This window comes from Sanguibacter suaedae (assembly GCF_016342785.1).
GTDB lineage: Bacteria > Actinomycetota > Actinomycetes > Actinomycetales > Cellulomonadaceae > Sanguibacter > Sanguibacter suaedae.
The window spans coordinates 1-57671 of record NZ_JAEINH010000005.1; the positions used below are offsets into that span (position 1 = coordinate 1).

At 70.7% G+C, this 57671-nt stretch carries 51 protein-coding genes, 2 tRNA genes and 1 pseudogene (1 of these 54 running past the window's edge); 28 read left to right on the top strand and 26 right to left on the bottom strand.

Annotation, left to right across the window (positions count from 1 at the left end):
- Positions 1 to 34: 34 nt before the first annotated feature.
- Positions 35 to 1108: a COG1361 family protein gene (locus JAV76_RS07290; protein WP_198733388.1), complete on the top strand. Its 1074-nt coding sequence runs from the start codon at positions 35 to 37 to the stop codon at positions 1106 to 1108.
- A 120-nt stretch (positions 1109 to 1228) separates the two neighbouring features.
- Complete coding sequence (locus tag JAV76_RS07295) at positions 1229 to 2227, top strand: DUF4232 domain-containing protein (RefSeq protein ID WP_198733389.1); 999 nt, start codon at positions 1229 to 1231, stop codon at positions 2225 to 2227.
- A 187-nt stretch (positions 2228 to 2414) separates the two neighbouring features.
- Here the strand turns inward: JAV76_RS07295 and JAV76_RS07300 are convergent, their stop codons facing one another.
- On the bottom strand, positions 2415 to 3131 hold the full coding sequence (locus tag JAV76_RS07300; protein ID WP_198733390.1) for a class I SAM-dependent methyltransferase: 717 nt from the start codon (positions 3129 to 3131) through the stop codon (positions 2415 to 2417).
- A gap of 229 nt (positions 3132 to 3360) precedes the next feature.
- Complete coding sequence (gene dnaB, locus JAV76_RS07305) at positions 3361 to 5706, bottom strand: replicative DNA helicase (RefSeq protein ID WP_198733391.1); 2346 nt, start codon at positions 5704 to 5706, stop codon at positions 3361 to 3363.
- Between the two features lie 332 nt (positions 5707 to 6038).
- Here dnaB and JAV76_RS07310 point away from each other — a divergent pair, with 332 nt between their 5' ends.
- Positions 6039 to 7364, top strand: a complete 1326-nt coding sequence (locus JAV76_RS07310) for an MATE family efflux transporter (RefSeq protein WP_198733392.1) — start codon at positions 6039 to 6041, stop codon at positions 7362 to 7364.
- A 78-nt stretch (positions 7365 to 7442) separates the two neighbouring features.
- Here JAV76_RS07310 and rplI read toward each other — a convergent pair whose 3' ends face one another.
- From rplI to JAV76_RS07335, 5 genes are all read right to left on the bottom strand, one after another.
- The gene (gene rplI, locus JAV76_RS07315; protein WP_198733393.1) at positions 7443 to 7892 is read right to left on the bottom strand and encodes a 50S ribosomal protein L9; all 450 of its coding nucleotides are present in this window, start codon (positions 7890 to 7892) and stop codon (positions 7443 to 7445) included.
- 16 nt (positions 7893 to 7908) lie between these two features.
- Entirely contained in the window at positions 7909 to 8145 is a 237-nt protein-coding gene (gene rpsR, locus JAV76_RS07320) for a 30S ribosomal protein S18 (protein ID WP_198733394.1), read from the bottom strand.
- 83 nt (positions 8146 to 8228) lie between these two features.
- A complete protein-coding gene (locus tag JAV76_RS07325) occupies positions 8229 to 8726 on the bottom strand; it encodes a single-stranded DNA-binding protein (protein WP_198733395.1) in 498 nt (165 codons plus the stop codon).
- Between the two features lie 62 nt (positions 8727 to 8788).
- Complete coding sequence (rpsF, locus tag JAV76_RS07330; RefSeq protein WP_198733396.1) at positions 8789 to 9076, bottom strand: 30S ribosomal protein S6; 288 nt, start codon at positions 9074 to 9076, stop codon at positions 8789 to 8791.
- A 200-nt stretch (positions 9077 to 9276) separates the two neighbouring features.
- Entirely contained in the window at positions 9277 to 11784 is a 2508-nt protein-coding gene (locus JAV76_RS07335; protein WP_198733397.1) for a transglycosylase domain-containing protein, read from the bottom strand.
- A gap of 318 nt (positions 11785 to 12102) precedes the next feature.
- On the opposite strand from JAV76_RS07335, the gene JAV76_RS07340 reads away from it, so the two are divergent.
- The 3 genes from JAV76_RS07340 (at position 12103) to JAV76_RS07350 (ending at position 15461) form a co-directional block, all read left to right on the top strand.
- The gene (locus JAV76_RS07340; RefSeq protein WP_198733398.1) at positions 12103 to 12789 is read left to right on the top strand and encodes a PadR family transcriptional regulator; all 687 of its coding nucleotides are present in this window, start codon (positions 12103 to 12105) and stop codon (positions 12787 to 12789) included.
- The gene (locus tag JAV76_RS07345; protein WP_198733399.1) at positions 12786 to 13883 is read left to right on the top strand and encodes an inositol-3-phosphate synthase; all 1098 of its coding nucleotides are present in this window, start codon (positions 12786 to 12788) and stop codon (positions 13881 to 13883) included. The genes JAV76_RS07340 and JAV76_RS07345 overlap by 4 nt, the downstream gene beginning before the upstream one ends.
- Before the next feature lie 123 nt (positions 13884 to 14006).
- Complete coding sequence (locus JAV76_RS07350) at positions 14007 to 15461, top strand: MFS transporter (protein ID WP_230402016.1); 1455 nt, start codon at positions 14007 to 14009, stop codon at positions 15459 to 15461.
- On the opposite strand, the pseudogene JAV76_RS07355 reads toward JAV76_RS07350, so the two are convergent.
- Positions 15418 to 15636: pseudogene (locus JAV76_RS07355) on the bottom strand (rhodanese-like domain-containing protein); the annotation flags it as partial. The gene JAV76_RS07350 and the pseudogene JAV76_RS07355 sit on opposite strands and share 44 nt — an antisense overlap.
- Positions 15637 to 15773: 137 nt before the next feature.
- Positions 15774 to 17285: a CCA tRNA nucleotidyltransferase gene (locus tag JAV76_RS07360; protein WP_198733401.1), complete on the bottom strand. Its 1512-nt coding sequence runs from the start codon at positions 17283 to 17285 to the stop codon at positions 15774 to 15776.
- A 50-nt stretch (positions 17286 to 17335) separates the two neighbouring features.
- Here JAV76_RS07360 and JAV76_RS07365 point away from each other — a divergent pair, with 50 nt between their 5' ends.
- From JAV76_RS07365 to JAV76_RS07400, 8 genes are all read left to right on the top strand, one after another.
- Positions 17336 to 17923, top strand: a complete 588-nt coding sequence (locus JAV76_RS07365) for an NUDIX hydrolase (RefSeq protein WP_198733402.1) — start codon at positions 17336 to 17338, stop codon at positions 17921 to 17923.
- Positions 17920 to 20247 (top strand): DUF6049 family protein, encoded by a 2328-nt coding sequence (locus tag JAV76_RS07370; RefSeq protein WP_198733403.1) that lies wholly within the window; start codon positions 17920 to 17922, stop codon positions 20245 to 20247. Before JAV76_RS07365 ends, JAV76_RS07370 begins: the two co-directional genes overlap by 4 nt.
- The gene (gene murJ, locus JAV76_RS07375; RefSeq protein ID WP_307844068.1) at positions 20244 to 21908 is read left to right on the top strand and encodes a murein biosynthesis integral membrane protein MurJ; all 1665 of its coding nucleotides are present in this window, start codon (positions 20244 to 20246) and stop codon (positions 21906 to 21908) included. The genes JAV76_RS07370 and murJ overlap by 4 nt, the downstream gene beginning before the upstream one ends.
- Before the next feature lie 59 nt (positions 21909 to 21967).
- Entirely contained in the window at positions 21968 to 23821 is a 1854-nt protein-coding gene (locus tag JAV76_RS07380; protein WP_198733404.1) for a protein kinase family protein, read from the top strand.
- Positions 23822 to 23899: 78 nt separating this feature from the next.
- The gene (gene trxB, locus JAV76_RS07385) at positions 23900 to 24892 is read left to right on the top strand and encodes a thioredoxin-disulfide reductase (protein ID WP_198733405.1); all 993 of its coding nucleotides are present in this window, start codon (positions 23900 to 23902) and stop codon (positions 24890 to 24892) included.
- Entirely contained in the window at positions 24889 to 25221 is a 333-nt protein-coding gene (gene trxA, locus JAV76_RS07390) for a thioredoxin (RefSeq protein WP_198733406.1), read from the top strand. Before trxB ends, trxA begins: the two co-directional genes overlap by 4 nt.
- A 59-nt stretch (positions 25222 to 25280) precedes the next feature.
- Positions 25281 to 26591, top strand: a complete 1311-nt coding sequence (locus JAV76_RS07395; protein WP_372403302.1) for an aminotransferase-like domain-containing protein — start codon at positions 25281 to 25283, stop codon at positions 26589 to 26591.
- Positions 26588 to 27538, top strand: a complete 951-nt coding sequence (locus tag JAV76_RS07400; protein ID WP_198733407.1) for a D-alanine--D-alanine ligase family protein — start codon at positions 26588 to 26590, stop codon at positions 27536 to 27538. The genes JAV76_RS07395 and JAV76_RS07400 overlap by 4 nt, the downstream gene beginning before the upstream one ends.
- A gap of 30 nt (positions 27539 to 27568) precedes the next feature.
- Here JAV76_RS07400 and JAV76_RS07405 read toward each other — a convergent pair whose 3' ends face one another.
- From JAV76_RS07405 to rpmH, 8 genes are all read right to left on the bottom strand, one after another.
- A complete protein-coding gene (locus JAV76_RS07405) occupies positions 27569 to 28750 on the bottom strand; it encodes a ParB/RepB/Spo0J family partition protein (protein WP_198733408.1) in 1182 nt (393 codons plus the stop codon).
- A gap of 55 nt (positions 28751 to 28805) precedes the next feature.
- Positions 28806 to 29834, bottom strand: a complete 1029-nt coding sequence (locus JAV76_RS07410) for an AAA family ATPase (protein ID WP_230402028.1) — start codon at positions 29832 to 29834, stop codon at positions 28806 to 28808.
- 218 nt (positions 29835 to 30052) lie between these two features.
- Entirely contained in the window at positions 30053 to 30685 is a 633-nt protein-coding gene (gene rsmG / locus JAV76_RS07415) for a 16S rRNA (guanine(527)-N(7))-methyltransferase RsmG (RefSeq protein ID WP_198733409.1), read from the bottom strand.
- 83 nt (positions 30686 to 30768) lie between these two features.
- Positions 30769 to 31299 carry a Jag family protein gene (locus JAV76_RS07420; protein WP_198733410.1) on the bottom strand — a complete coding sequence of 177 codons (531 nt, stop codon included), beginning with the start codon at positions 31297 to 31299 and terminating at the stop codon, positions 30769 to 30771.
- 35 nt (positions 31300 to 31334) lie between these two features.
- Positions 31335 to 32531 carry a membrane protein insertase YidC gene (gene yidC, locus JAV76_RS07425; protein WP_198733411.1) on the bottom strand — a complete coding sequence of 399 codons (1197 nt, stop codon included), beginning with the start codon at positions 32529 to 32531 and terminating at the stop codon, positions 31335 to 31337.
- Positions 32532 to 32595: 64 nt separating this feature from the next.
- A complete protein-coding gene (gene yidD / locus JAV76_RS07430) occupies positions 32596 to 32877 on the bottom strand; it encodes a membrane protein insertion efficiency factor YidD (RefSeq protein WP_198733412.1) in 282 nt (93 codons plus the stop codon).
- Positions 32874 to 33221 carry a ribonuclease P protein component gene (gene rnpA, locus JAV76_RS07435; protein ID WP_230402017.1) on the bottom strand — a complete coding sequence of 116 codons (348 nt, stop codon included), beginning with the start codon at positions 33219 to 33221 and terminating at the stop codon, positions 32874 to 32876. Before rnpA ends, yidD begins: the two co-directional genes overlap by 4 nt.
- 27 nt (positions 33222 to 33248) lie before the next feature.
- The gene (rpmH, locus tag JAV76_RS07440; protein WP_013885212.1) at positions 33249 to 33386 is read right to left on the bottom strand and encodes a 50S ribosomal protein L34; all 138 of its coding nucleotides are present in this window, start codon (positions 33384 to 33386) and stop codon (positions 33249 to 33251) included.
- 434 nt (positions 33387 to 33820) lie between these two features.
- Between rpmH and dnaA the strand changes: the two genes are divergently transcribed.
- The 11 genes from dnaA to JAV76_RS07490 all read left to right on the top strand — a co-directional run bounded on the left by dnaA (position 33821) and on the right by JAV76_RS07490 (position 46131).
- Positions 33821 to 35296 (top strand): chromosomal replication initiator protein DnaA, encoded by a 1476-nt coding sequence (dnaA, locus tag JAV76_RS07445; protein ID WP_198733414.1) that lies wholly within the window; start codon positions 33821 to 33823, stop codon positions 35294 to 35296.
- Positions 35297 to 35889: 593 nt separating this feature from the next.
- Positions 35890 to 37020 carry a DNA polymerase III subunit beta gene (gene dnaN, locus JAV76_RS07450; protein WP_198733415.1) on the top strand — a complete coding sequence of 377 codons (1131 nt, stop codon included), beginning with the start codon at positions 35890 to 35892 and terminating at the stop codon, positions 37018 to 37020.
- A gap of 12 nt (positions 37021 to 37032) precedes the next feature.
- Positions 37033 to 37929, top strand: coding sequence for a phosphogluconate dehydrogenase (NAD(+)-dependent, decarboxylating) (gene gnd, locus JAV76_RS07455; RefSeq protein WP_198733416.1), 897 nt, complete (start codon positions 37033 to 37035; stop codon positions 37927 to 37929).
- Between the two features lie 87 nt (positions 37930 to 38016).
- Positions 38017 to 39246, top strand: coding sequence for a DNA replication/repair protein RecF (recF, locus tag JAV76_RS07460; RefSeq protein WP_198733417.1), 1230 nt, complete (start codon positions 38017 to 38019; stop codon positions 39244 to 39246).
- Positions 39236 to 39841 (top strand): DciA family protein, encoded by a 606-nt coding sequence (locus JAV76_RS07465; RefSeq protein WP_307844072.1) that lies wholly within the window; start codon positions 39236 to 39238, stop codon positions 39839 to 39841. Before recF ends, JAV76_RS07465 begins: the two co-directional genes overlap by 11 nt.
- A 287-nt stretch (positions 39842 to 40128) precedes the next feature.
- Complete coding sequence (gyrB, locus tag JAV76_RS07470; RefSeq protein ID WP_307844073.1) at positions 40129 to 42129, top strand: DNA topoisomerase (ATP-hydrolyzing) subunit B; 2001 nt, start codon at positions 40129 to 40131, stop codon at positions 42127 to 42129.
- A 78-nt stretch (positions 42130 to 42207) separates the two neighbouring features.
- On the top strand, positions 42208 to 44862 hold the full coding sequence (gyrA, locus tag JAV76_RS07475; protein ID WP_372403310.1) for a DNA gyrase subunit A: 2655 nt from the start codon (positions 42208 to 42210) through the stop codon (positions 44860 to 44862).
- Positions 44859 to 45647: a DUF3566 domain-containing protein gene (locus tag JAV76_RS07480; RefSeq protein WP_198733419.1), complete on the top strand. Its 789-nt coding sequence runs from the start codon at positions 44859 to 44861 to the stop codon at positions 45645 to 45647. The genes gyrA and JAV76_RS07480 overlap by 4 nt, the downstream gene beginning before the upstream one ends.
- A gap of 155 nt (positions 45648 to 45802) precedes the next feature.
- A tRNA-Ile gene (locus JAV76_RS07485) sits at positions 45803 to 45876 on the top strand.
- Between the two features lie 28 nt (positions 45877 to 45904).
- Positions 45905 to 46024: a DLW-39 family protein gene (locus JAV76_RS14910; protein ID WP_230402018.1), complete on the top strand. Its 120-nt coding sequence runs from the start codon at positions 45905 to 45907 to the stop codon at positions 46022 to 46024.
- 34 nt (positions 46025 to 46058) lie between these two features.
- Positions 46059 to 46131 (top strand) — tRNA-Ala (locus JAV76_RS07490).
- A 151-nt stretch (positions 46132 to 46282) separates the two neighbouring features.
- Here JAV76_RS07490 and JAV76_RS07495 read toward each other — a convergent pair.
- Both JAV76_RS07495 and JAV76_RS07500 read right to left on the bottom strand, forming a co-directional pair.
- The gene (locus JAV76_RS07495; protein WP_198733420.1) at positions 46283 to 47131 is read right to left on the bottom strand and encodes an NmrA family NAD(P)-binding protein; all 849 of its coding nucleotides are present in this window, start codon (positions 47129 to 47131) and stop codon (positions 46283 to 46285) included.
- A gap of 10 nt (positions 47132 to 47141) precedes the next feature.
- Complete coding sequence (locus JAV76_RS07500) at positions 47142 to 47693, bottom strand: TetR/AcrR family transcriptional regulator (protein ID WP_198733421.1); 552 nt, start codon at positions 47691 to 47693, stop codon at positions 47142 to 47144.
- A gap of 293 nt (positions 47694 to 47986) precedes the next feature.
- Between JAV76_RS07500 and JAV76_RS07505 the strand changes: the two genes are divergently transcribed.
- Positions 47987 to 48463, top strand: coding sequence for an aromatic ring-opening dioxygenase LigA (locus JAV76_RS07505; RefSeq protein WP_198733422.1), 477 nt, complete (start codon positions 47987 to 47989; stop codon positions 48461 to 48463).
- 136 nt (positions 48464 to 48599) lie between these two features.
- Positions 48600 to 49736 (top strand): AI-2E family transporter, encoded by a 1137-nt coding sequence (locus tag JAV76_RS07510; RefSeq protein ID WP_198733423.1) that lies wholly within the window; start codon positions 48600 to 48602, stop codon positions 49734 to 49736.
- 29 nt (positions 49737 to 49765) lie between these two features.
- Here JAV76_RS07510 and JAV76_RS07515 read toward each other — a convergent pair whose 3' ends face one another.
- The 7 genes from JAV76_RS07515 to JAV76_RS07545 form a co-directional block, all read right to left on the bottom strand.
- Positions 49766 to 50623 (bottom strand): UbiA family prenyltransferase, encoded by an 858-nt coding sequence (locus JAV76_RS07515; RefSeq protein ID WP_198733424.1) that lies wholly within the window; start codon positions 50621 to 50623, stop codon positions 49766 to 49768.
- On the bottom strand, positions 50620 to 52200 hold the full coding sequence (locus JAV76_RS07520) for a methyltransferase domain-containing protein (RefSeq protein ID WP_307844075.1): 1581 nt from the start codon (positions 52198 to 52200) through the stop codon (positions 50620 to 50622). The genes JAV76_RS07515 and JAV76_RS07520 overlap by 4 nt, the downstream gene beginning before the upstream one ends.
- 13 nt (positions 52201 to 52213) lie before the next feature.
- On the bottom strand, positions 52214 to 53104 hold the full coding sequence (locus JAV76_RS07525) for an SDR family oxidoreductase (protein ID WP_198733425.1): 891 nt from the start codon (positions 53102 to 53104) through the stop codon (positions 52214 to 52216).
- A 76-nt stretch (positions 53105 to 53180) separates the two neighbouring features.
- Complete coding sequence (locus tag JAV76_RS07530) at positions 53181 to 53789, bottom strand: hypothetical protein (protein WP_198733426.1); 609 nt, start codon at positions 53787 to 53789, stop codon at positions 53181 to 53183.
- Entirely contained in the window at positions 53786 to 54988 is a 1203-nt protein-coding gene (locus JAV76_RS07535; protein WP_198733427.1) for a serine/threonine-protein kinase, read from the bottom strand. Before JAV76_RS07535 ends, JAV76_RS07530 begins: the two co-directional genes overlap by 4 nt.
- Before the next feature lie 73 nt (positions 54989 to 55061).
- Positions 55062 to 55616, bottom strand: coding sequence for a DJ-1/PfpI/YhbO family deglycase/protease (locus tag JAV76_RS07540; RefSeq protein WP_198733428.1), 555 nt, complete (start codon positions 55614 to 55616; stop codon positions 55062 to 55064).
- A gap of 48 nt (positions 55617 to 55664) precedes the next feature.
- The gene (locus JAV76_RS07545) at positions 55665 to 57368 is read right to left on the bottom strand and encodes a BCCT family transporter (RefSeq protein WP_198733429.1); all 1704 of its coding nucleotides are present in this window, start codon (positions 57366 to 57368) and stop codon (positions 55665 to 55667) included.
- 140 nt (positions 57369 to 57508) lie between these two features.
- Here JAV76_RS07545 and JAV76_RS07550 point away from each other — a divergent pair, with 140 nt between their 5' ends.
- Positions 57509 to 57671, top strand: partial view of a PilZ domain-containing protein gene (locus tag JAV76_RS07550; RefSeq protein WP_307844077.1) — the 5' portion only. 473 nt of this gene lie beyond the right edge of the window; only the first 163 of its 636 coding nucleotides appear in the window; the start codon lies at positions 57509 to 57511; the stop codon falls past the right edge of the window.

The following is a 57671-nucleotide window of genomic DNA, read 5'->3' on the forward strand; positions in this document are numbered from 1 at the left end:
CCCCCGGTCCGCGCTCCCCCCTTGAAGGACGAAGATGCCTGATCGACGACCCAAGACCCCGCCTGCTCGTGCGTTTCTCTCCGCCGTGGTGGCGACGCTCATCACGGCCGCCTGCCTCGGTGTGCCCGGCCCCGCGGCCGCCAACGAGAACGACGTGACCTGGGGGGTGCGCACGGCGTCGAACGACAACGGTGCCGACAGGGACAACTTCGCGTACACCCTGGACCCGGGCGAGGTCGTCGACGATGCGCTCGTCGTGACGAACCACCACTCCGGGCCCCTGCAGCTGGCCGTCTACCCGGCCGACGGCTTCACCACGGCCAGCGGGGTGCTGGACCTCGTCACCCAGGACACCCCCTCGGTGGCGGTGGGCAGCTGGGCGGCGATCGCCGAGGACACCCTGGAGATCGCGCCGGGAGCATCCGTCGAGGTCCCGTTCACCCTGAGCATCCCGGCCGACGCCACACCGGGCGACTACGCCGGCGGCATACTCACCTCCCTGTCCCAGCCTGCCCTCGAGGACGGCATCACCGTGGACCGCCGCCTGGGGGTCCGGCTGCACGTCCGGGTGCAGGGGGACCTGGTGCCGACTCTGGCGGTCGAGGACCTGGCCGTGGACTACGACGGCACGCTGAATCCCTTCGGCAGCGGCACCGCGCTGGTGACCTTCACGGTGCGCAACGCGGGCAACACCCGCCTGGCCGCCGGGCAGGACGTGACCCTGTCGGGGCCGTGGGGGGTCCTGCCCGTCGAGGCTGCCGACGTCGGCGCCGTGCCGGAGCTGCTGCCGGGCGAGAGCTGGCCGGTGTCCGTGTCGGTGCCGAGCGTCCTGCCGACCTTCTGGCTCACCGCCACCAGCGAGGTGACCGCGACCGTGCCGGCGGTGGCCGGTGAGGCGCCGGGGATCGCGCCGGTGCGGACTAGCACGGGTACCTGGGCCGTCCCGTGGTCGGCGCTAGCCCTGCTCGTCGTGGTCGTCGGCGGCGTCGTGGCGCGGGTGCTCGTCGTGCGCCGCAACCGCAAGCAGCGCCGCCTGGCCGAGGACCAGCGTGTGCAGGAGGCCGTGGACCGGGCGCTGCGCGAGAAGGAGCAGACCACCGCGGTCTGACGCAGTCCTGGTCCGGAACCTGTATGAGGACTTGTTGCCGGACCCGATAGAGCAGTCAGACGTGTCGCGGCGTGCATGCGATCCGGGTGGCCGCAGCGCGCGGCGTGCGAGCATGCGGTCATGCCGAGAGCCATGACCCTCACCGCCGTCGCCGCCGCGCTCGTCGCCGGCGTCGCCCTGCTCGTCACGGCGCATGGTGACGACGGCGCACCCCAAGCTGCCCCCGAGGTGCGCCTTGCGGGCCCCGGACCCGCGCTGCCGGCGCCGCCCGTCTCGGATGGCGCCGCGCCGCCGTGCGGACCGGCGGACCTGGACATCGCCGTCGAGGTCGTCGACCGCGCCAGGGGCAACGGCTGGGCCCGCCTACGGGCGGTGAACCGCGCCGACCGGGCGTGCACGCTCGCGGGCGCGCCGCCGCTCACCCTCGACCAGGACGGTCCGCTCCTCCTCGTGATCGACCACGGCTCCGAACTCCTGCCTGCGGTCGACGCACCAGAGGAAGTCCGCCTCGAGCCGCGCGCGTCGGCGTCGGCCCAGCTCGCCTGGCGTGGCTACGGGACAGCCGCGGACACTACAACCCCGCAGACGATCGGCGTCGGCATGGCGGACGGCTCCCTCGTCGTCGCAGCTCCCGGACCGCGGGGCTTCGAGGCGCCGTTCGACGTGGTCGACGGCGCGTCCATGACCGTCGGGCCGTGGCAGCCGCTCGGGTATGGCCCGCCGCGTGTGGACGAGCCGCCGCTCGAGCCGGGCACATCGGGCGCATGCCTCGCGGAGGACCTGGTCGCGTCCGTGGACGGGCCGCAGGCGCCCGGGAGCGGCGCGCAGGAGTCGGAGGAGCTCACTGGCCGGGTGTGGCTGACGCACATCGGCCTGGGGCCGTGCGTCGTGCCGCACGAATTCAGCCTCGCGCACGAGAGCGGCGGCTCGGTGGCGGCGCACCTCGACGACGTCCTGCCAGGGCGGGACGTCGCGCTGCGGCCCGGCGACGCGGTGAGCGCACGGCTGCCGTGGCCGGACATCGAGCCTGTGCTCGACGCGCCCGCGCAGTGGTCGGCGCGGGTCGGTCACACGGATGGTCGAGTCCCGTTCGTCGTGGACGGCGGCCCCGGCGTGTGAGACGCGCCATGCCGGCCCTGTGTGTCGCGCCGTCGTGCAAAGTACGTCGCACCGTCTCCGCCCGCTGATAGACGACGTAGGTGGATGCCGCGCTCTCGACATGGCGTCCGAGAACGATTTTTCTGGGTCGACCGACTCGGGTTGTGGTCGGGCGCTTCGAAAGGTGGTAGCCCGGAAGAGGCCGACCTCAGGGACGTTGCGCGCGCAGCAGCAGCAGGGCCGGCCGGTGGCGGTGTACCTGCAGATCAGCACGCTTCTGCACTGCCGCAGGAGATGGCGACGGCTCATCCAGCGCGGTCAGCACCAATCCGGCTTGCAGGAGCTCACTCACCACGGTGCTAGTCGTCCGGTGGTACTTGATCACGTCTTCGGTGTACCAGTGGGTGTGCCGCACGCCCTCCTCCGCGTAGTTCGCCAGCACCCATCCGCCTTCGTTGCTGCGCGCGGGGGCGGCGGTGACGACTGGATGCTCCATCGAGGCCACCAAACGCCCTCCCGGGCGCAACCATGACGCGATGCGCACCAGCAGCCCTGCCAGGTCCTGGATGTAGTGAAGCGCGAGGCTGCTGACCACCAGGTCTACCGAGGCATGGGGCAGGCACAGGTCTTCGGCGAACAGCTGCTCGTAGCGGATTCGAGCGTCCTCGGTGCGTGCCCGCGCCAGCGCCAGCATGCGCATGGAGGGGTCAACTCCGAGCACGCTGGCTGCGCCTGCCTCGGCGAGATCGCGGGCTAGTGAACCATCACCACAGCCGAGGTCCACGACGTCCGCGCCCTCGACGTCAGGCAGCAGAGCGCGAAGCGCCGGCTGCTCCAAGGCTTCGTTCAAGCCGGACTGCGTAGCGCGCAACTGCTGGTAGCCGGAGAAGAAGACCTCGTCGTCGTACACGTTCTGCCTGGCCATGGCCATGATCGTAGGATCCGAGCCCTCATCGTGTCGATGACCGCTCCGCCTCCTGACGCCGCGAGTCCCCCCGCTGACGTTCGCGACGATCTGGTCGGCGCCCTAGGCCCAGTCCGAGCGGGGGGTAGCAGCACTTCGTCGGACCCGATGGCAACGTCTACGAGCTCGTATCGGCCAGGCGGAGGAATGCGCAACCTAGATTGCACGTCCACGCCCCAACAGGCGTGGACTACGCCTGCATGTCGACGAACCGCGAGTAGTGCCCCTGGAACGCGACGGTGATGGTATCGGTGGGGCCGTTTCGGTGCTTGGCGACGATGAGGTCGGCCTCCCCCGCGCGGGGGGACTCCTTCTCGTAGGCGTCCTCGCGGTGGAGGAGGATGACCATGTCCGCATCCTGCTCAATTGACCCAGACTCGCGCAAATCAGACATCGCGGGTCGCTTGTCGGTGCGCTGCTCGGGGCCACGGTTGAGCTGCGAGATCGCGATGACGGGGACCTCGAGCTCCTTGGCGAGGAGCTTGAGCGCACGGGAGAACTCGGAGACCTCCTGCTGGCGGGACTCCACGCGCTTCCCGGACGTCATGAGCTGCAGGTAGTCGATGACCACGAGCTTGAGGTCGTGCCGCTGCTTGAGGCGCCGGCACTTGGCGCGGATCTCCATGAGCGACATGTTCGGGGAGTCGTCGATGAACAGGGGCGCCTCGGAGATCTTGCCCATCGTCCCGGCGAGCTTCTGCCAGTCGTCCTCGCCCATGGACCCGTTGCGCATCTTCTGCAGGTGGATCCGCGCCTCCGCCGCCAGCAGACGCATGGTGATCTCGTTCCGGCTCATCTCGAGCGAGAACACCACCGACGTCATGTTGTGCTTGATCGACGCGGACCTCACGATGTCGATCCCGAGCGTCGAGTTGTGCGTCGGCACCATCGCATCGCCGGCGAGATACATGTGGTCCGGGTGGTCTACCTCGACACAACGAACAGGGACGGAAGCGATGGGCCGCACGTCCACGATGAACCGGTTGGTCAACCGAGCGGTCGACTTCCGACGACGCTCCTTGTGGACCAACCGCTTCCGCTCGAGGGCGAACACCTCGTCGTCCGTGGTGAACGTGATCGTGTGAGCCGTCGAGCTCGCGACAGACCGCCCGCGCACAGATCGCGTGGACCACCCGGTCCGGTACCCGAGGCTGTGCACGAGCTCACGGACGTCACCGGCGAGCGCCGCGTCCGTCAGGGTGATCTGCGGGCTGCCCGTGGGGTTCACGGTGCCGTCGGTGTCGAGGAGCCCTGCGAGGAGCTCCCTGCGCTGTGCCTCGCTGGCGCGCAGGTACGTCGCGGGGATGCGCTTCGCGTTCATGATCCCCAGGGTCCGGAGGATCTCGTCCCGCCCGGCCCTTTCCTGGGCGACCAGGCCGAAACCCTCGATGCGCATGGCGATCTCAGGGTCCGCGGAGGTGAATCGCGCGGACGCGGAGTGGCCGTCCCCGAGCCAGACGCCCAGCGCATAGGGGTGGAGCGGAAGGTCGGCCTCGGGGAGGTCCAGCGGAAGTGAGTTGCGCACCGAGTGGTTCGCACGTCGGTCGGCTGTTGCGCACCGCAGCGTGGCCGCGATCTCCTCGGTCGTCCTGATCGCCGACGGGCCGTCGGCCTTGCGGCGAGACGCACGGTCCCGCGTGACCCACTGGTGCTCGGCGTCCGCGACGATCACGGTGCCGTCGTCGAACTCCACCTCGTAGCAGGGGCGGTCGGTCATGACCTCCGTGGCCGCGACCACGCGCGTGGGGGTCCCGTCCGCGGAGACCAGCTCGTCGCCCACCTGGACGGCGCCCATGGTCGTCCACCCGGTCGGGGTCGCCAGCGGCGTGTCGAGGGCCAGCGCCTTCCCGATGGCCGGCCTGGCTGCTAAGACGATCATCTGCCCCGGGTGGAGGCCGTTGGTGAGCCGGTCGAGGTCCGCGAATCCCGTGGGGACACCCACCATGCCCTCGCCGCGGTGGCCGGCGGCCTCGATCTCGTCGACCGCTCCCCCGATGACGTCACCGAGGACGGCGTAGTCCTCGCTGGTGCGGGTCTCCGTGACGGCGTACACCTCGGCCTGGGCGTTGTTCACCAGGTCGTCGACGTCACCACCGTCCGTCGCGTACCCGAGCTGCACGATGCGCGTCCCCGCCTGCACCAGGCGGCGCAGCACCGCGCGCTCCCGGACGATGCGCGCGTAGTACCCGGCGTTCGCGGCCGTCGGCACCATGGAGATGAGGTCGTGGATGTACGGCGCCCCGCCGACGCGGCCCATCTCGCCGCGCTTGGTGAGCTCCGCGACCACCGTGATGGCGTCGGCGGGCTCGCCGCGGCCGTACAGGTCGAGGATCACGTCGTACACGAGCTCGTGCGCCGGGCGGTAGAAGTCCGTGCCTTTGAGCTGCTCGATGACGTCCGCGATGGCGTCCTTCGAGATGAGCATGCCGCCCAGGACGCTCTGCTCCGCCGCGATGTCCTGCGGGGGCGTCCGGTCGAACGCGGGGCTCGAGGGTGCCGACGACCCGTACCCCGACTCGAGCTCGTCGATCGACATGTGCCCCGCCCTGCCTCGTGGTCCGTGCGTCCAGAACTACACCGCGCCCCTGACAAGACCGTGTGCTCCGTGCGCACGCTACGGCAGCGACGGCGCCGATCCAAACGCCCCCACGGCGGTTATCCACAGGCTTTTCCCCACCCCTGGGGACAACTTGGCGCCCGGCTGGTCACACCTCATCCACAGTGTGGAAAGCGGTGTGGACAACTGTGCAGAACATGTTGACAGTGACGAGTTCCACGCCCGCAACCCCCGGATTGCAACGATCTCGCGACCACCCGGAATCTCGCCCCTCCACCCATCCACCCCTCGGGATCTGAGAGGATCACTGGGTGGACCAGCCCTCCCGGAGCCTCGACCGCACCATCCTCGCCCTCGCCGTCCCCGCACTCGGGGCGCTCGTCGCCGAACCCGTCTTCGTCCTCGTCGACTCCGCCGTCGTCGGCCACCTGGGCACCCCCGAGCTCGCCGGGCTGTCCCTCGCGTCCACGCTCCTGCTCACCCTCGTCGGGCTGTGCGTGTTCCTCGCGTACGCCACCACCGCGTCCGTCGCCCGCCGCCTCGGCGCCGGCAAGGAGGCCGAAGCGCTGCAGTCCGGCATCGACGGCATGTGGCTCGCCGGCCTCCTCGGCCTCGCCCTCGGCGCCACCCTGTGGCTCGTCGCACCCACCGCCGTCGGGCTCATGGGCGCCACCGGCGACGTCGCCACCCACGCCACCACCTATCTCCGGTGGTCGGCGCCCGGCCTCCCCGGCATGCTCCTCGTTCTCGCCTCCACCGGGGTGCTCCGCGGCCTCCAGGACACCCGCACACCGTTGTGGGTCGCGTCCGGCGGCGCCGTCGCCAACGCCGCCCTGAGCGTGGGGCTCGTCTACGGCGCGGGGATGGGGATCGCGGGGTCCGGGCTCGGCACCGCCATCGCGCAGGTCGCGATGGGTGTGGTCCTCACCGTCGTCGTCGTGCGGGGCGCCCGCCGGGCGGGGGCGCGGCTGCGGCCCGCGTCGGGCGGCATCTGGGCGAGCGCCCGCAGCGGCCTCCCCCTGCTCGTCCGCACCGTGTCCCTGCGCCTCGCCATCCTCCTCACCGTCTTCGTCGCCACCGGCCTCGGCGCTACCGCCCTCGCCGGGCACCAGGTGGTGAACAGCGTGTGGAACCTCGCGGCCTTCGCCCTCGACGCCCTCGCCATCGCCGCCCAGGCCCTCGTCGGGCACCGCCTCGGCTCCGGCGACGTCGTGACCACACGCGCCGTCCTGCGCAGGACGCTGCAGTGGGGCGTCGGGGCGGGTGCGCTCCTCGGCGTCGTCATCGCCGCGGGCGGCTGGTGGTTCGCGCTCCTGTTCACCAGCGACCCCGACGTCCGCGTCGCCGTCGCCGTCGGGATGGCCGTCGCTGGCCTGCTCATGCCCGTCGCCGGGTGGGTGTTCGTCCTCGACGGTGTCCTCATCGGCGCGAGCGACGGCCCCTATCTCGCGTGGGCTGGCCTCGCGACGCTCGCCGCGTACGTGCCCGTCGCCCTCGCCGTCCACGCGTGGGCGCCCGAGGGACCGGTCGGCCTCCTGTGGTTGTGGGTCGCGTTCGCCGGGGTGTTCATGCTCGCCCGCGCGGTGGTCACGGGGCTGCGCGCCCGCGGTGAGGCGTGGATGGTCGCGGGCGCCTGACGACCCCGGACGCACCGAGGGCCCGGCACCTCCCCGTGGGGTGGTGCCGGGCCCTCGGCCGTCGTGCAGACCGTGAGGTCAGGCGGTGACGACGTTCACCGTGATCTTCGCCGAGACCTCGGCGTGGAGACGCACGGAGACCGTGTACTCGCCGACAGCCTTGATGGGCTGGGCGATCTCGATCTTGCGCTTGTCGACCGTGACGCTGCCGACCTCGGCGACCGCAGCAGCGATCTCACCGGTGGTGACGGCACCGAAGAGACGACCGCCGTTGCCGGCCTTCGCCTTCACGGTGACGGCCTTCGACTGCAGCGAGTCACGCGTGGCCTTGGCCTCGTCGAGGGTCGCGATCTCGCGGGCCTTGCGGGCCTTGCGGATGGCGGACACCTGCGACTCGGCACCCTTGGACCACGGGGTGGCCAGGCTGCGCGGGATGAGGAAGTTCCGGGCGTACCCGTCCTTCACATCGACGACGTCCCCAGGTTCACCGAGACCGGTGACCTCGTGGGTCAGGATGAGCTTTGCCATGAGTTCAGCCTCCTTCTCAGCGTGCCGAGGACGAGTAGGGAAGCAGGGCCATCTCGCGGGCGTTCTTCACGGCCTTCGCGATCTGACGCTGCTCCTGGACGGTGACACCGGTGACGCGACGGGCGCGGATCTTCCCACGGTCCGAGATGAACTTCCGGAGCAGGGCGGTGTCCTTGTAGTCGACCGTCTCGATCTTGGCCGACTTCAGCGGGTTGGACTTCTTCTTGGGCTTACGCACAACGGGCTTGGCCATTGCGACTTCTCCTTACACAAGGGTGCTCCCCGGCGGCAGGCCCGAGGGCCGTGCCGGTGAGCGAAGCATCTACGTGGTGGGGGTCAGAACGGAGGCTCGTCCGCGAACGAGCTGCCGCCCGACGAGGACGCCGGACCTGCGGTCGCCCACGGGTCCTCCGACTGCTGGCCCCCTGAACTGGCGCCGAACCCGCCCCCGCCTCCGCCGCCGCCCGAGCGCTGGGCCCGGGTGACCTTCGCGGAGGCGTACTTCAGGGAAGGACCGATCTCCTCGACCTGGAGCTCGACGACGGTGCGCTTCTCGCCCTCACGGGTCTCGTACGAGCGCTGCACGAGGCGGCCGGAGGCGATGACACGAGTTCCCTTGGTGAGGGTCTCGGCCACGTTCTCGGCTGCCTCACGCCAGATCGAGCAGCGCATGAACAGCGTGTCGCCGTCCTTCCACTCGTTGCTCTGGCGGTCGAACGTCCGCGGCGTGGAGGCCACGGTGAAGTTCGCGACGGCTGCCCCTGACGGGGTGAAGCGGAGCTCCGGGTCCCCCGTGAGGTTCCCGATCACCGTGATGACGGTGTCACCTGCCATGCGATCTCTCCTTGAAGGTTCGTGTGCGGGTTCGTACGAGGCGTGCGGGTGAGAGCGTGTGCTCAGACGTCCGCGCGCAGGATCTTGGTGCGCAGGACGACCTCGTTGAGGCCGAGCTGACGGTCCAGCTCCTTGGCGGTCGCGGGCGTGGCCGTGAAGTCCACCACCGCGTAGATGCCCTCGGACTTCTTCTGGATCTCGAACGCGAGGCGACGGCGTCCCCAGATGTCGACCTTGTCGACGGTGCCACCCTCGGTCGTGACGACCGACAGGTACTTGTCGAGCGACGGGGCGACGGTGCGCTCCTCGATCTCGGGGTCGAGGATGATCATCAATTCGTACTGACGCATGTGTGTAACCCACCTCCTACGGACTCAGCGGTCACGGTCTCTCCGTGACAGGAGGGTTGTGCGTACGTGCCGGGTGCCGGTCCGCACCGATAGGCGGCGGGACGAGAGCACAGGCAATGACACAGCATACGGGCCCCGCACCACCGCGAGGAAATCGGTGGTGCGGGGCCCGTCCGTGCGCCCGACGAGAGGGACGGTGGTCAGCCGCCGCTGTTGCTGTTGTTGTTCTGGTTGTTGTTGTTGTTCTGTCCCTGGGTGGGTGGCGTCGTGGTCGGTGCCTGCGAGGGCTCCGGCTGCGGGGGCTGTTCGGGCTCCGGCTCCGGCTCCGGCTCCGGCTCCTCCACCGGGGGCGGTGGCTGCGCGGGCCCCTGGGAGACGGTGACGATCACGGTGGATCCGGGCGGCACCATGGTTCCCTCGCCGGGACTGACGCTGATGACCCGACCGGAGGGGACGTTGGGGTCGTTCACCCGCGAGATCGACGGGTTGAGGCCGGCCGCGGAGAGGGCCGCCGTGACGTTGCCCTCCTGCCGCCCGGAGAGGCCGCCGGGCACCGCGACCTGCTCGACCTCGACGGGCTCCTCCGTCTCGGGTTCCTCCGTCGGTTCCTCGGTCGGCTCGAACGTCGCCGTGGGCGTCGGGCGCGGCTTGGTGCGCTCGGGGAAGTCCACGACCGGGCGGTTGGTGAGCATCTTTCCCATGTACGACGTCCACAGGTCGAGGGGTACCGAGCTGCCGGTGATCTGCTTGTACCCGCCGAACGGCGCGATCGATTCCTTGGCGCCGCCCTCACCGGTCTGGTACAGCGAGACCGCCGTGGAGAACTGCGGCGTGTAGCCGACGAACCACGCGGACTTGTTCTCCTGCGACGTCCCGGTCTTCCCCGCGACCGGGACTCCGAGGGACAGCGCCTTGTCGCCGGACCCGTTCTTCACGACGCCCTCGAGGGCGTACGTGAGCTCGGCGATGTCCGCCGGGTCGAACACCGAGGTGCCCGACGTCGAGGCCTCGTACACAGGGCTGCCGTCGAGCTCGGTGATGAACTTGAGGATGTGCGGCTCGATGTAGGTGCCCTGCGCGGCGAAGGTCGCGTAGGCGCTCGCCATGTCCACGGGATTGACGAAGGCGGTACCGAGCACGTTGGACAGCACGTTCTCGCCGATCCCGTCGGTGTCCGACGGGACACCGGCGCGGACCGCGACCTCGTTGGTCTTCTCCGGTCCGATCTCCTGGTTGAGCTCGACGTACACCGTGTTCACGGAGTTCGCGGTCGCCGCCTCGAGAGTCATCTGACCGAACGACGAGCCGCCGAAGTTCCCGACCGTGTACCCGTTGAAGGTCCGTGGGCTGTTGCCGTCGTACGTGTCGTAGAGCGTCTTGCCCGACTCGATCGCGGCGAGGAGCGTGAAGGGCTTGAACGTCGAGCCCGCCTGCGCGGTCTCCATGGTGGCCGCGTTGAGCTGGTCAGCGGTGAAGTCCTTCCCGCCGTACAGGGCGAGGTAGGCGCCGGTCGACGACTCGATGGTGACGATCGCCGTCTTGAGGTTCGCCGGGGCGTCCGCGGGCATCTCGGCCGCGGTCGCCTCCGCGGCGTCCTGGATGGGCTTGTCGATGGTCGTGACGATCGACAGCCCGCGGGTCATGAGCTGGTCCTCGTCGATGCCCGCTTTCGCTGCCAGCTCGTCCTGGACCATGTCGAGGAGGTACCCGGTGGGCCCGCCGAGCGTGTTCTTCTGCTCGTACGCGAGGGCCTCGGGATACACCTGGGCGTCACGCTCGGCCTGGCTGAGCCATCCTCCGGAGACCATGCCGTCGAGCACGTAGTTCCAGCGCTGCTCGGACTTCTCGCGGTCGTTCCGGGGGTCCCAGTTGGTGGGCGAGGGGATCACGCCCGCGATGACGGCAGCCTCCGCGACGGTGAGCTCGACGGCCGGCTTGCCGAAGTACAGCTGCGCCGCCACCTCGATGCCGTGGGCCCCTCGGCCGAAGTAGATGGTGTTGAGGTAGTTGGTGAGGATCTCGTCCTTGTCCTGCGACTGCCCCAGCTTGACCGCGAGGAGCGCCTCCTTGAACTTCCCCACGTAGTCCTTGGTGGTGTCCATGTAGTAGCGCTCGGCGTACTGCTGGGTGATGGTCGACCCACCCGTGGTGCGCCCGCCCCTGAGGTTCCCGAGGAACGCCCGCGCCATGCCCTGCGGGTCGATCCCCGCGTTCTCGTAGAACGACCGGTCCTCCGCCGCGACCACGGCGTGCTTCACGTGGTCGGGGATCTGCTCCGACTTGAGGATCACTCGGTTCTCGAGGGCGAACTTCGCCATGGGTGTCGCGCCGTCCGCGTAGAACACCGTGCTCGCCTGCGACTGCGGGGTGTCGAGCGCCGACGGGATCGTCGTGGTCGCGTACGCCGCGAAGACCAGCCCGCAGACCAGCGCGATACCGGTGAGCATCGACCCGAGGACGAACCGCCATGACGGGATCCAGCGGTGGACCCTGCCCTTGCCGGCGCGCGGGTAGTTGAAGAAGCCCTTCTTGCTCCCGGCACGAGCCGACCGCGCGCTGCGGCCGCTGCCGGAGCGCGACGCGGTGGTGGTCCGCGCGGACGCGGTGGTTCCACGCGCGGACGATCCTTGCGCGGGAGTGCGTGCGGGGACTGCTCGGCCAGCGGTCCGCCCGGTGGGGCGGATCGGACGGTTGCTCGAGGTCGGCACGGTGACCCTTCCTACGGACGACAAGACGTCGGCGGCGCTGCGGGGGGCGGGCGCTCGGCCGGACGGATTCCTGGGACGGACCCAGATACCCAGGGTGAACTCTAGGGGTACGTCGCGCCGATCCCCCATCCCGGTGCCCCTCCGGGGACAACCCTCTCCACGAGATCCGCGCCTCCTTCACAACCCTCCGGCGGGTCCATCCTTGCGATCGACCGGGTGAAGGCCTAGCCTGTCGATGTATCGGCCCGATACATCGCACGGTCGATACGACGGTCGGTACGGACGGCCACCACCCCACCCAGCACACCGAGGAGAGCCATGCGCGGGAAGTCGACGGTCCTCGAGACCGCGATCCTCGGCCTCCTCAGCGACTCCGAGCTCCACGGCTACGAGCTGCGCAAACGGCTCAACCTCGTGCTCGGGTCGTTCCGGGCGCTCTCCTACGGATCGCTGTACCCGTGCCTGAAGACCCTCGTCGCACGAGGCTTCATCGTGGGGGCAGCATCGGTCGAGGCACCCCCGCACGCCCTGTCGGGCAAGCGGGCCCGGATCGTCTACACGCTCACGGCCGAGGGCAAGGAGCACCTCCAGGAAGTGCTCGCGTCGTCCGGCCCGGCGTCGTGGGAGGACGAGAGCTTCGACGTCCGGTTCGCCTTCTTCGGGCAGACCGACGCGGAGACGCGCATCCGGATCCTCGAGGGGCGGCGCAGCCGTCTCAACGAGCGGCTCGAGGCCGTCAAGGAGTCGTCCACGCGCACCCGCGAGCGGCTCGACGAGTACACCCTCGAGCTCCAGAGACATGGTCTCGAGCAGGTCGAACGTGAGGTTCGATGGCTCGACGGCCTCATCAACACCGAGCGCGACCGTCGTCGTGCCCGGACCACGGGGGCGACCCCGGGCGCCAGCCTGACGGCGGACGCACACCCAGCAGGACAGCACGACACCGGCAACACACACACTGTCGACGGCGATGGCCGCGGCACAGACAGCAAGGAGCGAGGATGACTGCCATCCGCGTCGCCATCGTTGGCGTGGGCAACTGCGCCACGTCGCTTATCCAGGGCGTCGAGTTCTACCGGAACGCCGACAAGAACGACACCGTGCCCGGACTCATGCACGTGCAGTTCGGCGACTACCACATCTCCGACCTGGAGTTCGTCGCGGCGTTCGACGTCGACGCGAAGAAGGTCGGCTTCGACCTCTCGGAGGCCATCCTCGCCTCGGAGAACAACACCATCAAGATCGCGGACGTGCCCCCGACCGGTGTGACCGTCCAGCGCGGCCACACCCACGACGGCCTCGGCAAGTACTACTCCGAGACCATCGAGGAGTCCGACGCGGACCCCGTGGACATCGTCCAGACCCTCAAGGACGTCCAGGCCGACGTCCTCGTGTGCTACCTCCCCGTGGGCTCCGAGGTGGCCGCGAAGTTCTACGCGCAGGCCGCGATCGACGCCGGCGTCGCGTTCGTCAACGCCCTGCCCGTGTTCATCGCCTCCGACCCCGAGTGGGCCGCGAAGTTCGAGGCGGCGGGCGTGCCCATCGTCGGCGACGACATCAAGTCGCAGGTCGGTGCCACCATCACGCACCGTGTCCTCGCGAAGCTCTTCGAGGACCGCGGCGTCGCGCTGGACCGCACGTACCAGCTGAACGTCGGCGGCAACATGGACTTCAAGAACATGCTCGAGCGCGAGCGTCTGGAGTCCAAGAAGGTCTCCAAGACGCAGGCCGTCACGTCGAACCTCACCGGCTCGCTCAGCGGCAAGAAGGACGACCGGAACGTGCACATCGGCCCGTCGGACTACGTGGCGTGGCTCGACGACCGCAAGTGGGCGTACGTGCGCCTCGAGGGCCGCGCGTTCGGCGAGGTGCCCCTGAACCTCGAGTACAAGCTCGAGGTGTGGGACTCCCCCAACTCCGCCGGGATCATCATCGACGCCGTGCGCGCCGCGAAGATCGCGAAGGACCGCGGCATCGGTGGACCCATCCTCTCCGCGTCGACGTACTTCATGAAGTCGCCGCCGGTGCAGATGGAGGACACCGCGGGCCGCGAGCAGCTCGAGGCCTTCATCCGCGGGGACGCCGACGCCCAGCGCTGACGCTGAGCAGAGCAGAGCGGCTGGGACGCTGCTTCCACGACGGGCCCGGTGCGTCATGCACCGGGCCCGTCGTGCGTCTGCGTGAGGGCCCGCGGCAGACGGACGGACCCGTAGGCTGACGGCATGCGCGTCGCGGAGGACCTGAGGACTCTGCTGGGTCTCAGGGAGCTGCGCAGGCTGTTCGCCGTGCGGATGGTGAGCCAGTCGGGCGACGGTATGTTCCAGGTGGGACTGGCCACCCTGTTCTTCTTCTCGCCGGAGTCCCAGGGGACGGCCGCGAGCATCGCGGTGGCGTTCGCGGTGCTCCTCGCACCCTTCACCCTGGTGGGTCCGTGGGCGGGCGTCCTGCTGGACCGGTGGCGACGCCGACGGGTGCTCGTCGTGTCGAACCTGCTGCGGGCCGTGCTCGCGGTGACGGTCGCGGTGATCGTGCTCGGCGACGGCGCTCCGGCGTCCGTGTACGTGCTGGCCCTGTGCACCCTGTCCGTCAACCGGTTCCTGCTGGCCACGCTGTCGGCGTCGCTGCCGCGCGTGGTGGACGGCCCGCTGCTCCTCACGGCGAACGCGATCGTCCCGACGCTCGGCGCCGGCGCGGCCGGGGTGGGTGGCGTCCTGGGCCTGCTGCTCGGCCTCGCCGTGCCTGCAGGTGCCGGGCGTGACGCGGCGTCGCTCGGTGCCGCAGCGCTCCTCTTCGCGGTAGCCGCCGTCCTGGCGCTCGGTTTTCCCACGGGCCTGCTGGGCCCGGACGTCCGCGGTCCGCGCGCACCGGTGCGCCGACAGCTGGGCGAGCTCGGGCGTGGACTCGTCGAGGGCGCACACGCCCTCGTGGCGCTCCGTACCCCCGCGCAGGCGCTGCTCGTCATGGCCGCGCACCGGTTCCTCTTCGGGGTGATGTTCGTGTCGAGCATCCTCGTCTCCCGCAACCTCCTCGGCGACGACGCGGCGGAGAGCACGGGGCTGGGGACCTTCGCCCTCGTGCTGGGCGCGACCGCGGTCGGCTTCGCTGCGGCCGTGGTGCTGAGCCCGGTCCTCGCGGCGCGGTACGGATCGCAGGCGTGGGTGACGGTGTGCCTGCTGCTGGGGTGCGTGTCGCAGGCCCTCCTGGCGGTCCACCTGGACCTCGTGACGATGCTCGTGGGTGCCGTCGGCCTCGGGCTGTCGGCGCAGGGCGCGAAGATCGCGGTGGACACGGTGGTCCAGCGCGACACCCCGGACCGGATCCGTGGGCGGGCCTTCGCCCTGTACGACGTCCTGTACAACGCGGCGTTCGTGGGTGCTGCGGCCGTCGCGGCGCTGGTGCTCCCGGACACCGGGTACTCGGTGAGCGCGTTCGCGTCCCTCGCCGTCGCCTATGCGGTGCTGGCCGTCGTGTACGGCCGGTGGGGTGCGCGAACCCCTCGCACCGCCAGCACCTGGCCCGCCGGGATCCTCGGGAACCTGCGGGTCAGCGCCCGGTCTCGACGGGGCGGCCGGAACGTGCCCACTCCTGCGTCCCGCCGGCCACGGAGACGGCGTCGTACCCCTGGGCCTCGAGAAACTGGGCGGCCTGGAGGGAACGCACGCCCGCCGCGCAGATGACGTAGACGGTGCCGTCGGCGGGGATCGTCGAGTGCTGCTCGACGAAGCTGCTCAGGGGCACGTGGTGCACGCCGGGCACATGGCCGGCCACGTACTCCTCGTCCTCCCGGACGTCGACGACGTACGCGCCGTCGGCGAGCGCGGTCTCGGTGGTGGGGATGTCGACCTCGCGCATGGGTGCTCCTCGGTGTGGGTGGTGCCGGTGGGTGGTGCCGGTCGGTGCCGGTCGGTGCTGGTCGGTGCTGGGCCGGGTCGTCGTGCCTGTTCCACGTGAAACGTCGAGCGTGCGGCGAGGCTCGGCAGCCCGCCGCCTCACCCTTCCTGCGTGGCCCACCACGCGAGGAGCTCCTCGCGCGCCGCCTCCGGACCCAGCGGACCACGGTCCAGCCGCAGCTCCATGAGGAAACGGTACGCCCGCCCCACGGCCGGACCCGGCGGCACACCCAGCGCCGCCATGATCTGCTCACCGTCCAGGTCGGGGCGCATCGCCGCCAGCTCCTCCTCGCCTCGGAGCTTCTCGATACGGGCCTCGAGCTCGTCGTACGCCGACGAGAGGCGCTGCGCCTTGCGCCGGTTGCGCGTCGTGCAGTCCGCGCGCGTCAGCCGGTGCAGCCGCTCCAGGAGCGGACCGGCGTCCGTGACGTACCGGCGCACCGCGGAGTCCGTCCACGCCCCGTCGCCGTACCCGTGGAACCGCAGGTGCAGCTCCACCAGCCGCGACACCTGCTTCACCGTCTCCTTGTCGTACCGCAGGGCGCGCAGGCGCTTGGCCGACATCTTCGCCCCCACCACCTCGTGGTGGTGGAAGCTCACCGTGCCGCCCGCCTCGAACCGGCGCGTCGCCGGCTTCCCGATGTCGTGGAGCAGCGCCGCGAGACGCAGCACCAGGTCCGGGCCCGGCACCGGACCCTCCGGTCCCGACTCGAGGTCGATCGCCTGGTCGAGGACCGTCAGGGAGTGCTCGTACACGTCCTTGTGGCGGTGGTGCTCGTCCACCGCGAGCTTCATCCCCGTGAGCTCCGGCAGCACGTGGTCCGCCAGGCCCGTCTCCACCAGGACCTCGAGGCCCGCCCGGGGCGAGCGCGACAGCAGCAGCTTGTCCAGCTCGTCCCGCACCCGCTCCGCCGACACGATCGTCACCCGGTCGGCCATCGCCACGATCGCCGACCAGGCCCCAGGGTCCACCGCGAACCCCAGCTGGGCGGCGAACCGTGCCGCCCGCATCATCCGCAACGGGTCGTCGTCGAACGACCGCTCCGGCTCGATCGGGGTGCGCAGCACCTGCGCCGCGAGGTCCACCAGACCGTCGTGCGGGTCGACGAACGTCAACGACGGCAGCCGCACCGCCATCGCGTTCACCGTGAAGTCACGCCGCGACAGGTCACCCTCGAGCGTGTCACCGAACGCCACCACCGGCTTGCGCGACGCCGGGTCGTACTCGTCGGAGCGGTAGGTCGTGACCTCCACCACCACGTCGGGCTCACCGTCCCGCCCGCGGCGCGACGCGCCGATGGTCCCGAACTCCCGTCCGATGTCCCAGTGCGAGTCGCCCCAGCGGGCCAGCAACGCCTGCGTCTCGTCCGGCGACGCCGACGTCGCGAAGTCGAGGTCGGCGCTCGACCTCCCCAGGAACGCGTCACGCACCGGACCGCCCACGAGCGCCAGCTCGTGGCCCGCCGCCTCGAAGACCGCACCCAGCTCCGTCGCCGCCGGCGCCATGTGCGCCAGGACCGCCGTCGCGCGCCGCCTCAGGAGCGCGACCTTCTCCGCGAGGCCCTCGTCGTCGGACCCGCTCACCGGATTCCCGGCGCTCTCACTGCTCATCGGCTGCTGCACAGCATCAAAGCCTGCCAGATAAAGATAAAGTGGCCGACATGTCCACCGCCGCGCACCCCGAGGGCCGCGCACCGGTCCCTGCGCCGCCGGGTGGCCACCCCCTGCGGCGAGACCCGCGCGCCACGCGCCCGGTCACCGGGTCCCCGCTGCCCGGCTCCTCCTCCGACCTCCCCGTCGTCGAGGAGACGTCCGCCGGCGGACTCGTCGTCGAGACCCTCGACGGCCACTTCCACGCAGCCGTCATCGCCCGCCGCAACCGGGCCGGTCGCCTCGAGTGGTGCCTGCCCAAGGGCCACCTCGAAGGCGTCGAGACCGCCGAGGAGGCCGCCGTCCGGGAGATCGCCGAGGAGACCGGCATCCTCGGCTCCGTCCAACGCCGCCTCGGCGTCATCGACTACTGGTTCACCGGGGACGACCGCCGCGTCCACAAGGTCGTCCACCACTTCCTCCTCCACGCCGTCGGCGGTCACCTCACCGTCGAGGGCGACCCCGACAGCGAGGCCGAGGACGTCGCCTGGGTGTCCTTCGACGACCTCCCGACCGTCCTCAGCTACCCCAACGAGCGACGCCTCGCCGCCGCCGCCCACGCCCTCCTCACCCACTCCGGGGACACCACCCGCCGATGACCACGACCGACGCCCGGCGCCCCTCCCGACGTCCCCGACGCGACGCACGCCCCGGCCGCCCGGCCACCGCGCTCCACGCCGCCGTCGCCGCGCTCCTGACCGTCCTCCTCGCCGTCACCGGCACCCTCGCCACCGCCGTCGTCCCCGGCCCCGGCACCGCCACGGCGACCGCCGAGACGTCCGACGGCCCCGTCGACGTGACCCTCACGTCGCTCACCCCCGAGACCCTGCGCCCGGGGGACACCCTCACCGTCGTCGCCACCCTCACCAACACCAGCGGTGCCGACATCACGTCGCCCGTCGCCCGCCTCAGCCTCGCGCGGAACACGCTCGACACCCGCAACTCCATCGCGTCCTGGTCCACCGCCGAACGCTCCTCCACCCTCGGCACCACGCTCCTCACCACACCCCTGCCCGACACGCTCGCCGCCGGGGCCACCACCACCGTCGAGCTCACGGTCGCCGCCGACGAGCTCAACCTCCGCACCGGCTACGCCGCATGGGGACCCCGCGGCCTCGCCGTGTCCGTCACCGGGGTCACCGACGGGTACTCCGCCGTGGAACGCCTCGGCGTCCTGCGCACCTACGTCGTCTGGTACCCCCTCGACGACACCGCCGTCCAACCCCTCTCGGTGAGCGTCGTCGTCCCCGTCGTCGGACCGCCCGCCGACCCCCTCGCACCCGAGCGGACCACCGAGGCGCTCCGTGAGGAGACCGCGCCCGGCGGGCGCCTCGAGAGCCTCCTCGCCGGCACCCAGGCCGTCCCGGGCGTCACCTGGGCCGTCGACCCGGCCCTCGTCGAGCAGCTCCTCGCCGACGACACGCCCACCGGCGACACCGCAGGCACCACCACCACCGGCGGGGCCTCCTGGGCGCAGCGCTTCCTCGAGGCCACCGCCGCCGGGGAGACCTACGCCCTCCCCCGGTACGACCAGGACATCAGCGCCTACGCCGCGGCCGGGCTACCCCTCCCCGTGCAAGGACCGCTCGGGGAACCCTTCTCAGGATGGCGCACCGACCTCAGCTGGCCCGCGGACGACGCGCCCGCCACCGACGTCCTCGACCTCGCCGTGCGGTCCGGGGCAGGGACCGTCGTCGTCGGCAGCGGCACCTTCGAGCCCGTCGTCGAGCTGCCCTACACCGCGACCGGGCTCACCTCCGTCACGACCCCCTCCGGGACCGCCGCAGCCGTCCTCCCCGACGCCACCCTCACCACCCTCCTGCTCGACGCCCCCGGGCCCGTCGGGACCACCGGCACGACCACGGCGTCCACCCCCGCCGCCGCCCGCCAGCGGATCACCGCCGAGCTCGCGGTGATCTCCCGCGAGCGCCCCGCCCAGGCGCGCCACGTCGTCATCACCGCGCCCCGCGACTGGTCGCCCGGCGCCGACGTGCTCCAGGCGCAGCTCAACGGGATCACGGCCGTCCCCTGGGCGACGATCGCGCCCCTGTCCGCGCTCCTCGCGGGCGGGGACCCGGGCATCCCCCGCACGCCGGTGCCCGCGGACACCACCGCGCTCGGCGCCGGAGCCGTCGACGGCGACACCCTCCGTCAGGTCGGACGCACCGCGCAGCAGGCCCAGACGTTCGCGAAGATCGTCACCGATCCCGGGGCCCTCACCCGACCCGTCACCGAGTCCGCGGTCGCCGTGGGGTCCGTCGCGTGGCGTGGCGACCCCGACGGCCGCGCCCTGGCCGTCGAGCACCAGGCCCAGCACCTCGCCGCGCTGCGTGGTGCCGTCTCCGTGGTCACCGGCAGCGACTTCAACCTCATCAGCACCGGGAGCGAGATCCCCGTCCAGGTGCGCAACGACCTCGGGCAGGCGGTCACGCTCCTCGTGGAGCTCGAGCCCGACAGCCCTCGCCTCGTCGCCGACACCCGCGTCCCCGTGACCGTCCCCGCGGGCGGCGACGCGAGCGTCACCGTGCCGGTGCGCGGCATCGGCAGCGGAGACGTCACCACCGAGGTGCACATCCTGTCCGCCGACGGCACCCTCGTGGCCGAGCCGGCGACCTTCAAGGTCCGTGTCCGTGCCGACTGGGAGAACCGTGGCACCCTCGTGGTCGCCGTCCTCCTCCTCGTCCTCCTCGGTGCCGGTATCTGGCGGACCGTGCACCGAGGTCGCTCCGAGCGCAGGGCGTCCGCCGCTGTCGTCGAGCAGCTCGAGCACAGCGAGCAGACCGGGGAGCTCGACGCGCTCATCGACGCCCAGGACTCCGGTACCCTTCCCGGGGTCGACCCCACCGGCGCGGCCGCCACCAGCCACGACGCCCTGCCCGAGACGCCGGACCGTCCCACCACACCGCCCCGGAGCACCCCGTGACCGCAGAACCCGAGACCGGGAAGTCCTCCGTCGGCCGCAGCTCGCTCGTCATGGCGTCCGGGACCGCTGTGTCCCGTGCGCTCGGCCTCGTCCGCAACCTGCTCCTCGTGGCCGTCATCGGCGCCACCGGGTCCATCGCCGACGCGTTCGACATCGCCAACAAGGTCCCCAACATCCTCTTCGCGATCATCGCGGGCGGGGTGCTCAACGCGGTCATCGTGCCCCAGGTCATGCGCGCGTACCGGTCGCCGAACTCCCAGGAGTACCTCGACAAGCTCCTCACGCTCTCGGGCACCGCGCTCCTGCTCCTCACGGCGGTGTGCACCCTGGGTGCGTCGGTCACCGTGGGCATCTACATCGACGAGAGCTGGTCCGCGGCGCAGGTCTCCCTCGCCGTCGCGTTCGGGTTCTGGTGCATCCCCCAGCTCTTCTTCTACGGCCTGTACACGCTCCTCGGGCAGGTCCTCAACGCCCGCAGCCAGTTCGGGCCGTTCATGTGGGCACCGGCCCTCAACAACGTCGTGTCGATCATCGGGTTCTCCGCGTTCCTCCTCGTCTACGGCGGATCGGCGGTCAACGGGGACCTCGGCGACTGGAGCACCGGCAAGGTGACCCTCCTCGGGGCGGTCGCCACCCTCGGTGTCGTGTCCCAGGCCCTCGTGCTGATCATCCCCCTGTGGCGCTCCGGGTTCCGCTGGCACCTGCGGTACGGGGTGCGGGGCGTCGGGCTGCGGTCCGTCGGACGCGTCGGGGCGTGGACGTTCGCGGCCGTGCTCCTCGACCAGCTCGCCGTGTGGGTGACCACGAAGATCGCCACCGCGGCACCCGTGACCGCCCGCGCCGACGGGTACGACGGCCTCGCCGTCGCGGGCAACGGTGCCTACACGCAGGCGCTCATGGTGTACCTCCTGCCCCACTCGCTCGTCACCGTCTCCATCGCGACCGCCCTCTTCACCGGGATGAGCGCCGCCGCCGCGCGCGGCGACGTCGAGACCATCCGTGCCACCGTGTCCCGCGGCCTGCGCGTCATCGCCGTGTTCACGGTGTTCGCGACGTCCGTCCTCGTCGTCCTCTCCCAGCCCGCCATGAAGCTCCTCGTGCCGACGCTCCCCGCCGAGGACGTCGTCGTCGTGGGCCGCGTCATGCTGGCCATGGCCCTCGGGCTCGTGCCCCTGGGAGCGATGGTCCTCATGAAGTGGGTGTACTTCGCGTTCGAGGACGGGCGCACCGTCTTCCTCATCCAGATCCCCGTGACCATCGTCCTCATGGCCGGTGCGTGGGTCGGGTCCCTCACCCTGCCCGCCCAGTGGTGGGTCGTGGGGATCGCCGCAGCGATGTCGCTGTCCAACCTCGTCGCCGTCCTCCTGCGCGTCGGCGGGATGGTCAAGCGCCTCGACGGGCTCGACCTCTCGCGCATCCTGCGCCTGCACGTCCAGCTGGTCATCGCCGCGGCCGTCGCCGGCGGCATCGGGTGGTTCGTCCTCAAGGTGTGGGAGTTCGAGCCGGGCGACTCCTGGTTCACGGCCCTCGGCGTGACAGCCCTGGTCGGGACGACCATGACGGCCGTGTACGTGCTCGCCCTGCGCCTCATGGGCGTCGAGGAGCTCACCGGCCTCGCGGAGCCCGTCATGAAGAAGCTGGGGCGCCGCCCCCGCAGGTGACCCGCGTACCATGTTGGCGGTGCTGACATACTCCGACGACTCGTGAATGGAGCCTCTTGGTGGACAGCGTGGAACGCGGCACCCTGGTCGTGGCCAGGTACAGGCTCGTCGAGCCGGTCGCGAGCGATCTCGACGGGGTGAGGGCCTGGGAGGCCACCGACCAGATCCTCGACCGGTCGGTCCGCGTGAGCCTCGTCGACGGTGACCACGCAGCGCTGACCCTCGACGCCGCACGACGCGCCGCGCTCGTCTCCGACAGCCACCTCACCCGCGTCCTCGACGTCCTCCACGACGCCACCAAGAACGTCGTCGTCACCGAGCCCTACCTCGGGCAGACCCTCGCGGAGCTCGTCGCCGACGGCCCGCTCCCCGCCGCCCAGGCCCGCGCGATCATCGGGCAGGCCGCCAAGGCGCTCGAGGTCGCCCGGCGACGCGGCGTCCACCACGGCGCCCTGCGCCCCGCCTCGATCCGTGTGCACCGCGGCCGGGTGAGGGTCACCGGCCTCGGGATCGACGGGGCGCTCCAGGAGCCCGACCACTCCGCCGACGCCGCCGACCGCGCGTCGCGGGCCGACACCGTCGGTCTCGTCGCCCTCCTGCACTTCGCCCTCACCGGGGTCCTCCCCGCCGCCGGGCAGCAGGCACGAGCCCTCCACCCGGGCGCGCCCCTCCCGGAGCACGTGCAGGAACCGGGCGAGCCGCTCGCGCCGCCGAGGGAGATCAACGCCTCCGTCCCGAACGACCTCGACACCCTGTGCGTGGTCACCCTGGGACCCAACGACGACGGGCCCCACACGCCCGGCCAGCTCGTGACAGAACTCGCACCCTGGGATGAGGACGACGTGCCGCAGAACGCCGAGCCCGAGACGGTCGGACCGCCGGAGCCCGCACCCCCCACCGGGGTGAACCGCCAGTCCGTGCGGTCGATGACCGGCACCTCCGCCGGTTCATCGATGCCCGGCACCCCGCCGCCCGCCGGTCCCGTCCGACGCACCGGCACCGGACGCGTGCCGCGCGTCACCGCACCGCTGGCCGCAGGAGCAGCCGCGGGCGCCGCGGCGTCACCGAGCACGGGCGGAACCGGCGTCGTGCGCACCTCGTACTCCGCGACCCGCACCGGGGCCCTGCCCCCGTCGTACCACCCGGTGGACGAGCTCGCGGACCACGAGCCCGCGGCCCACACGGGCAGCCTCGACTCGCTCGCACCCGCCCCGATCGGCGACCGCAGCTCCGTGGACCGCACGTTCAGCTCGATGGTCCCCGCCAAGCAGGGCGGGCGCCGTATGAGCATCAACCCCACGTCGGTCGTGCTCGTCCTCATGATCGTCCTCGTGGTCGTCGGGGCCGCGTGGGCCATCAACTCGATCGGCAGCGGGCTCGGCCCCGCCGTCGTCGCTCCCGACGGCCGGCCCACCGAGGGCACCGGCGACGAGGCAGCGGCCGGCGGCGAGGAACCGCCACCCGCCGAGGAGCCTGCCGCCGCGCCACCCGTCATCACCGGTGGCGTGCTCGTCGACATGCCGGGAGCCGAGCAGTACGACTACCCGGAGCTCGCCGCCCGTGCGGTCGACGGCGACTCCACGTCCGCCTGGTACACGCGCACCTACAACACCCCCCAGTACGGCGGGCTGAAGGAGGGCGTCGGCCTGAACATCACCCTCGAGGCGCCCGCCACCGTGTCCGTCGTCTTCCTGTCCACCGAGAACCAGGGAGGCAACGTCCAGGTCCGTGCCACGGACCCGGCGAACCCCAACGGTGGCGAGCTCCTCGCCGAGGGGCCACTCACCGGCGAGACCGCGCTCCAGCTGGCGGCACCCGTCGAGACGCAGAGCATCGTCCTGTGGTTCACCGAGCTCCCGCAGGCCGCCGACGGCGCCAACCGGGTCCACCTGTACGAGGTCGCGCTCTCCTGAGCCGCCACGGGGAACAACCACCCGGACCCCCATGTTGACGTCCACGACGCACCCGACCACCGACCGAAGGACCCCATCGTGACCGAACAGTCCGCGCCCATCCTCGACCTCGTGATCGTGGGGTCCGGCCCTGCCGGCTACACCGCGGCGGTGTACGCGGCGCGCGCCGGGCTGTTCCCCGTGGTCGTGGCGGGCTCGGTCACGGCCGGCGGCGCGCTCATGAACACCACCGAGGTGGAGAACTTCCCGGGGTTCGTCGACGGCATCATGGGCCCCGACCTCATGGACAACATGCAGAAGCAGGCCGAGCGCTTCGGCGCCAAGGTCGTGTGGGACGACGCCGAGGTCCTCGAGCTCACGGGCGACGTCAAGACCGTCCGCACCTCCGGTGGTGAGGTGTTCCGCGCCCGCACCGTCATCCTCGCGACCGGCTCCGCGTACCGCGAGCTGGGCCTGCCCGACGAGAAGCGCCTCTCGGGGCGCGGCGTGTCCTGGTGCGCCACCTGTGACGGCTTCTTCTTCCGCGACCAGCACGTCGTGGTCGTCGGCGGAGGGGACTCCGCCGTCGAGGAGGCCACCTTCCTCACCCGGTTCGCGTCCAAGGTCACCCTGGTGCACCGCCGTGACACGCTCCGCGCCTCGAAGATCATGGCCGAGCGCGCCGCAGCCGACCCGAAGATCGAGTTCGCGTGGAACACCGAGGTCACCGCCATCCACGGCGACGACAAGGTCGAGGCCCTCACGGTGCGCGACACCGTCACCGGGGCCGAGTCGCGGCTCGACGCGACGGGCGTGTTCGTCGCCATCGGCCACGACCCCCGCACCGGTCTGGTCGCCGGTCAGGTCGACCTCGACGGCGAGGGGTACATCCAGGTCGAGGGACGCTCCACCCGCACCAACCTCCCCGGCGTGTTCGCCTGCGGCGACGCCGTCGACCACACCTACCGCCAGGCCATCACCGCCGCAGGGTCCGGGTGCTCCGCAGCGCTCGACGCCCAGCACTACCTGGCGTCGCTCGTCGACGCCCAGGCTTCCCCCACCGAGCTCGCCGACGCGCTGGAGGCACTGTGAGCACCGTCCCCGTCACCGACGACACGTTCCGCACCGAGGTCCTCGAGTCCGACGTCCCCGTCCTCGTGGACTTCTGGGCCGACTGGTGCGGCCCGTGCCGCATGGTCGCCCCCGTCCTCGAGGAGCTCTCCGAGGAGTACGCCGGGCGCCTGAAGATCGCCAAGCTCGACACCGAGGCCAACCCGGCGACCACCGCCGCCTACGGCGTCACCTCCATCCCGCTGCTCAACGTCTACCGCGGCGGCGAGCTCGTCCGGTCCATCGTCGGGGCACGCCCCAAGAGGTCCATCGCCGAGGAGATCGACGCCGTCCTCGACGGCACCGTCTGACACGTCCCGGATCGCGGCCCCTCTCCTCCCGGAGAGGGGCCGCGTGCGAGACTACCCACGTGACCTCCACGACACCGCCGACCCCGGGAACACGCCTCGACCCCTGGTTCGGTGCCTACGCGCAGCGCGCCCACAACATGCGCGCCTCCGAGGTCCGCGCACTCTTCGCGGTCGTGAACCGCCCCGAGGTCGTGTCCCTCGCCGGGGGCATGCCGTACCTCGAGGGCCTCCCCCTCGACACCATCTCCGAGACGGTCCAGCGCGTCATCGCCACGCAGGGACTCTCCGCGCTGCAGTACGGGTCGGGGCAGGGCCACGAGGCCCTCCGCGAGCAGATCCTCGACGTCATGCACCTCGAGGGCATCGACGCCCACCCCGACGACGTGGTCGTCACCACCGGGTCTCAGCAGGCGCTCGACCTCGTCACGCGCATCTTCGTGGACCCGGGCGACGTCATCGTCGCCGAGGCACCCAGCTATGTCGGCGCCCTCGGCGTGTTCCGCTCCTACGAGGCGGACGTCGTGCACGTCCCGATGGACGAGGCAGGGCTGATCCCCGAGGCACTCGACGCGTGCCTCACCGAGCTCCGAGCCGCGGGCAGGCGCGTCAAGCTCCTGTACACGATCCCCACGTTCCACAACCCCGGCGGGGTGACACTCTCCCTCGAGCGCCGCGCCCGTGTGCTCGAGATCGCCCGCTCGCACGGCGTGCTCCTCGTGGAGGATAACCCCTACGGCCTCCTCGGGTTCTCCGGGGACCCGATCCCCGCCATCCGGTCGCTGGACGAGGACGGTGTCGTCTACCTCGGGTCGTTCTCCAAGACGTTCGCGCCCGGCTTCCGCGTCGGGTGGGTGGTCGCTCCCCACGCGGTCCGCGAGAAGCTCGTCCTCGCCTCCGAGTCCGCCATCCTCTGCCCGTCGAACGCGTCGCAGATGGCCATCTCCGCGTACCTGTCCACGAGCGACTGGAGAGCGCAGATCAAGGCCTTCCAGGTGATGTACCGCGAGCGGCGGGACGCGATGGTCTCCTCCCTCGCGGAGCACCTCCCCGACGCCACGTGGACGGTGCCCGACGGCGGCTTCTACACATGGGTACGTCTCCCCGAGGGCCTCGACTCGAAGTCGATGCTCCCCAGGGCCGTCACCGGGCGCGTAGCCTACGTGCCCGGGACGGCGTTCTTCGCCGACGGCACCGGCGCCGACCACGTGCGGCTCTCCTACTGCTACCCGACACCCGAACGTATCCGGGAGGGCGTCCGGCGCCTCGCCACCGTGGTCAACGCCGAGCGCGAGCTCGTCGAGATCTTCGGGACCAGACCAGCGCTCGACGACGTCTCGGACGTCGACAACCCAGGACCGGACCTCGCATGACACACACACCCAGGGTCGTCATCCTCTCCGGCGGGCTCTCCCACGAGCGCGACGTGTCGCTACGCTCGGGCCGTCGGGTCGCGGAGTCCCTCCGCGCCGCCGGTGCCGAGGTCACGGTGCACGACGTCGACGCGGACCTCATCCCGGCGCTGCGCGACATCCGACCCGACGTCGTCTGGCCCATCCTCCACGGCGCGAGCGGCGAGGACGGGTCCATCCGTGACGTCCTCGAGCTCGTCGGCTGCCGCTCCGTGGGCACCGGTCCCCGGGCGAGCCGTGTCGCGTGGAGCAAGCCTGTCGCGAAGTCCGTCGTGGCCCGCGCAGGCATCGCGACCCCCGACTACGTGACCCTCCCCCAGAGCCTCTTCCGCGAGCTCGGCGCCCAGGTAGTGCTCGAGTCCGCCGTCGAGCGCCTCGGGCTCCCTCTCGTGGTGAAGCCCTCACAGGGCGGGTCCGCACTGGGCGTGACGCTCGTGTCCACCATGGCCGAGCTCCCGCAGGCCATGGTCTCCTGCTTCGCCTACGGCGAGATCGCGCTCATCGAGCGGGCGATCCTCGGGACGGAGATCGCGACCTCCGTGGTCGAGACCGCCGACGGCCCCGTCGCCCTGCCGTCGGTGGAGATCGTCACAGACGGACCGTACGACTACGACGCACGGTACAACCCGGGGCGGACCGAGTACTTCTCACCGGCCCGTCTCACCGAGGAGCAGGCGGAGGCCGTCGCATCGACGGCCATCCGCGCGCACGCGGCCCTGGGCCTCCGTGGCCTCTCACGCACCGACATGATCCTCACGCCGGACGGCACGCCGACGTTCCTCGAGGTGAACGTCGCACCGGGGATGACGGAGACGTCCCTCTTCCCGCAGGCCGCGGTGGCGGGCGGTCATGCCCTCCCCGACCTCTACCTCTCGATCGTCGAGCACGCCCGGGCCGGCGGCGCCTGACCCGGGCCGGCCCGGCCGGCCCGGGCTACCTCAGCCCTTGAAGAGGCCCTGCTCCTCGGGGGCCATGACCGTGAGGATCCGGTTGAGGTCCTCCACGGAGGCGAACTCGACGGTGAGCTTGCCCTTCGTCTTCCCGAGATCGACCTTCACCCGCGTCTCGAAACGGTCAGAGAGTCGCACCGCGAGGTCGTCGATCGCCTGGACGCGTCCTCCGGCCCGCGGGCGGGCCTTCGGCTTCTTCTCCTCGAGCCCACCCATGGCGACGATCTCCTCCGTCGCACGGACGGACAGGCCCTCGGCGACGATCCGCTGAGCGAGGCGCTCGATCTCTGCGCCGTCCGAGAGCCCGAGGAGCGCGCGGGCGTGCCCGGCGGAGAGCACTCCCGCTGCCACACGGCGCTGGACGAGCGGCGGGAGTCGCAGGAGGCGAAGCGTGTTCGAGATCTGGGGCCGTGAGCGGGATATCCGCGACGCGAGCTCCTCGTGGGTGCAGCCGAAGTCGTCGAGGAGCTGCTGGTACGCGGCCGCCTCCTCGAGGGGGTTGAGGTCGCTCCGGTGGAGGTTCTCGAGGAGCGCGTCCCGGAGGAGGTCAGCGTCGTCCGTCTCCCGGATGATCGCGGGAATGGTGTCGAGCCCCGCGGCCTGGGTGGCGCGCCAGCGCCGCTCCCCCATGATGAGCTCGTAGCCGTCCGTCTCACGCGAAGGACGCACGACGATGGGCTGCAACACCCCGATCTCGCGGATCGAGCCGACGAGCTCGGCCAGGTCGTTCTCGTCGAACACCGTGCGCGGCTGCCGCGAGTTCGCGTGGATCGCGCTCACGTCGATGTCCGCGAAGCTCGCACCGGGCACCGGCACCAGCTCGTCCGACGGCACGTCGCCCGTGGCCGCCTCGTACGTTTCACGTGAAACGGAGTCGATCCGGATCTCCGTGCGCGGCTTCTCCGGGCGTCCACGGTGCGCACGCATACCGGCGACAGCGGCAGCGATGCTCCTCTGCGACCCGTCGCCCTGGCCGGGAGCGGTGACCGTCGCGACGACCTGGTCGCCGTCGTGAGACGAGTCCGCGACCCCTTCGTCACCACTCTCCGCCCGCACCTGCGCAGTCGGCTGCGCACCCGGGAAGAAGACGTCCACCGGACGCCCGCCCTCGGCGGTCGTGGGGATCAGGGCACCGAGGCCTCGGCCCAGGCCGCGACGCTTCTCGCTCACAGTGTGTCCTCTCGGTGCCCGCGCGGATGGTCCGCCGTCATTGTGCCACCCACGGTCACGCGGAGACGTCTTCTCGTCCACCGGCGCGTTCCGACAATTCACGCGCCGCCTCCCGGTATGCCAACGCCCCGGTAGAGCTCGGCTCGTAGGAGATCACGGTCTGGCCGTGGCTCGGGGCCTCGGAGACGCGGACAGACCTCGGGACGCTCGTCTGCAGCGTCTCCGCCGCGAAGTGCTCACGCACCTCCGACGCGACCTGCTGGGCGAGGTTGGTCCGCGAGTCGTACATGGTGAGGAGGATCGTCGAGACGTGCAGATCCGGGTTGAGGTGAGCCTGGATGAGCTGGATCGTCTTGAGGAGCTGGCTCAACCCTTCGAGCGCGTAGTACTCGCACTGGATGGGGATGAGCACCTCACGACCCGTGACGAAGGCGTTCACCGTGAGCAGGCCCAAGCTGGGAGGGCAGTCGACGAACACGTAGTCGATGCGCGGCAGCCCTTCCTCATCACGCTGGGCAAGGTACTCGTCGAGGGAACGGCGCAGCCGTGTTTCACGTGAAACGAGCGACACGAGCTCGATCTCCGCGCCGGACAGGTCGATCGTCGCGGGAACACAGAAGAGGGTCGGGAAGTCCGGGCACTGCTGGACGGTCTCCGCCATGGGGGCACCCTCGACCAGCACCTCGTACACCGACGGGACACCGGCTCGATGATCGATACCCAGCGCGGTCGACGCGTTCCCTTGCGGGTCGTTGTCGATGACGAGCACGTTGAGGCCCCCTTGCGCGAGGCTCGCCGCCAGGTTCACGGTCGTGGTCGTCTTCCCGACTCCACCCTTCTGGTTCGCGACCGTGATGATCCGTGTCTCGCGAGGGCGTGCGAAGCGATGCCCCTGGAGGGACACCCTGCGCCGCGTGTCCTCGAGGAGCTGCGCCGCGAGGGGGGTCGTCTCGTCGTCGGGTGGCAGACTCTCGAGGATCTCGCGGACGTGCGCGTCCCTCACCCACACGGGATCGATGCCCTGCGCCGACGGGGCATCGGGGGTCGGGTCGAGCGCATCCTGGGGTCGGTGGTCGGGTGCCATCGTCACGCGACTGTCCTCCACACTGTCGTCCTTCCGGTCGTGAGGACGGTCCGCGCGGGGGCATCGCCCTTCCGGCGCGCCGTGACTCCGTCCTGCCACCCACACTACTGGCCGGACCGGCGTTCCCGTACTCCCGGCACCCCGGTCAGGAGCTCCCGAGAGCGACGTTTCACGTGGAACAGCAGGCCTACGCCGTCTCGAACCACCTCATCAGGTACTCACGCCTTGCCGCGTCGGGACCGCAGGACTGTCGTCGGCTCCACACCGTCGATGGTGGTCGCCTCGAGGACCTCCGGTTCGCTCATCCCGTACTTCCTCAGGACCTTCCGTGCCGGTGGGATCTCGTCACGGACGTTCTTCCCCTTGAGGACCACGAGCTCCCCGCCCTTCTCGAGGAGAGGGAGGGACCATCGTGCGAGCTTGTCGAGTGCTGCGACGGCCCTGGACGTCACCACATCGACGGTGAAGGCGCCGTGGAACTCCTCCGCCCTCCCCCGCCGGACGTCCACGTTGGACAGCTCCAGCGCTTCCCGCATCTCCGTGAGCCACAGGCATCGTCGCTCCATGGGCTCGATGAGGATCACCTCCAGCTCGGGTCGCACAGCGGCCACCACGAGTCCGGGGAGCCCGGCTCCGGAACCGATGTCCGCGACCGAACCCGAGCTCGGGAGGAACGGGAGGAGGGCCGCCGAGTTGAGGATGTGGCGGGACCAGATCCTGTCGATCTCCCGAGGGCCGATGAGCCCTCGGAGCTCTCCCTGGGTCTCCAGCTCGCTGGCGAACCGGGCGACGACGTCGTAGCTGGACCCGAAGAACGTGTGCAGGGCGTCGCGGTCGAGGTTCGCGTCCACGGTGCTTCCTCTCTATACGGACGCTGCGGCCGTGTTCCACGTGGAACACGGCCGCAGCGGTGCGATGATCTGACCGATCCGGATCAGGCGGAGGCCGGACCGACCTCGATGTAGCGGTTCGGGTCGACCCCGAAGGACTCAGACGTCAGGCCCGCTGCCGTGACAACGTCGTGCACGACCTTCCGCTCGAAGGCGTTCAGCGGATCGAGAGCGACCTTCTCTCCTGTGGACCGGACGGTCTCGATGGTCTCGTTGGCGAGTGCCGTGAGCTCGACACGACGCCCGGCCCGGTATCCGGCGACGTCGAGCATGAGGCGACTGCGCTCCCCCGTCCTCGTCTGGACCGCGAGACGCGTGAGCTCCTGCAGCGCATCGAGGACCTCACCGTCCTTGCCCACGAGGTGCTTCAGCGAGGACTGGTCGTCCGCGACGACCTCCACCGCTGCACGGCCGTGGTCGACGTCGATGTCGATGTCCCCGTCGAGGTCGGCGATGTCCAGCAGCTCCTCGAGGTAGTCCGCGGCGACCTCGCCCTCTTCCTCGAGGAGCGACGACGAGTCGCGGACGTCCGTCTCGGGCACGGAGTCAGGTGAAGCGGTCACGGTGCTCTCCATTCACGTGTCTTGCTCAGGGTGCTCATCCGCCCGCGTCAGCGCTTGTTGCGCTTCGCCTTCGACGCTCCGGGCGTGGTGGGACCGGTCTTCCCGGCAGGTCCTGCAGGCTTGGCCGGCGTGGTTCCGGGGGCCGACTTCTTCCTCTTCCCGGACGTCGCCGTCCCCGTGGCCTTCGCAGGCTGCGACGTCGCTCCCGTCTCCTGCTCGCCGGCGAAGGGGGCCGCGGCCTGCGGGTCGGTGACTGCGGACTCCGACGCACCGGCTCCGGGCGCGAGGTCACCCGGGCCACGCTTCCCGCGCTGGCGGTCCTTGCGCTTGGGCTGCTGACGCTGGCCACGCGGCTGGACGATGACCGTCGGCGTGGTGTCCTCGATGACGATGCCCTTCCGGGCCGCCTTGCGGGCCTTGCGCTCGTTGAGCTTCTTCTCCGCCTCGGAGCCGGGGGCCGGCATCTTGCGGATCGTGTAGAACTGCTGGCCCATGGACCACAGGTTGGTGGTCGTCCAGTAGATGAGCACACCGATCGGGAAGTTCACGCCGGACACCGCCATGATCACGGGCAGCATGTAGAGCATGATCTTCTGCGTCTGCATCATCGGGCCCTCGAGGGCCGACTGCGGCATGTTCTTCATCGTCAGCTGACGCTGAGTGAGGAACTGGGTTGCCGACATGAGGACGATGAGCAGGGCCGCGACGAGCTTCGTCTCGAGGTTCGTGGGCTCGTGGAGGAAGGTCGAGGACAGCGGTGCACCGAAGAGGGTGGACGACTCGGCCGCCTTCGCGACGGCCTGGTCCATCGGGCCGATCGGCGAGACGGTGCCGTTCCCGATGTCGTCGAGCTGGTTGAGCACCCGGAACAGGGCGAAGAACACGGGTGCCTGGAGGAGGACCGGCAGGCAGGAGGAGAACGGGTTGGTGCCGTGCTTCTTGTAGAGCGCCATGGTCTCGCGGCTCATGGCCTCGCGGGACGCCGGGTCCTTCTTGTTCTTGTACTTCTTCTGGATCGCCTGGAGCTCCGGCTGGATGATCTGCAGCCCGCGCGACGCCTTGATCTGCTTGAAGAACAGCGGGATCATCACGGTACGGATGACGATCACGAGGCCGACGATCGCGAGGATCCACGCGACGCCCGCGCCGTCGGGCAGCCCGAGGAACGTGAAGAACTTGTGGCAGAGATACATGATCCATGCCACGACCCACTCGATCGGGTAGAGGATCCGGAAGAGGTCCATCGGCTGCGGCTCCTAGAGCATGAGCGTCGTACACGAACCGCCGGAGCACCCTCCGGCGGGAAAGCTATGGTCTGGGATCGTCGCGCCGGGCGCGCGCTCCACCCACAGGAGGAACGTCGTCGACTCCCCCGTCGTTCCACGGGTTGCACCGGAGCACCCGCCACGTGGCGAGCGCCGAGCCCCGGACCGCTCCGTGCGTCTCGAGCGCGGTGACCGCGTAGGAGGAGCACGACGGGTAGAACCGGCACCGCGGTCCGGAGAGCGGGGAGACGTACTTCTGGTACCCGCGCACCGCGCCCCGCAACGCTCTCGCGACCGGGGCCCTGCGCTGCGACGCCTCGCTCATCGCCCGACCGGACGGGGCGTGCGGCGCTTCTTCTGCGCACGCGCCAGGCACGACGAGAAGTCGGACTCGAGCGTCGTGTAGGAGGCGGAGGCGGAGGCCGGCAGGGATCGCACGACGACGAGGGTTCCCGGTGCGAGCTCCGTGAGGTGCTCGGCGACCACGGCTCTCATCCGACGCTTCACGACGTTCCTGACGACGGCGTTGCCCACGGCCTTGGAGACAACAAAACCGACCGATGGCGCATCCTCGTCACCGAGCGCGTCGGCGACATGGACGACCATGGTCGATTTTCCTGTGCGCACACCGCCGCGCACCGCCCGGTCGAAGTCACCGGGACGGCGCATGCGATGCGCCGCGGGAAGCACCGATGCTCAGGCAGAGAGCTCGGAACGACCCTTGCGGCGACGCGCGGCGAGGATCGCACGGCCTGCACGGGTGCGCATGCGCAGCCGGAAGCCGTGGGTCTTCGCGCGACGCCGGTTGTTCGGCTGGAAGGTCCGCTTGCTCACGAGGTACTCCAAAAACGTCGGGGAAGCACGTCCACGATGGCCGCACTGAACGTCACTCCGTGTCCAACGCCCTGAGGGCATGCAGAAGCGACGGGAATGGCTGTGAAACGGTACGTGGCGACGGGCCCTCAGGTCAAGCCGGGCCGGATGCGGCGTGGCGGACGCCGTGTCCTGTGGACGTCGCGGTCGGCCTGTGGACCCCCGGGACGACAGCCCGGGACCCGCGGTCACCGTCTGCTCGTCGCTGACGTGCGGACCTGTCCCGGAAGCGGGCCGACCCGCTTCCCCACAGGCTGTGGAAAACTGTGTGGACGAGGGGCCCGCGTGCGAGACTCGGACACCTCCGGCGCCCACGGGCCCACGTCCACGCCGGCCGACGAGGCCGTCCCACCGCGCACGAGAACACCGCGCACCAGAACCCTCAGGAAGTCCACGTGGCACACCAAGACGACACCATCGGCGCGATCTGGAAGCAGGCCCTCGCCGAGCTCGAGGCGAGCCCGGACATCACGCCCCGTCAGCTGGCCTTCGTCAAGCTCGCCAAGCCCCTCGGCCTCTTCGACGGCACCGTCATCATCGCCGTCGCCAACGACCACACGCGGGACTACCTCGAGACGCGCGTGCGCGCCGAGGTCGTGCAGGCACTCTCCAACGCCCTCGGCCGCGACGCCCGCTTCGCGATCACGGTCGACCCGGAGCTCGGGTTCGACGCGGACGCCGCGACCAGCCCCGTCGTCGCTCCCCCGGTCCCGGACGAGAAGCCCGTCCGCGAGGACCTCACCGCACGCCACGACGAGGACGACATCGACGAGCGTCCCCGCCGACGCGGTCCGCTCGGCTCGCACACGGTCTCCGCCGCGCGGACGCCGGTGGAGCCGGCCCGCCTCAACCCCAAGTACCTCTTCGAGACGTTCGTCATCGGTTCCTCCAACCGGTTCGCCCACGCGGCGGCGGTCGCTGTCGCCGAGGCTCCCGCCAAGGCCTACAACCCGCTCTTCATCTACGGGGACTCCGGGTTGGGCAAGACCCACCTCCTCCACGCCATCGGGCACTACGCGTACAACCTCTACCCCGGGGTCCGCGTGAAGTACGTGAGCTCGGAAGAGTTCACCAACGACTTCATCAACTCGATCCGCGACGAGAAGGCCGGTGCCTTCCAGCGCCGCTACCGCGAGGTCGACTTCCTCCTCATCGACGACATCCAGTTCCTCCAGGGCAAGGAGCAGACGGTCGAGGAGTTCTTCCACACCTTCAACACGCTGCACAACGCCAACAAGCAGGTGGTCATCACGTCCGACCTGCCGCCCAAGCAGCTCAACGGGTTCGAGGACCGGCTGAGGTCCCGCTTCGAGTGGGGCCTCATCACGGACGTCCAGCCGCCGGACCTCGAGACCCGTATCGCCATCCTGCGCAAGAAGGCCAGCGGTGAGCGGCTCGCCGCACCCGACGACGTCCTCGAGTACATCGCGTCGAAGATCTCGTCGAACATCCGCGAGCTCGAGGGCGCGCTCATCCGGGTGACGGCGTTCGCCAACCTCAACCGGCAGCACGTGGACCTCGCCCTCGCGGAGATCGTCCTCAAGGACCTCATCACCGACGACGACGCGTCCCAGATCACGGCGGGCAGCGTCATCGCCCAGACGGCGGCCTACTTCGGCCTGACGATCGACGACCTGTGCGGCAGCTCCCGGTCGCGTGTCCTGGTGACGGCCCGGCAGATCGCGATGTACCTGTGCCGCGAGCTCACCGACCTCTCGCTCCCCAAGATCGGGCAGCAGTTCGGCGGACGCGACCACACGACCGTCATGCACGCGAACCGCAAGATCACGGAGCAGATGGCCGAGCGGCGCTCGACGTTCAACCAGGTCACAGAGCTCACCAGCCGCATCAAACAGCAGCACAGAGGCTGAATCCACAGGGATGCCCACGCCTGTGGACGGATGTGGACAGGGTGAATACCCACACCTGTGCACAGACCTGTGGACGACGGTGGACGACACCCCTCAAACCTGTGGACCGAGACCATGCAAACGGTGGACGAACTCTGGGGAAAATCTCGTCGTCCACCGAGCCCCTAGTTCGTCCACAGCGCGTCCCCCGCTGACCACACAGGCGAAAACTCGCTCTGACCAGCGGAAACACCTGTTTTCCACAGGATCCACAGGTGCTACTACAACTACTACTCATCTCTCATAGGGGAATCCACACACCTTCATCACGGCTCCGAGCGGACGTCCGACCGTGCTGCGGGGGCTCACCGACCACACGGGCCAGGGACACACCACGACGACGGTCGCTCCGTCTGCCGCCGCTCGCGTAGGGTTCAACCACACCGTGACGGCCAGAGACCTCTCCCGCCCTGCACCGTGGCCTGCACCTGCTGCCACGGAAGACCGGCTCCCACAGCCTGCGCTCGTCGGCCTCTCGCTAGTACGGTGCTCGTGCGGGCACGCCCCGCACCGACAGTCATGTGCCGCACGGCACACCCAGGAAAGGGTGAGGGATGAAGTTCCGGGTTGAGCGTGACGTTCTTGCGGAAGCTGTGACGTGGACGGCTCGCACCCTCCCAGCACGCCCTCCGGCCCCGGTGCTCGCAGGTATCCGCATCGACGCGACGAGCGACGGGGTCCTCGGGCTCGCGAGCTTCGACTACGAGGTCTCCGCACGGTCCGAGATCCCGGCCGAGGTCACGGAGCCCGGCACCGTCCTCGTGTCCGGCCGGCTGCTCGCCGAGATCTCCCGGTCCCTGCCCGCCAAGCCCGTCGACTTCAGCGTCGAGGGCAGCAGGGTGTCCGTCGTGTGCGGCGCGAGCCGCTTCACGCTCCTCACCATGCCCGTCGAGGACTACCCGGCTCTCCCCACGATGCCCGAGATCGCCGGCACCGTCTCCGGCGACGAGCTCACCCACGCCGTCGCCCAGGTGACCGTCGCGGCGAGCCGCGACGACACCCTCCCGCTCCTCACAGGCGTCCGCGTCGAGATCGAGGGCGAGAAGGTCACCCTCCTCGCCACGGACCGCTACCGGCTCGCCCTGCGGGAGATGACGTGGCGCCCGTCGTCCCCGGACATCTCCACCGTGGCGCTGGTGCGCGCGCGCACGCTCTCGGACGTCGCCAAGTCCCTCGGAGGGTCGAGCGACGTGAACGTCGCCCTCGGGACGGGGACGGGCGTCGACCTCGTCGGTTTCGAGGCCGGCGGTCGGCACACGACCTCGCTGCTCGTCGACGGTGACTACCCGCACGTCCGGCGTCTCTTCCCGGACGAGACCCCCATCCACGCCGTCGTCGCTCGTCAGGGCCTCATCGACGCCGCCAAGCGTGTCGCGCTCGTCGCCGAGCGCAACACCTCGATCCGGCTCTCGTTCTCCGAGGGGCAGGTCGTGCTCGACGCAGGGCAGGGCGACGACGCCCAGGCCTCCGAGGCGCTCGAGTCGACCCTCGTGGGCGAGGACATCTCGGTGGCCTTCAACCCGCAGTTCCTCCTCGACGGTCTCGCGGCCATGGGGACGGACTTCGTCCGCCTGAGCTTCACGCACCCGAACAAGCCGGTGGAGTTCACCGGACAGGACACCCTGGACGGGGAGGACAGCTCCCGCTACCGGTACCTGCTCGTCCCCATCCGTTTCGCCAGCTGACAGGAGGACCCCATGCGTATCGGACTCGTCGGGCTCGGGAAGATGGGCGCGAACATGCGCTCCAGGCTGCGTGCACGGGGCGTCGAGGTGGTCGGGTACGACCGCAACCCCGACGTGACCGACGTGGCGTCGCTGGCGGACCTCGTCGCGGAGCTGCCCGCCGGGGAGCGCCTCGTGTGGGTCATGGTTCCGGCAGGCGACGTGACCCGGGCGGTCCTCGACGAGCTCGCGGGTCTGATGACCGCGGGCGACGCCGTGATCGAGGGCGGGAACTCCCACTACGTCGAGGACGGGGTGCGAGCGGCGGCCCTGGCCGAGCACGGCATCGGGTATCTCGACGCCGGCGTCTCCGGCGGCATCTGGGGTCTGGACAACGGGTACGGCCTCATGGTCGGTGGTGACGCGGAGCTCGTCGCGCGGGCGATGCCGGTGTTCGACGCGTTGCGACCCGACGGACCGCGGGACGAGGGCTTCGTCCACGCCGGGGCGGTCGGGGCGGGGCACTTCGCGAAGATGGTGCACAACGGGATCGAGTACGGCCTCATGCAGGCGTACGCGGAGGGGTACGAGCTCCTCGAGGCGAAGGACATCGTCACCGACGTGCCGGGGACCCTCAAGGCGTGGTCGCGCGGCACGGTGGTGCGGTCGTGGCTCCTCGACCTCCTGGTGAAGGCTCTCGAGGAGGACCCCTCCCTCGCGGAGATCAGCGACTGGGTCGACGACTCCGGCGAGGGTCGGTGGACCGTCGACGAGGCGATCGACTCCGCGGTGCCGCTCCCGGTGATCTCGGCGGCGCTCTTCGCGCGCTTCGCCTCCCGGCAGGGTGCCTCGCCCGCCATGAAGGCGGTGTCCGCGTTGCGCAACCAGTTCGGTGGGCACGCCACGAGGCCGGCTGCGTCCGAGGGCTGAGCCTCGGGCGTCGCCCGGGGCGATGTTCCACGTGAAACACCGACCGCCGGGCCGCTCCCCGCGGGAGACCGACGACCAGGAGGGCTGATGCACGTCTCTCACCTCTCCCTCCTCGACTTCCGCTCCTACGCGCAGGTCGACGTCGAGTTCGAGCCCGGGATCAACGCGCTCGTCGGACCCAACGGGCAGGGGAAGACGAACCTCGTCGAGGCCGTCGGCTACGTCGCCACGCTCGGCAGCCACCGCGTCTCCACCGACGCGGCGCTGATCCGTGCCGGTGCTCCGCGGGCGGTCGTCCGGTCGCGGATCGTCCGTGGTGACCGGGCGAGCGTCGTCGAGATCGAGATCACCGCGGGGAAGGCGAACCGGGCACGGATCAACCGCTCCCCCGCTCAGCGTCCCCGCGACGTCCTGGGCATCGCCCGGACCGTCCTCTTCGCCCCGGAGGACCTCGTCCTCGTGAAGGGCGACCCCGACGCCCGGCGTCGCTTCCTCGACGAGCTCACCGTCCTCCTCGTCCCTCGCATGGCGGGTGTGCTCTCCGACTACGACCGCGTCCTGCGTCAGCGCAGCGCCCTGCTCAAGTCCGCCGGGGCGGCCCGTCGCTCGTCCGCAGGGCCGGACCTCCGCACGCTCGACGTCTGGGACGCGAAGCTCGCGCAGGTCGGGGCGCAGATCGTCGCGCTCCGCGAGAGCCTCGTCGCCGAGCTGCTCCCCCACGTCGCCCTCGCCTACGAGCAGGTGAGTGCAGGCCAGGGCGAGGCGCACGTCGCGTATCGCTCGTCGCTCGCCGGCGTGCTCGCCGACGGGGCCGACCCGGCGGAAGGTCCCGACGCTCCTGCCTCCGCTGCGACCGGATCGCGCGCGGACGCCCTGGAGGCGCAGATGCTCGAGGCGCTCGCGCTGGTCCGGGCCAAGGAGCTCGAGCGCGGGGTGTGCCTGGTGGGCCCCCACAGGGACGACGTGGTGCTCACCCTGGGCGGCCTCCCCGCGAAGGGGTACGCGAGCCACGGGGAGTCGTGGTCGTTCGCGCTCGCGCTGCGGCTCGCGTCCTGGCGGCTCCTGACCGAGGGACCGTCCGCGGGGTCGAGCGCCGAGGCCATGTGGTTCGCGGAGTCGGGGGACGACGCCGAGCCCGTGCTCATCCTCGACGACGTCTTCGCCGAGCTCGACTCGCGGCGCCGCTCGCGCCTCGCGGACCTCGTGGCAGGCGCGGGTCAGGTGCTCATCACGGCGGCGGTGGCCGAGGACGTTCCGGAGCAGCTCGTCGGTGTGCGGATAGACGTCGGTGGAGGGAGCGCGACCCGTGCGCGGTGACGAGGACCGTAGGGACGAGGTCGAGGAACCAGGGGTGGAGCCCGACGACGGGACGGTCACGGCGCCCGTGCGGGACGGCCGACCCGTCGGCGAGATCGTCGACCTCACCCCGCCCGCGGAGGTCGCCCGCGAGGCGCTCAACCGTGCGCGGGCGGCGGCTCGGGCGAAAGGGCTCTACCCGGGGAAGCAGCAGCGCCGGATCCTCGCCGAACCTCCGCGGACCGGCCCTGGCCGCGACGGTCGTGACCCCAAGCTCTTCGCGGAGACGCTCGCGGCGCTGCTCCGCCAGAGGGGCTGGGTCCAGGAGGTGTCCGTGGGCGGGGTGATCGGCCGGTGGCGCGAGGTGGTGGGGGACGACATCGCGGACCACTGCACGCCCGAGACGTTCGAGGACCACGTGCTCGTCGTCCGCGCCGACTCGACGGCGTGGGCGACGCAGATCCGTCTGCTCGTGCCGCGACTCCTCGATCTCATGGCGACGGAGGTCGGTGTCGACGTCGTGCAGACCATCACCGTCCTGGGGCCGGCGGGCACCGGCTTCAAGCAGGGACGACGCTCGGTCAAGGGGCGAGGGGCGCGCGACACGTACGGGTGACCGACCTCGACGGCAGCTCGACGTCCGAGACATATCCATACCTGTGGGTACACCTGTGGAAATCTCGTGTCAGGGCCCGGCGATCCGCGACCTTCCGGTAGACTCGGGAGGTCATTCCGGCCGCTCGACGCGCTCGGAAAAGAGCGGTCGTGCCGCGGACGCCGCAGGTGGGGAGCAGTCCTCCCGGGTGCCGTGCCCATGTGGCCGCAGGAGGACTAGGAGCACCACCCAACGTGGCAGAACTCAACACAACCGCTGATCCAGCGCCGACCGCGAGCGTCGGTCAGGTGAACGGCGGAAGTTACGACGCCAGCGCCATCACGGTCCTCGAAGGTCTCGAAGCGGTGCGCAAGCGCCCGGGCATGTACATCGGCTCGACCGGTGAGCGCGGTCTTCACCACCTCGTGTACGAGGTTGTGGACAACTCTGTGGACGAGGCCCTCGCCGGGCACTGCGACCACATCGAGGTGACCCTCCTCGCCGACGGTGGCGTGCGGGTCGTGGACAACGGTCGAGGCATCCCCGTCGCGGTCCACCCGACCGAGGGCCGGCCCACCGTCGAGGTCGTCATGACCATCCTCCACGCCGGCGGGAAGTTCGGCGGCTCCGGGTACGCGGTCTCCGGTGGTCTGCACGGTGTCGGCATCTCCGTGGTCAACGCGCTCTCGAGCCGCGTCGAGACCGAGGTCCGCCGCGACGGGCACGTGTGGAACCAGTCGTTCGCGAACGGCGGCAAGCCGGTGGGCGAGCTCCGTCAGGGCGAGGCCACCGACGAGACCGGCACCACGCAGACCTTCTGGGCCGACCCCTCGATCTTCGAGACCACGACGTTCGACTTCGAGACCCTGCGCGCCCGCTTCCAGCAGATGGCGTTCCTCAACAAGGGCCTGCAGATCTCCCTCACCGACGAGCGGCCGGACCACGAGGCCACCGTCGACGAGGTCGCGGGCGAGGAGGGCGCCGACGAGGCTGCCGCCGCCGCGCCCCGCACGGTGACGTACCGGTACGACGCCGGTCTCCTCGACTACGTCGCGCACCTGAACTCCGCGAAGAAGCTCGAGGTGGTGCACCCCGAGATCATCGCGTTCGAGTCCGAGGACACCGACCGGCGCATCTCGCTCGAGGTCGCCATGCAGTGGACCAACGCCTACTCCGAGTCCGTGCACACGTACGCGAACACGATCTCCACGACCGAGGGCGGCACGCACGAGGAGGGTTTCCGGGCGGCGATGACGTCCCTGGTCAACCGCTACGCGCGCGCGAAGTCGATCCTCAAGGAGAAGGACGACAACCTCACGGGCGACGACATCCGCGAGGGACTCACCGCCGTCATCTCGATCAAGCTCGGCGAGCCCCAGTTCGAGGGGCAGACCAAGACGAAGCTCGGCAACACCGAGGCCAAGGCCTTCGTGCAGTCCGTCGTCAACGACCAGCTGGGCGACTGGCTCGACGCCCACCCGGTCGAGGCCAAGGAGATCATCCGCAAGGCCATCCAGGCGTCGCAGGCGCGCCTCGCCGCGCGCAAGGCGCGCGAGGCCACCCGCCGCAAGGGGCTCCTCGACTCGGGTGCCATGCCGGGCAAGCTCCGTGACTGCCAGTCGAACAAGCCGGAGGAGTGCGAGGTCTACATCGTCGAGGGTGACTCGGCAGGGGGTTCCGCGGTGCGCGGGCGCAACCCCCGCACCCAGGCGATCCTCCCCATCCGGGGGAAGATCCTCAACGTGGAGCGTGCGCGCCTCGACAAGGCCCTGGGCAACCAGGAGGTCCAGGCCCTCATCACGGCCTTCGGGACGGGCATCGGCGAGGACTTCGACATCGAGCGGCTCAGGTACCACAAGATCGTGCTCATGGCCGACGCCGACGTCGACGGCCAGCACATCTGCACGCTGCTCCTCACGCTGCTCTTCCGGTACATGAAGCCCCTCATCGAGCACGGCATGGTGTACCTCGCGCAGCCCCCGCTGTACCGCATCAAGTGGACCAACGCGGACCACGACTACGTCTACTCCGACCGGGAGCGCGACGCCCTCCTCGTGAGCGGTCAGGCAGCCGGCAAGCGGATCCCCAAGGACAACGGGATCCAGCGGTACAAGGGTCTCGGCGAGATGGACTACTCCGAGCTGTGGGACACGACCATGGACCCGGACAACCGGACCCTGCTGCAGGTCACCCTCGACGACGCCGCCGCCGCCGACGAGATCTTCTCCGTCCTCATGGGCGAGGACGTCGAGTCCCGACGCAACTTCATCCAGCGCAACGCCAAGGACGTGAGGTTCCTGGACATCTAGCGGACCGCGGGCACAGCCCGCCCCCGACCAGGCCAGGGACCCCCGACGGCGGACGCGCCGGACACAAGCGAGGTAGACGTGACAGACGACCAGACCCCCGAGACACCCGAGACGCCGGCGAAGCCCGCGTGGACGGGTGCCGTCATCGAGCACGGCCGCATCGAGCGCGTCGACCTCCAGCTCGAGATGCAGCGCTCCTACCTCGACTACGCCATGAGCGTCATCGTGGGTCGCGCGCTGCCCGAGGTACGGGACGGCCTCAAGCCCGTCCACAGGCGCGTCCTGTACGCGATGTACGACGGCGGGTACCGCCCGGACCGCGCGTTCTCCAAGTGCAGCCGCGTGGTCGGCGACGTCATGGGCAAGTACCACCCGCACGGTGACACGGCCATCTACGACGCGCTCGTGCGCCTGGTCCAGGACTGGTCCCTGCGCTACCCGCTGGCTGCAGGGCAGGGCAACTTCGGGTCGCCGGGCAACGACCCCGCCGCGGCGCCGCGATACACCGAGACCCGCATGGCGCCCATCGCCATGGAGATGGTCCGGGACATCGACAAGGACACCGTCGACTTCCAGGACAACTACGACGGGCGCACCCAGGAGCCGTCGGTCCTGCCGGCCCGCTTCCCTAACCTCCTCGTCAACGGGTCCGCGGGCATCGCGGTGGGCATGGCGACGAACATCCCGCCGCACAACCTCCGCGAGGTCGCCGAGGGCGTCCAGTGGTACCTCGACAACCCGGACGCGTCGCGCGAGGAGCTCCTCGAGGCGCTCCTGACGCGCATCAAGGGCCCTGACTTCCCCACGGGTGCCACGATCCTCGGGCACCGGGGCATCGAGGAGGCCTACCGCACGGGCCGCGGGTCCATCACGATGCGCGCGGTGGTCAACGTCGAGGAGATCCAGAACCGGATCTGCCTGGTGGTCACCGAGCTCCCGTACCAGGTGAACCCCGACAACCTCGCCGAGAAGATCGCGAACCTCGTCAAGGAGGGGCGCATGCAGGGCATCGCGGACCTCCGCGACGAGACGTCGGGCCGCACGGGTCAGCGCCTCGTCATCGTCCTCAAGCGCGACGCGGTCGCGAAGGTCGTCCTCAACAACCTCTACAAGCACACGCAGCTGCAGGACACGTTCGGCGCGAACATGCTGGCTCTCGTCGACGGTGTGCCGCGCACGTTGAGCATCGACGCGTTCGTCCGTCACTGGGCCGTGCACCAGATGGACGTCATCGTCCGACGGACCGCGTACATGCTCCGTGAGGCCGAGGCGAAGATCCACATCTTCCGCGGGTACCTCAAGGCCCTCGACGCGCTCGACGAGGTCATCGCGCTCATCCGCCGCTCCCCCGACGCCGACCAGGCGCGTCGCGGCCTCATGGAGCTCCTCCACATCGACGAGCTCCAGGCCACCGCGATCCTCAACATGCAGCTGCGCCGCCTGGCAGCCCTGCAGCGCCAGGAGATCATCGACGAGCACGACAAGCTCGAGCGGGAGATCCTCGAGTACCAGGACATCCTCGCCAAGCCGGAGCGGCAGCGGCAGATCGTGTCCGACGAGCTCAGCGACATCGTCGCGCGCTACGGCGACGAGCGGCGCACGACCATCCTGCCGTTCGACGGTGAGGTCTCCATGGAGGACCTCATCGCCGAGGAGGAGGTCGTCGTCACGATCACCCGCGGCGGGTACGTCAAGCGCACACGCAGCGACAGCTACCGCGCGCAGAAGCGCGGCGGGAAGGGCGTGCGCGGGGCCCAGCTGCGCGAGGACGACATCGTCGACCACTTCTTCGTGACGACGACGCACCACTGGCTGGCGTTCTTCACGAACCTCGGCCGCGTCTACCGGGCCAAGGCGTACGAGCTCCCCGAGGGTGGCCGGGACGCCAAGGGGCAGCACGTCGCGAACCTTCTGGCCTTCCAGCCGGGCGAGCGCATCGCGCAGGTCCTCGCGTTCCGCGACTACGAGGCGGCCGAGTACCTCGTCCTCGCGACGCGTCGCGGCCTCGTGAAGAAGACGCGCCTGAGCGAGTACGACTCCAACCGCAGCGGCGGGGTCATCGCGATCAACCTCCGTGAGGACACCGACGGGGCGACCGACGAGCTCGTCTCCGCACGGCTCGCGGACGCGACCGACGACCTCATCCTCGTGTCCCGCAAGGGCCAGTCCATCCGCTTCACGGCGAGCGACGACGCGATGCGCCCCCTCGGGCGCGCCACGTCGGGCGTCACGGGCATGAAGTTCCGTGAGGACGACGAGCTCCTCGCGATGGACGTGGTCCGCGACGACGCCGCGCTCTTCGTGGTCACCGAGGGTGGGTTCGCCAAGCGCACCCGCATCGGCGAGTACCGCGTCCAGGGGCGCGGCGGGCTCGGGATCAAGGTGGCCAACCTCGTCGAGGCGCGCGGTGACCTCGTCGGCGCGCTCGTCACGGACGAGGAGGACGAGGTCCTCGTGATCATGGAGCGCGGCAAGATCGTGCGGTCCGCGGTCGCCGAGGTGAACCTCACGGGGCGCACGACGCAGGGCGTGACCTTCGCGAAGCCGGACAAGAACGACAGGATCATCGCCGTGGCGCGTAACGTGGAGCGCAACCTCGGTGACGACGCGGTGCTGGAGACCGACCAGGACGCCGCCGAGGAGGACGTCACCCTGCAGGGGGACGTGGTGGACCCCGCGCTCGGGGACAATGACGTGAACGTCGACGGAGCAGAAGCCGAGGAGAACGCATGAGCCGTGACACGACGGAGAAGCCCAAGGCTGCCTCCTCCACGGGGGGATCGACCCCCAAGGCGTCCCCCGCCCCGGCGTCGGGCCCTGCCTCCAAGAGCGCTCCGGCGTCCAAGGGGGCGGCCGGCAAGGGAGCTGCGCCGAAGGGCGCAGCCCCGAAGGGTGCCTCCGCGAGCAAGCCTGCTCCGGCGAAGGCGTCCCCGGCCGTCCCTCCGCCGCCCGTGCCGCGCCCGGAGAAGGACGAACCCGTGACACCGCCGACCGGGACGCCGGCCGTCAAGCCGCCCGCGGGCGGCTCGACCGAGGCTCCCCCGACCATCACACCGGCCTCGGGACGGGTGCCGCGCACGGGTTCGCCTGCGGCCGCCGGCCCGACCGCTGGTGCGGCGGCCGGGGCAGCGGCAGGGGCCGCGGCGTCGTCCCCCGGCCCGCGCCGGGTGCGTCTGGCCGTGTCCCGCGTGGACCCGTGGTCGGTGATGAAGCTCGCGTTCCTGCTGTCCATCGCGATCGGCATCATGATCGTCGTCGCGAGCGTCGTCTTCTGGCTCGTCCTCGACGGTCTGCACGTGTTCACCGAGGTGAACGACACGGTCGTGGAGATCTTCGGCGACACCAACCAGGTGGACATCCTCCAGTTCGTCGAGCTCAAGCGCGTGGCGTCCCTCGCGACGATCATCGCCGTCGTGGACGTCGTGCTCCTCACCGCGCTGTCGACCATCGGGGCGTTCCTCTACAACGTCGTCGCGGCGCTCGTGGGTGGCATCCACCTCACGCTCACGGACGAGTGATCGACACCTTCTCGCAGGACCGTGCCCCGCACAGGTCCGTCCGGCCCGTCGGTTTGGGCGCGGGCGGATCTGTGGGGTAAGGTCAAGCGCTGCATCAGACAGACCGTCGGACGGCGCGGGGCATACCGCGACGCTGAAGGGACGACGATGTGCACGGGCCTTTAGCTCAGGCGGTTAGAGCGCTTCGCTGATAACGAAGAGGTCGGAGGTTCAAGTCCTCCAAGGCCCACTGCCGGAACCCACCCAGGGGGGATCGTATGAAGAAGGTTCTGTTCACGCTGCTCGCTGCAGGTGCTGCGTTCGCCGCATGGCGCGCGTTCACCAAGGACGACGCCGAGCGAGACCTCTGGGCAGAGGTCACAGACACCGTCGAGTGATCTGATCCCGGTACACCGCGCACCTGGTGCGCACGGGGCCATGGCGCAATTGGTAGCGCACCTGCTTTGCAAGCAGGGGGTTAGGGGTTCGAGTCCCCTTGGCTCCACAGAAGTTGCGAAGGTCGAATCTGCCCCGCCCGTGTGCGGGGCAGATTCGTCTCCGCGAGTGCCAGCGGGCTGATGGACGGGATCAGCCTCAGATCCGGTGGTAGAACCTCATCGCCACGAGCGTGCTGCCGCCCTGCCTGGGATCCCGGCTCACTCGCCTCGGAAGGCCGCCGTGTTCTCGAGCGCGAAGTCCGCGAAGGTGCGTGCGGGACGCCCGAGCACGTCCGGCACCGTCGAGGACACCTCGGCGGCCTCGCCGCGTGCGTAGTGGGCGTAGTCCTCGAGCAGGCCCTCGACCTGCCACCGCGGGAGAACACCGGTGAGCATCTCGCCGAACGCCGCGGGAGCAGTGTCCTCGAAGCGGACCTCGTGGCCGGTCGCTGACGAGAGGCGTCCAGCGAGCTCGGCGTGGGTGAGCGAATCGGGGCCCGTGAGCGTCTGCACTCCCAGTGAGGCAGGAGAGGTCAGGGCGTGCGCGGCCACATCTCCGATGTCGCGCACGTCGACGAGGCTGACCCGTGCATCGCCGACCGGTGCAGGGAGGATCTGTGCCGATCTCACGATGCTCGACACGGCGAGGAGGCCCTGCATGAAGAGGTTCGGGCGCAGGGCAGTGACGTCCAGTCCCGAAGCGAACGCGTGCTGCTCGACCGCCGCGTGGTAGCGGAGGAAGCGCACGGGGGAATCGATGATCGATCCGAGCTGCGACAGCAGCACGACGTGCTCCACGCCGGCCTCGACGGCGAGATCGACGAACCGCTTCTGCTGCATCTCGGCGCGTTCGGTCGACGGGGTCACCAGGTATGCGGCCCGTACACCGTCGAGTGCCGCGCGCACGCTCTCTGCGTCGTCGAGGTCTGCCTGCACAGCCCACTCGGCGGACGACGGGTTCCGGGACATCGGGCGGAACGGCACACCCTGTGCGCCCAGGGCCGCCGCGGTGGCGCGACCGGTGGAGCCGGTGGCTCCCGTGATGAGGATGTCGGGTGCGATGAGCATGTCTTCTCCTTCAGATCTCGGGATGGCGGAGGTTATCGGTCAGGATGCGCGTCCAGTCGTCGTCGAGGTCGGCGATACCGGACGTCACGACGAGGTGGCAGAGCTGCCCGTAGGCGATGAATCGCTGCACGTCGTCGTCGGGAGCTCCTGAACGCTGTTTCGCGAAGCGGGTGGTGCGGGCGAGGCCGGCGCGGAGGGAGTCACCGATGGCGGGCAGCATCGCGACCGACTGTGCATGCACCTGGATCAGGAGCAGCGTGCGATCCGCGATGAGCTCGGCGTAGGCGTCGCCCATCGCATCGAGGATCTCGCCGGGCGTCCCGCTCGCAGGGGCGGACGCGAGCGTCTGCTCGATGCGCTCGAAGCACTCGTCGAGCGCGGCGACGAACAACGCCTCCTTGCCTCCGAACAGCTTGAGCACGTACGCGCTGGAGATCGCTGCTTCGCGTGCGACGTCTGCGATCGTCGTGCCGGTGTAGCCGCTGCGAGAGAACGCCGTGAGGGCCGCGCTGACGATCGTGGACCGTCGATCGGCCGCGGTGGAGAGCGAGCGTAGAGTCATGTGAGTGACTGTACACTCACTCTTGTGCAGCGTGGTGATCGGGATGGGGCCACGAAGGGCCCGCCCACATGGTCGGGGCCCTTCCGCGTCTGGTCGCTCCTTCCGGGGAGGGTTCACCCGCCGTCGGCCTGACCGGACGTCAGATCCCGGACCAACGTCCCGGGAAAGAGCCCTTCACGGAGACCATGCTGGATACCAGGAGGCGACAGTCGCCCCCGGCGGAACCACCCCCTCCACGAACGCCCACCAGGCTCTCGAGGAACCCGTCCCGCACCCCTGGGAAAGGCACGACCATGAAGGACACCCGCACCACCGTCAAGCTCATCGGAACCCTCCTCGTCGCCGCAGGCCTCGCCCTCGTCCTGGCCGGCGGCACCACCTGGATCATGGTCCGCAGCCAGCTCGTCGCCGAGAACATCACCGTCGCCGAGGACGCCGCGATGTTCGGCGGCAAGCAGGTCAACGGCCCCCTCGACGCCTACTACCAGGCCGACATCATCAACCACCACTCCCTCGACATGGCCGGCGGCAAGACCTACGCCGAGCTCGACCGCGAAGACCCCGTCCGCGCCACCGTCATGAACGGATCCTTCCTGCGCTCCTCGCTGTTCACCTCCGTCATCGCCTTCGGAGTCGCAGCCTTCGCCGCAGGCATGGGCATCCTCTTCGCCCTCACCGGCCTCGCCCTGCGCAAGATCGCACCCAGCATCGGCGCACCCACAGTCCCGGCGGACACCACCCCCTCGCGGGCCGCCCGCGCGACCGCCTGACCGCAGGCCCCAGCACGCCCCCACCCGGCCCCGGCCCTCTCGACGGAGAGGACCGGGGCCGTCGTCGTCCCACCGCCGCCCGCCACGTCCCGACCTCGCCGTGCCGCACGGGCACCCCTCCCGTAGCGTTCCCCACATGAAGGCCAACCGCACCACCCCACGACCGCTCTGGCAGGACTCTCTCGGCCGTGCCGCCGTCCGCAGCGCCCAGGTCCTCCTCGTCCTCGCGCTCGCGACCTGCGTGGTCCTCGCGCTCGTCGAGCTCAAGCTCGTCGTCATCCCCATCCTCATCGCGTCGATCATCGCCGCGGCGGTCAGCCCCGTCGTCCGGTTCCTGCGCAACCGCGGCCTCCCCGCCGCCCTCGCCACCTGGGCGGCGATGCTCACCGGCATCGGGGTCCTGGGGGCCGTCGGATGGCTCATCGGACGCGCCGTCCGCAGCGAGTGGGACGAGCTCGTCTCCTCCGCCGGTCAGGGCGTCGACGAGCTCCAGCGCTTCGCGACCGAAGGGCCGCTCGGTCTCGACAACGACCAGCTCGACGCCGCACGCGAGCAGGCCACCGAGCTCCTCCAGAGCGACGGCGTGCAGAGCGGTGCCATCGCGGGGGCCACCGCCGCGGCCGAGGTCGTCACCGGGCTCCTGCTCGGCGCCGTCATCCTCTTCTTCCTCCTCAAGGACGGCCGCAAGATCTTCGAGTTCCTCATCAAGCCGCTCGACGACACGACCCAGGACCGGGCCAAGGACATCGGGAACCAGTCCGTCGGCGTCCTCGGCGGCTATGTGCGGGGCACGGCGATCGTCGCCCTCGTGGACGCGCTCGTCATCGGCATCGCGCTGGCGATCCTCGGCGTCCCTCTCGCGCTCCCCCTCGCGACCATCGTCTTCCTCGGGGCGTTCATCCCCCTCGTGGGTGCGACCGCCTCCGGGATCCTCGCGGCCCTCGTCGCCCTCGTCGCCAACGGCCCCGTCACCGCGCTCATCGTCATCATCGTGGTCATCGCCGTGAACCAGCTCGAGGGCGACCTCCTGGCACCGGTGGTCATCGGGCGGGCGCTGTCCCTGCACCCCCTGGTGATCCTGCTCGCACTGACCATCGGCACCATCCTTTCCGGCATCATCGGCGCGCTCCTCGCAGTCCCGATCGCCGCGGTCGCGTGGACCGTGGTCAAGGGGTGGGCGCAGTCCTCCCCCGACCGGGAGCCCGCCGGGGAGCCGGCGACGCTCGGTGCCGGCGGGCACCCCACCGAGGGCGACGGGACCTCCGCGCCCTGACCTGCCTCAGTGGCTGAGTCTGACCTGCGTCAGTCGCTGAGCCGCGTGCCGCTGAGCGCGAGCTGGGCGGCCACGAGCAGCGACGCGACCACCACGAGACGGAACAGCAGCCGGCTCGGTGGTCGCGTCACGACGAGGACCGTCCCCCATGCGGCGATCACCACGGACACGACGGCACCCGCCATCCCCACCACGGAGACCGGGGCAGGGCTCGCGACGACGGGACCGACGAGGACGAGCAGCCCCGCGACGGCCAGCGCCGCGAACGCCACGACCCCCGAGGTGACCCGGCCCAGGCGGTGCGGGAGCCCTGCCACGCCGGTGCGGGCGTCGTCGTCGAGGTCGGGCAGGACGTTGGTGAAGTGGATGGAGACGCCGAAGACGCCACCGACGGCCAGCGCCCAGGGTGCGGCGACGGCCGGGTCGGGGGCGGCGAGGGTGGCGACCGCCGGCAGCGCCCCGAAGCTCGTGACGAACGGCGCCACGGACCATCGGGTGCGCTTGAGCCACGCGTTGTACGCCCACCCGCCGGCCACGAGGAGCCCGTGGGCGACCGCGACCCCCGCGCCGAGGACGAGCGACAGGACGACGCTCACCGCGAGCGTCACGTAGGCGGCGTCCCGGACCACCCGGACGGGCACCAGGCCCTGGGCGACGGGCTTGTCGGTGCGCCCCACGGCCGTGTCGCGGGCGGCGTCGATCCAGTCGTTGGAGAAGCCGATGGACAGCTGCCCGGCGAGGACCATGAGACCGAGGAGCACGACGCGTCCCGGCGTGACACCGACGCTCAGTGCCAGGACGGTCGTCAGCGTGGTGACGGCGACCGTGGGGCCGGGGTGCGACGACCCGAGGAGGGCCCGCACGCGGTCACGGACGGTGGCGCTCATGCGGTGGCCGGGCGACGGGCGACGGCCAGCACGTGGGTGCTGGGCCAGGGCACGGGCGTCCCCGCCGTGTCGAGGATCCTGGCACCGACGGACAGCCGGTGCTCCACGAGCCACTCGTTGCGCCACGGCTCCGACGCGGCGTCGAGGACGAACCCGGCGTCGGTGAGGATCGTCACCCAGTCGTCGTACGTGAGGTCGCAGAAGCGCTCGTGACACTCGCTGAGGTAGCTGTCGGTGTAGTCGCGCGTGCAGAGGAACTCCATGGCGGCCCGGAGGGTGAGCTCCGCGGTGGTGTCGTCCACCCAGCGCACGTCGCACGCGCCCCCGGACGCCGCAGGGAAGTCCTGGGCGAACTGCCTCAGCCGCCCGGCGGGGCTCAGTCCCTCGATGAAGCGGGCCACGCGGGGGCCGTCCCACCCGGTGAGGTCGACGGGCAGGTCAGCGGGGTCGCCCGGGTCGCCGTCGAGGTGCAGGTGGACCGTGCGGTCCGGGTCGTCGGGCCCGAGGACGTCGGAGAGCACCCACACCCCGCCCGGGGCGGTGTGCTCGTAGATGCGGCGCGCGAGGTGCTCGAGGTCGGCGCGTCCGTCGCCGTAGCTGGAGATCTCGTGGGTGAGCGCCACGGTGAGCGTCGTCGACACGGATGCCGGGGGGAAGACCGGGGCGCGCAGGAGGTTGCGCTGGGCGAAGAAGACGTTGGGGTTGGCGAAGACACCCTGGGCCTTGCGGTGCTCGGCCTCCGCGACGAGGTGCCGTGAGACGTCGACCCCGTAGAGGTCCGACTCCCCCAGCTCTGGAGCGCGTGACGCGCGCTCGAGGAGCCCTCCGGCCGCGCACCCGAGGTCCACCACCCGCCCGGGGACGACGTAGGGCGCGACCTGCGACCACTTGCGGTCCGACGCGGCGTCGAAGTCGGCGGTGTAGGTGCGGTAGTCGCGGGTCTCGGTGAGGTCGCCCTCGCTGGAGACCGTGGGGTCGTGGTGGACGAGGCGCACGGCGTCGTCGAGTCGGTACCGCTGGTAGAGCTCGACGGCGGCGGGGTGGGCGAGCTCCGTCCACCGGTCCTCGCCGTCCGCGAGCATCTCGAGGACGTCCCACGGGCGGGCGACCGGGCCCTCGGTGCCGGCGTCGGCGCCGAGCTCGACAGGCAGGATGCGGTACCCGAGCCCGGCGTACATGTCCATGACGGCCGGTGTGGAGCAGGCGACGACCGTGTCGTCCGGGGTGAGCCGCACCCCGCAGGTGAGCTCGACGCTCGACACGACGGTGGTGGCGAACCTCGGGCTGGGTGGCACGTCCGCGACGGGGGCCACGAGGCTGGGCAGCTTCTCCACCGCCGAGACCCTCTCCACGAGCGCCTCGCGGCGGTGCGCCGGCACCGGGTTGCGGCGGGTCCCGCTGTGCGTCGCGGACGTCACGGCCCACACGACCTGCGCGCCGGGGATCGGCCGCACGGGCAGGCCGTCGGTGTCGACGGCCTGCCCTGCGAGCACCGAGCGGAGGTACTCCACCTGGAACGACGTCACCATGTGGTGGCGTCCGGGGAACAGGATGTGGGTCGGTGCGTCTGTGGTCACGCGCAGAACGGTGTCACATGAGACGCCCGCCGGTCACACCGATGCGGTCGCCGGTGATGTAGCTGGACTCCTGCGACGCGTAGAACACGTACGCGGGGGCGAGCTCGGCGGGCTGGCCGGCACGTCCGAGCGGGGTCTCGCCACCGAAGCCCTCCACCTTCCCGTCGGGCATGGTCGCCGGGATGAGCGGCGTCCAGATGGGCCCCGGTGCCACGGCGTTGACGCGGATGCCCTTCTCGGCGAGCTGCTGCGAGAGGCCGCGGGTGAAGTTGAGGATGGCGGCCTTGGTGGAGGCGTAGTCGAGCAGGGGCGGGCTGGGGTCGACGGCCTGGATGGACGTGGTGTTGATGATGGAGGAGCCGGCGGGCAGGTGCGGGACGGCGGCCTGCGTGATCCAGAACAGGGCGTAGAGGTTCGTCTTGAACACGCGGTCCATCTGCTCGGTGGTGATCCCCAGGATCCCGTCGGGCTGCGCCATCTGGTAGGCGGCGTTGTTCACGAGCACGTCGAGCCCACCGAGCTCGGAGACCGTGTGCTCCACGAGCGCCCGGCACGTGTCCTCGTCGCGGATGTCACCGGGGAACGTCACGGCGCGGCGCCCGGCCTCCTCGATCCACCGGACCGTCTCCTGCGCGTCCTCCTCCTCCTCGGGCAGGTAGGAGATGGCGACGTCTGCGCCCTCGCGGGCGAACGCGATCGCGACGGCGCGCCCGATACCGGAGTCACCCCCGGTGATGAGCGCGCGCCGTCCCTCGAGGCGCCCGGACCCGGTGTACGACGTCTCGCCGTGGTCGGGCTCCTGCGACATCTCGTCCGTGGTCCCCGGCGGCGTCATGTCGTCGGCCGGCTGCTCGGGTGCAGGCTGCTGGGTGGTCGGGTCCTGGGGTGTGGTCTGATCCGTCATCTCTCGAGTCTCGTCCCAGGCACGCCGTCCTGCATCCCGGGAGGACCGCCGTGAGGAGGACGTCCCAGGGGGGAAGTCAGCCCTTGCCCTTGCCGTTGTTCCCGGAGCTCTTGTCGGACCCGTTGCCCTTCCCGTTGTTGCTGTCGGGACCGTTCCCGTTGCCGTTGTTGCTGCCCGGCCCGTTGCCGTTCCCGTTGCTGCCGCCGTCACCCGGCGCGGGTGACTCCGGTACGGGTGCAGGAGCTGGCACGGGTGCGCCCGCGGGCTCCTCCGCAGGCGCGACGGTCGGGGCGGGCGCCGGGGGTTCGGGGACCGTCGTCTCGGTCGGCACCGCATCCTCCACCGCGGGCCCCGGAGGGTCGGCGTCGGCGCCGGCACGGGTCTCGAGCTCGGCGCGGACGTCGTCGAGCGCCGTCTGGATGCGAGCGGGGCGCGCACCGCTCACGCGGCCGCCCGCGGTGGCGAGATCCAGCTCGCGCTGGAGGGCGTCGAGCTCGGCCAACGCCTGCTCGTGCTCGCCGTCCGCGGCGGCGTGAGCGACGAGGACCACGGCCTCCTGCAGCTGCGCCGCGGTCGCTGCGTCGAGGTCCGACGCAGAGCCCTGTGTGCAGCCGCCGAGGAGGAGCGCCCCCAGGAGGACCGTGGCCAGGGCACCGCCGCGGGCTCGGGGGGTGGAGACGATCATGGTGTCACGCTCGTCATGAGGTCCGAGAGGTGGTCGTCCAGAGGTGCCTCGACGGCGGGGAGCTCCGGGGTGGAGGGTGCGTCCGTCGTGCGCCCCTGCCACAGGACGGCCCCGACGGCGAGCACGGGGACGGCCACGAGCAACGCCACCCACGACCGTGCGCGGGACCGGTGCTGGTGGTCGCCACGGGGCCCGGGCACGGTCGCGGCTGCCGGGGGCGGGTCCGCGGGCAAGTCCTGGGTGGAGCGCTCGACAGCACCCGTGGGCAGAGCCGACGAGGTCGCGACCACCGGCACCGGGCCGGTGGCCGACGCTTCACCGGCGGCCACGGCCCCGGTCGCTCCCGCCTCGTCCTCGGCCTCGAGCGCGCGCGCCCGGACGACCACGTCGAGCGGCGTGGGCCGGTCGGCGGGGTCGCGTGCGGTCATGGCGGCGAGCAGCGACTTCCACCCGTAGCCCACGTGACCCGGAACGTGCGGGTCGCTGGACAGCCGTGCGGCGAGCGCCTCGAGGAGCGGGCCGTCGAACGCGCGCTCCCGGGTGAGGGACTCGAGGAGGACGAGCCCGAGCGAGTACACGTCCCCGGCGGGGCTGGGTTCCTCGCCTCGCGCCTGCTCGGGGCTGAGGTAGGCGGGGGTCCCCACGAGGATCCCCTCGGCCGTGAGCCGTGTGGAGTCCACGAGGTATGCGATCCCGAAGTCCGCGAGCCGCGCACGGAACTCGTGCGTCGGCAGGAGCGACGGGCCCAGGAGGACGTTGCCGGGCTTGATGTCCCGGTGCACCACCCCGGCCTCGTGGACGGCGTGCAACGCCTCGGCGAGGTCGCCGGCCATCCGCGCGACGTCGACGCGAGCCAGGGGGCCCTGGGCGATCCGCTCCCCCAGGTGCGGGCCCTCCACGAGCTCCATGACGAGCACGGGTCGCTCGCCGCCGTGGTCCGCGTCCGTGCAGACGTCGAAGAGGGTGACGAGGGACGGGTGGTGGAACGAGGCGAGGAGATCCACCTCGGCGCGCTCGCGCGCGCCGTGCGGCGCCGTGGTCCCGGGCGCGAACACCTTGAGCGCCACGGCACGGCCGAGCACCTGGTCCCGGGCCCGGTACACCGCTGCCGTCCCCCCGCGGCCGAGGAGCGCCTCGACGACGTACCGGTCGGCGACCGTGCTCCCGGCCTCGAGGACCGTCTGGACGTCCGTCGTCATCGGGGCCTCCTCGTTGCTCCGCTCCTCATGCTAGGAGCGGAGCCCGAGGACGGCGCGGTGAGCGCGGGTGGTATCAGCCGCCCAGCTCGGAGACGATCGCCGTGACGAACGCGTCGAGGTCGTCCGGTGTACGTGACGTGATGAGCGTCCACTTGCCCGAGTCGTCGCGGACGACCTCCTCGTCCACCCACGTGCCACCGGCGTTGGTCACGTCGGTCCGCAGGCTCGGGAACGACGTGAGCGACTTCCCGCGGACGAGGTTGGCCTCGACGAGCGTCCACGGCGCGTGGCAGATCGCGGCGACGGGGTTCCCGGCCGCCGAGACGTCACGCACGAGGTCGAGCGCGTCGTCGTCGAGCCGCAGGGTGTCGGCGTTGATCGTGCCGCCGGGAAGGACCAGCAGGTCGAAGTCGCCCGCGGAGACCTCGGCGATCGTCGTGTCGGGGTCCACCTCCGGGCCGGGCTCGTCGTCCATCACGAGGGTGCGGACCGGTGCGGCCTCCTGGGCCGCGTGCGTGACGGTCGCTCCCGCCTCGCGCAGGCGGGTGAGCGGGACGATCAGCTCGTCGCGTTCCACGCCGGCGTTGGTGGTGACGACGAGGATTCGGGCATCGGTGATGCTTGGCACAGTATTTCTCTCCCAATGGTCGTGGAGCGGTCGTGCACGCTGACCTCGTCAGCCTTCCACGGGGCCCTCCGGCGGGCGACCCGAGGGCTGACGGGTCGAGGGGTGGCGGCGCCGGATGCGGCCCACGAGGCCCACCCCCGCACCGCGCTGCGCGGGCTCCTCGACCTCGAGGCCGTAGTACTCCCCGATGTGCGCACGGAACGCCGCGCGGGAGGCCCGCTCGTACGCGCGGTGCTCCCGGGCGAACGCGATGGACGTGGACCAGCAGATGCCGAGCATGATCACGCTGAACGGCAGGGCGATGATGATCGCCGCGGTCTGCAGGGCGGACAGTCCGCCCGACAGGAGCAGCGCGATCGCGAGCACCGAGGACGCGCAGGCGAAGAACACCCGGATCCACCGCCTGGGCTCCACCGATCCCCCGGTCGCGATCATCGCCATGACGAGGGACCCGGAGTCCGCCGAGGTGACGAAGAACACGGCGATGAGCAGCACCACACCGATGGTCAGGACCGAGCCGGCCGGGAGCTGGGCCAGCATCTGGAAGAGGGCGCTCTCCACGTCGACCGACCCGTCGGACCCCACCAGACCACCCGGCCCCGCGAGCTCCGAGTACAGGGCCGCTCCCCCGAGGACGCTGAACCACAGGAACGTGATGGCCGTGGGGACGAGGATCACGCCGGTGACGAACTGCCGCACCGTGCGCCCCTTGGACACCCGGGCGATGAAGATCCCCACGAACGGCGCCCACGAGATCCACCAGCCCCAGTAGAACGTGGTCCAGGCGGCCTGCCACGCCTCGCCCTCGGCACCGGCGAACGCGCTCACGGTGAACGAGAGGCTGATGAAGTTCTGCAGGTAGTTGCCGATCCCCTGGACCAGGTCGCGCAGCAGGAACTGCGTCGGTCCGACGATGAGGATGAACACCACGAGGACGCCCGCGAGCGCCAGGTTGAAGCTCGACAGCCACTTCATGCCCTTGGTCACGCCGGAGACGACGGAGAAGATGACCGCTCCCGTGATGATGACGATGAGGACGATGCTCGTGAGGTCCGAGGCCTCGACGAAGCCGGCGCTCTCGAGCCCGGCGCCGATCTGCACGACGCCCAGCCCCAGGGATGTGGCCACACCGAAGACGGTGCCCACGAGCGCCACGACGTCGATGACGTCGCCCCAGCGCCCGCGCACCCGTGACCCGAGGAGCGGCTCGAGGGTCCACCGGATGGAGATGGGCCGTCCACGACGGTGGATGGCGTAGGCGAGCGCGAGGCCGATGACGACGTAGATCGCCCAGGCGTGCACGCCCCAGTGGAGGAACGTCTGGGACATCGCCTGCTGGGCCAGCTGCCCGGCGGAGCCGGAGACGCCGGGGCGGGGGTCGGCGAAGTGGCTCAGCGGTTCGCTCACACCGTAGAAGACGAGACCGATGCCCATCCCGGCGGCGAAGAGCAACGAGAACCATGCGCCGAGCGAGAACTCGGGCTCGTCGTCGTCCTTGCCGAGGCGGATGTCGCCGTACCTGCTGAACCCGACCCACAGGCAGAACGCCACGAAGAGCGCCGAGATGAGGACGTAGTACCAGTTGAAGTTCGTGACGATGCTGCTCTGGATCGTGTCGAAGACCCGGCCTGACGCGTCGGGGGCGATCATCGCGGCGGCCGCGAAGGCGACGATGATCACCGCCGCGGGCCAGAAGACGGCACGGTTGACTGTTCCGCCAGGGGCGGTTGAGGGTGGTTGAGGCTCGACCATGCCCCCCAGGCTAGGCCGGACCGCCCCGGATCACCGACCGGAGGCCTCCGGCGCAGGTGTGACGGGGACGATGCTCAACTCCGCGACGGGACCGCCGATGTACTGGGCATGGGAATGTGGACTCGCGTCCGGAGGACGCGGTGAACGGTGCCCTGCTCCCGTCCGTCGGCGAGCAGGTCGAGGTGTCGGTCTCGGACGAGCGCTCGTACACGACGTGGGTCGACGCGGTGGAGGGCGACCTCCTGAGCGTCTTCACGCCGCACGACGTCCTCGTCGGCGACCTCCCGGACGTCGGGACGCCGG

What these genes read in the sequence shown, in the direction of transcription:
- dnaB (WP_198733391.1), bottom strand. Translation starts at nt 5,706, where the DNA reads ATGTCGATCGACGAGCTCGAGTCGGGGTACGGGTCGTCGGCACCCTCG.
- JAV76_RS07480 (WP_198733419.1), top strand. Translation starts at nt 44,859, where the DNA reads ATGAGCCGTGACACGACGGAGAAGCCCAAGGCTGCCTCCTCCACGGGG.
- JAV76_RS07495 (WP_198733420.1), bottom strand. Translation starts at nt 47,131, where the DNA reads ATGCTCATCGCACCCGACATCCTCATCACGGGAGCCACCGGCTCCACC.
- rpsF (WP_198733396.1), bottom strand. Translation starts at nt 9,076, where the DNA reads ATGCGTCAGTACGAATTGATGATCATCCTCGACCCCGAGATCGAGGAG.
- gnd (WP_198733416.1), top strand. Translation starts at nt 37,033, where the DNA reads ATGCGTATCGGACTCGTCGGGCTCGGGAAGATGGGCGCGAACATGCGC.
- JAV76_RS07290 (WP_198733388.1), top strand. Translation starts at nt 35, where the DNA reads ATGCCTGATCGACGACCCAAGACCCCGCCTGCTCGTGCGTTTCTCTCC.
- JAV76_RS07545 (WP_198733429.1), bottom strand. Translation starts at nt 57,368, where the DNA reads ATGGTCGAGCCTCAACCACCCTCAACCGCCCCTGGCGGAACAGTCAAC.
- yidC (WP_198733411.1), bottom strand. Translation starts at nt 32,531, where the DNA reads ATGGACCTCTTCCGGATCCTCTACCCGATCGAGTGGGTCGTGGCATGG.
- dnaN (WP_198733415.1), top strand. Translation starts at nt 35,890, where the DNA reads ATGAAGTTCCGGGTTGAGCGTGACGTTCTTGCGGAAGCTGTGACGTGG.
- JAV76_RS07370 (WP_198733403.1), top strand. Translation starts at nt 17,920, where the DNA reads ATGACCACGACCGACGCCCGGCGCCCCTCCCGACGTCCCCGACGCGAC.
- JAV76_RS07325 (WP_198733395.1), bottom strand. Translation starts at nt 8,726, where the DNA reads ATGGCAGGTGACACCGTCATCACGGTGATCGGGAACCTCACGGGGGAC.
- JAV76_RS07300 (WP_198733390.1), bottom strand. Translation starts at nt 3,131, where the DNA reads ATGGCCAGGCAGAACGTGTACGACGACGAGGTCTTCTTCTCCGGCTAC.
- JAV76_RS07400 (WP_198733407.1), top strand. Translation starts at nt 26,588, where the DNA reads ATGACACACACACCCAGGGTCGTCATCCTCTCCGGCGGGCTCTCCCAC.
- JAV76_RS07410 (WP_230402028.1), bottom strand. Translation starts at nt 29,834, where the DNA reads ATGGCACCCGACCACCGACCCCAGGATGCGCTCGACCCGACCCCCGAT.
- JAV76_RS07340 (WP_198733398.1), top strand. Translation starts at nt 12,103, where the DNA reads ATGCGCGGGAAGTCGACGGTCCTCGAGACCGCGATCCTCGGCCTCCTC.
- JAV76_RS07515 (WP_198733424.1), bottom strand. Translation starts at nt 50,623, where the DNA reads ATGAGCGCCACCGTCCGTGACCGCGTGCGGGCCCTCCTCGGGTCGTCG.
- JAV76_RS07295 (WP_198733389.1), top strand. Translation starts at nt 1,229, where the DNA reads ATGCCGAGAGCCATGACCCTCACCGCCGTCGCCGCCGCGCTCGTCGCC.
- JAV76_RS07535 (WP_198733427.1), bottom strand. Translation starts at nt 54,988, where the DNA reads ATGACGACGGACGTCCAGACGGTCCTCGAGGCCGGGAGCACGGTCGCC.
- JAV76_RS07345 (WP_198733399.1), top strand. Translation starts at nt 12,786, where the DNA reads ATGACTGCCATCCGCGTCGCCATCGTTGGCGTGGGCAACTGCGCCACG.
- recF (WP_198733417.1), top strand. Translation starts at nt 38,017, where the DNA reads ATGCACGTCTCTCACCTCTCCCTCCTCGACTTCCGCTCCTACGCGCAG.
- JAV76_RS07525 (WP_198733425.1), bottom strand. Translation starts at nt 53,104, where the DNA reads ATGACGGATCAGACCACACCCCAGGACCCGACCACCCAGCAGCCTGCA.
- JAV76_RS07510 (WP_198733423.1), top strand. Translation starts at nt 48,600, where the DNA reads ATGAAGGCCAACCGCACCACCCCACGACCGCTCTGGCAGGACTCTCTC.
- JAV76_RS07360 (WP_198733401.1), bottom strand. Translation starts at nt 17,285, where the DNA reads ATGAGCAGTGAGAGCGCCGGGAATCCGGTGAGCGGGTCCGACGACGAG.
- rpsR (WP_198733394.1), bottom strand. Translation starts at nt 8,145, where the DNA reads ATGGCCAAGCCCGTTGTGCGTAAGCCCAAGAAGAAGTCCAACCCGCTG.
- rplI (WP_198733393.1), bottom strand. Translation starts at nt 7,892, where the DNA reads ATGGCAAAGCTCATCCTGACCCACGAGGTCACCGGTCTCGGTGAACCT.
- JAV76_RS07505 (WP_198733422.1), top strand. Translation starts at nt 47,987, where the DNA reads ATGAAGGACACCCGCACCACCGTCAAGCTCATCGGAACCCTCCTCGTC.
- rnpA (WP_230402017.1), bottom strand. Translation starts at nt 33,221, where the DNA reads ATGCGCCGTCCCGGTGACTTCGACCGGGCGGTGCGCGGCGGTGTGCGC.
- yidD (WP_198733412.1), bottom strand. Translation starts at nt 32,877, where the DNA reads ATGAGCGAGGCGTCGCAGCGCAGGGCCCCGGTCGCGAGAGCGTTGCGG.
- JAV76_RS14910 (WP_230402018.1), top strand. Translation starts at nt 45,905, where the DNA reads ATGAAGAAGGTTCTGTTCACGCTGCTCGCTGCAGGTGCTGCGTTCGCC.
- JAV76_RS07500 (WP_198733421.1), bottom strand. Translation starts at nt 47,693, where the DNA reads ATGACTCTACGCTCGCTCTCCACCGCGGCCGATCGACGGTCCACGATC.
- JAV76_RS07530 (WP_198733426.1), bottom strand. Translation starts at nt 53,789, where the DNA reads ATGATCGTCTCCACCCCCCGAGCCCGCGGCGGTGCCCTGGCCACGGTC.
- JAV76_RS07350 (WP_230402016.1), top strand. Translation starts at nt 14,007, where the DNA reads ATGCGCGTCGCGGAGGACCTGAGGACTCTGCTGGGTCTCAGGGAGCTG.
- JAV76_RS07420 (WP_198733410.1), bottom strand. Translation starts at nt 31,299, where the DNA reads ATGGAGAGCACCGTGACCGCTTCACCTGACTCCGTGCCCGAGACGGAC.
- JAV76_RS07365 (WP_198733402.1), top strand. Translation starts at nt 17,336, where the DNA reads ATGTCCACCGCCGCGCACCCCGAGGGCCGCGCACCGGTCCCTGCGCCG.